Origin of the sequence: Streptosporangium sp. NPDC023963 (assembly GCF_040639135.1) — a bacterium.
GTDB lineage: Bacteria > Actinomycetota > Actinomycetes > Streptosporangiales > Streptosporangiaceae > Streptosporangium.
In genome coordinates this window covers 1-56,068 of sequence record NZ_JBEZZK010000016.1, presented here as the reverse complement: position 1 = coordinate 56,068, position 56,068 = coordinate 1, and the positions used below count along the sequence as shown (strand labels likewise).

Annotated in this window: 51 protein-coding genes (1 of these 51 cut by a window edge); 21 read left to right on the top strand and 30 right to left on the bottom strand. The window is 71.4% G+C overall.

The window, feature by feature from the left end; all coding sequences use genetic code 11:
- The 3 genes from AB0F88_RS34600 to AB0F88_RS34590 all read right to left on the bottom strand — a co-directional run.
- Window positions 1-2,640: the 5' portion of a S8 family serine peptidase gene (locus tag AB0F88_RS34600; protein ID WP_362694472.1), read on the bottom strand. The gene continues 1,089 nt to the left of window position 1, outside the view; 2,640 of the gene's 3,729 nt are visible here — the first part of the coding sequence; its start codon is at window positions 2,638-2,640; the stop codon falls past the left edge of the window.
- Window positions 2,641-3,012: 372 nt separating this feature from the next.
- The gene (locus AB0F88_RS34595; RefSeq protein ID WP_362694057.1) at window positions 3,013-3,957 is read right to left on the bottom strand and encodes a sulfite exporter TauE/SafE family protein; all 945 of its coding nucleotides are present in this window, start codon (window positions 3,955-3,957) and stop codon (window positions 3,013-3,015) included.
- Window positions 3,958-4,096: 139 nt separating this feature from the next.
- Complete coding sequence (locus AB0F88_RS34590; RefSeq protein ID WP_362694054.1) at window positions 4,097-4,525, bottom strand: Rrf2 family transcriptional regulator; 429 nt, start codon at window positions 4,523-4,525, stop codon at window positions 4,097-4,099.
- Between the two features lie 183 nt (window positions 4,526-4,708).
- On the opposite strand from AB0F88_RS34590, the gene AB0F88_RS34585 reads away from it, so the two are divergent.
- Together AB0F88_RS34585 and AB0F88_RS34580 are read left to right on the top strand one after the other, a co-directional pair.
- Window positions 4,709-5,197: a CPBP family intramembrane glutamic endopeptidase gene (locus tag AB0F88_RS34585; protein ID WP_362694051.1), complete on the top strand. Its 489-nt coding sequence runs from the start codon at window positions 4,709-4,711 to the stop codon at window positions 5,195-5,197.
- The gene (locus tag AB0F88_RS34580; RefSeq protein WP_362694048.1) at window positions 5,194-5,934 is read left to right on the top strand and encodes a MerR family transcriptional regulator; all 741 of its coding nucleotides are present in this window, start codon (window positions 5,194-5,196) and stop codon (window positions 5,932-5,934) included. Before AB0F88_RS34585 ends, AB0F88_RS34580 begins: the two co-directional genes overlap by 4 nt.
- A gap of 227 nt (window positions 5,935-6,161) precedes the next feature.
- Here the strand turns inward: AB0F88_RS34580 and AB0F88_RS34575 are convergent, their stop codons facing one another.
- Together AB0F88_RS34575 and AB0F88_RS34570 are read right to left on the bottom strand one after the other, a co-directional pair.
- Entirely contained in the window at window positions 6,162-6,998 is an 837-nt protein-coding gene (locus AB0F88_RS34575; protein ID WP_362694045.1) for an aldo/keto reductase, read from the bottom strand.
- Window positions 6,999-7,047: 49 nt separating this feature from the next.
- Window positions 7,048-8,271, bottom strand: coding sequence for an MFS transporter (locus AB0F88_RS34570; RefSeq protein WP_362694042.1), 1,224 nt, complete (start codon window positions 8,269-8,271; stop codon window positions 7,048-7,050).
- Between the two features lie 94 nt (window positions 8,272-8,365).
- Here AB0F88_RS34570 and AB0F88_RS34565 point away from each other — a divergent pair, with 94 nt between their 5' ends.
- Together AB0F88_RS34565 and AB0F88_RS34560 are read left to right on the top strand one after the other, a co-directional pair.
- Window positions 8,366-8,926, top strand: a complete 561-nt coding sequence (locus AB0F88_RS34565; RefSeq protein ID WP_362694039.1) for a TetR/AcrR family transcriptional regulator — start codon at window positions 8,366-8,368, stop codon at window positions 8,924-8,926.
- 306 nt (window positions 8,927-9,232) lie between these two features.
- Window positions 9,233-11,068: a pentapeptide repeat-containing protein gene (locus AB0F88_RS34560; protein WP_362694036.1), complete on the top strand. Its 1,836-nt coding sequence runs from the start codon at window positions 9,233-9,235 to the stop codon at window positions 11,066-11,068.
- A 186-nt stretch (window positions 11,069-11,254) separates the two neighbouring features.
- Here AB0F88_RS34560 and AB0F88_RS34555 read toward each other — a convergent pair whose 3' ends face one another.
- Window positions 11,255-12,019, bottom strand: coding sequence for an SDR family oxidoreductase (locus tag AB0F88_RS34555; RefSeq protein WP_362694033.1), 765 nt, complete (start codon window positions 12,017-12,019; stop codon window positions 11,255-11,257).
- A 122-nt stretch (window positions 12,020-12,141) separates the two neighbouring features.
- Here AB0F88_RS34555 and AB0F88_RS34550 point away from each other — a divergent pair, with 122 nt between their 5' ends.
- Complete coding sequence (locus AB0F88_RS34550; RefSeq protein ID WP_362694030.1) at window positions 12,142-12,759, top strand: TetR family transcriptional regulator; 618 nt, start codon at window positions 12,142-12,144, stop codon at window positions 12,757-12,759.
- 204 nt (window positions 12,760-12,963) lie between these two features.
- Here AB0F88_RS34550 and AB0F88_RS34545 read toward each other — a convergent pair whose 3' ends face one another.
- Window positions 12,964-13,347 carry a DoxX family protein gene (locus AB0F88_RS34545; RefSeq protein WP_362694027.1) on the bottom strand — a complete coding sequence of 128 codons (384 nt, stop codon included), beginning with the start codon at window positions 13,345-13,347 and terminating at the stop codon, window positions 12,964-12,966.
- Window positions 13,348-13,581: 234 nt separating this feature from the next.
- Here AB0F88_RS34545 and AB0F88_RS34540 point away from each other — a divergent pair, with 234 nt between their 5' ends.
- Together AB0F88_RS34540 and AB0F88_RS34535 are read left to right on the top strand one after the other, a co-directional pair.
- Entirely contained in the window at window positions 13,582-14,541 is a 960-nt protein-coding gene (locus AB0F88_RS34540; protein WP_362694024.1) for a metalloregulator ArsR/SmtB family transcription factor, read from the top strand.
- A 12-nt stretch (window positions 14,542-14,553) separates the two neighbouring features.
- A complete protein-coding gene (locus AB0F88_RS34535; protein WP_362694021.1) occupies window positions 14,554-14,796 on the top strand; it encodes a dihydrofolate reductase family protein in 243 nt (80 codons plus the stop codon).
- Between the two features lie 5 nt (window positions 14,797-14,801).
- On the opposite strand, the gene AB0F88_RS34530 is transcribed toward AB0F88_RS34535, so the two are convergent.
- The 8 genes from AB0F88_RS34530 to AB0F88_RS34495 form a co-directional block, all read right to left on the bottom strand.
- On the bottom strand, window positions 14,802-15,470 hold the full coding sequence (locus tag AB0F88_RS34530) for a response regulator (protein WP_362694018.1): 669 nt from the start codon (window positions 15,468-15,470) through the stop codon (window positions 14,802-14,804).
- On the bottom strand, window positions 15,467-18,037 hold the full coding sequence (locus AB0F88_RS34525) for a DUF4118 domain-containing protein (protein ID WP_362694015.1): 2,571 nt from the start codon (window positions 18,035-18,037) through the stop codon (window positions 15,467-15,469). Before AB0F88_RS34525 ends, AB0F88_RS34530 begins: the two co-directional genes overlap by 4 nt.
- Entirely contained in the window at window positions 18,034-18,870 is an 837-nt protein-coding gene (locus AB0F88_RS34520; RefSeq protein ID WP_362694012.1) for a potassium-transporting ATPase subunit C, read from the bottom strand. The genes AB0F88_RS34525 and AB0F88_RS34520 overlap by 4 nt, the downstream gene beginning before the upstream one ends.
- Window positions 18,870-21,014 (bottom strand): potassium-transporting ATPase subunit KdpB, encoded by a 2,145-nt coding sequence (gene kdpB, locus AB0F88_RS34515; RefSeq protein ID WP_362694009.1) that lies wholly within the window; start codon window positions 21,012-21,014, stop codon window positions 18,870-18,872. Before kdpB ends, AB0F88_RS34520 begins: the two co-directional genes overlap by 1 nt.
- Window positions 21,014-22,675 carry a potassium-transporting ATPase subunit KdpA gene (kdpA, locus tag AB0F88_RS34510; RefSeq protein ID WP_362694006.1) on the bottom strand — a complete coding sequence of 554 codons (1,662 nt, stop codon included), beginning with the start codon at window positions 22,673-22,675 and terminating at the stop codon, window positions 21,014-21,016. Before kdpA ends, kdpB begins: the two co-directional genes overlap by 1 nt.
- Before the next feature lie 16 nt (window positions 22,676-22,691).
- The gene (kdpF, locus tag AB0F88_RS34505) at window positions 22,692-22,781 is read right to left on the bottom strand and encodes a K(+)-transporting ATPase subunit F (protein ID WP_344745511.1); all 90 of its coding nucleotides are present in this window, start codon (window positions 22,779-22,781) and stop codon (window positions 22,692-22,694) included.
- Window positions 22,782-23,066: 285 nt separating this feature from the next.
- Window positions 23,067-23,390 (bottom strand): metalloregulator ArsR/SmtB family transcription factor, encoded by a 324-nt coding sequence (locus AB0F88_RS34500; protein WP_362694001.1) that lies wholly within the window; start codon window positions 23,388-23,390, stop codon window positions 23,067-23,069.
- The gene (locus AB0F88_RS34495; RefSeq protein WP_362693998.1) at window positions 23,383-23,820 is read right to left on the bottom strand and encodes an SRPBCC domain-containing protein; all 438 of its coding nucleotides are present in this window, start codon (window positions 23,818-23,820) and stop codon (window positions 23,383-23,385) included. Before AB0F88_RS34495 ends, AB0F88_RS34500 begins: the two co-directional genes overlap by 8 nt.
- A gap of 384 nt (window positions 23,821-24,204) precedes the next feature.
- Here AB0F88_RS34495 and AB0F88_RS34490 point away from each other — a divergent pair, with 384 nt between their 5' ends.
- Entirely contained in the window at window positions 24,205-24,966 is a 762-nt protein-coding gene (locus tag AB0F88_RS34490) for a hypothetical protein (RefSeq protein ID WP_362693995.1), read from the top strand.
- Window positions 24,967-25,017: 51 nt separating this feature from the next.
- Here the strand turns inward: AB0F88_RS34490 and AB0F88_RS34485 are convergent, their stop codons facing one another.
- From AB0F88_RS34485 to AB0F88_RS34475, 3 genes are all read right to left on the bottom strand, one after another.
- Entirely contained in the window at window positions 25,018-25,383 is a 366-nt protein-coding gene (locus AB0F88_RS34485) for a GntR family transcriptional regulator (protein WP_362693992.1), read from the bottom strand.
- Complete coding sequence (locus AB0F88_RS34480; protein WP_362693989.1) at window positions 25,383-26,402, bottom strand: hypothetical protein; 1,020 nt, start codon at window positions 26,400-26,402, stop codon at window positions 25,383-25,385. The genes AB0F88_RS34485 and AB0F88_RS34480 overlap by 1 nt, the downstream gene beginning before the upstream one ends.
- Before the next feature lie 240 nt (window positions 26,403-26,642).
- Window positions 26,643-27,056, bottom strand: coding sequence for a hypothetical protein (locus AB0F88_RS34475; protein ID WP_362693986.1), 414 nt, complete (start codon window positions 27,054-27,056; stop codon window positions 26,643-26,645).
- Between the two features lie 222 nt (window positions 27,057-27,278).
- On the opposite strand from AB0F88_RS34475, the gene AB0F88_RS34470 reads away from it, so the two are divergent.
- On the top strand, window positions 27,279-28,808 hold the full coding sequence (locus AB0F88_RS34470) for a carboxylesterase family protein (RefSeq protein ID WP_362693983.1): 1,530 nt from the start codon (window positions 27,279-27,281) through the stop codon (window positions 28,806-28,808).
- A 171-nt stretch (window positions 28,809-28,979) separates the two neighbouring features.
- Here the strand turns inward: AB0F88_RS34470 and AB0F88_RS34465 are convergent, their stop codons facing one another.
- The gene (locus AB0F88_RS34465) at window positions 28,980-29,360 is read right to left on the bottom strand and encodes a nuclear transport factor 2 family protein (protein ID WP_362693980.1); all 381 of its coding nucleotides are present in this window, start codon (window positions 29,358-29,360) and stop codon (window positions 28,980-28,982) included.
- A 58-nt stretch (window positions 29,361-29,418) separates the two neighbouring features.
- On the opposite strand from AB0F88_RS34465, the gene AB0F88_RS34460 reads away from it, so the two are divergent.
- The 3 genes from AB0F88_RS34460 (at window position 29,419) to AB0F88_RS34450 (ending at window position 31,708) form a co-directional block, all read left to right on the top strand.
- The gene (locus AB0F88_RS34460; RefSeq protein WP_362693977.1) at window positions 29,419-30,015 is read left to right on the top strand and encodes a CGNR zinc finger domain-containing protein; all 597 of its coding nucleotides are present in this window, start codon (window positions 29,419-29,421) and stop codon (window positions 30,013-30,015) included.
- A 26-nt stretch (window positions 30,016-30,041) separates the two neighbouring features.
- Complete coding sequence (locus AB0F88_RS34455; RefSeq protein ID WP_362693974.1) at window positions 30,042-31,127, top strand: Gfo/Idh/MocA family oxidoreductase; 1,086 nt, start codon at window positions 30,042-30,044, stop codon at window positions 31,125-31,127.
- Between the two features lie 257 nt (window positions 31,128-31,384).
- Entirely contained in the window at window positions 31,385-31,708 is a 324-nt protein-coding gene (locus AB0F88_RS34450; protein WP_362693971.1) for a chorismate mutase, read from the top strand.
- Window positions 31,709-31,837: 129 nt separating this feature from the next.
- Here the strand turns inward: AB0F88_RS34450 and AB0F88_RS34445 are convergent, their stop codons facing one another.
- Both AB0F88_RS34445 and AB0F88_RS34440 read right to left on the bottom strand, forming a co-directional pair.
- A complete protein-coding gene (locus AB0F88_RS34445; RefSeq protein ID WP_362693969.1) occupies window positions 31,838-32,551 on the bottom strand; it encodes an SDR family oxidoreductase in 714 nt (237 codons plus the stop codon).
- A 122-nt stretch (window positions 32,552-32,673) separates the two neighbouring features.
- Window positions 32,674-33,036: an SgcJ/EcaC family oxidoreductase gene (locus tag AB0F88_RS34440; RefSeq protein WP_362693966.1), complete on the bottom strand. Its 363-nt coding sequence runs from the start codon at window positions 33,034-33,036 to the stop codon at window positions 32,674-32,676.
- 67 nt (window positions 33,037-33,103) lie between these two features.
- Between AB0F88_RS34440 and AB0F88_RS34435 the strand changes: the two genes are divergently transcribed.
- Window positions 33,104-33,721, top strand: a complete 618-nt coding sequence (locus AB0F88_RS34435; protein ID WP_362693963.1) for a TetR/AcrR family transcriptional regulator — start codon at window positions 33,104-33,106, stop codon at window positions 33,719-33,721.
- 750 nt (window positions 33,722-34,471) lie between these two features.
- On the top strand, window positions 34,472-37,390 hold the full coding sequence (locus AB0F88_RS34430) for a SpoIIE family protein phosphatase (RefSeq protein ID WP_362693960.1): 2,919 nt from the start codon (window positions 34,472-34,474) through the stop codon (window positions 37,388-37,390).
- A gap of 143 nt (window positions 37,391-37,533) precedes the next feature.
- Here the strand turns inward: AB0F88_RS34430 and AB0F88_RS34425 are convergent, their stop codons facing one another.
- Window positions 37,534-40,272, bottom strand: a complete 2,739-nt coding sequence (locus AB0F88_RS34425; protein ID WP_362693957.1) for a carbohydrate-binding protein — start codon at window positions 40,270-40,272, stop codon at window positions 37,534-37,536.
- Window positions 40,273-40,447: 175 nt separating this feature from the next.
- Here AB0F88_RS34425 and AB0F88_RS34420 point away from each other — a divergent pair, with 175 nt between their 5' ends.
- The 7 genes from AB0F88_RS34420 (at window position 40,448) to AB0F88_RS34390 (ending at window position 47,711) form a co-directional block, all read left to right on the top strand.
- Entirely contained in the window at window positions 40,448-41,098 is a 651-nt protein-coding gene (locus tag AB0F88_RS34420) for a GntR family transcriptional regulator (RefSeq protein ID WP_362693954.1), read from the top strand.
- Window positions 41,099-41,174: 76 nt separating this feature from the next.
- A complete protein-coding gene (locus AB0F88_RS34415; RefSeq protein WP_362693951.1) occupies window positions 41,175-42,416 on the top strand; it encodes an extracellular solute-binding protein in 1,242 nt (413 codons plus the stop codon).
- Complete coding sequence (locus tag AB0F88_RS34410; RefSeq protein ID WP_362693947.1) at window positions 42,403-43,341, top strand: sugar ABC transporter permease; 939 nt, start codon at window positions 42,403-42,405, stop codon at window positions 43,339-43,341. Before AB0F88_RS34415 ends, AB0F88_RS34410 begins: the two co-directional genes overlap by 14 nt.
- Complete coding sequence (locus AB0F88_RS34405) at window positions 43,338-44,168, top strand: carbohydrate ABC transporter permease (protein WP_362693944.1); 831 nt, start codon at window positions 43,338-43,340, stop codon at window positions 44,166-44,168. Before AB0F88_RS34410 ends, AB0F88_RS34405 begins: the two co-directional genes overlap by 4 nt.
- Entirely contained in the window at window positions 44,165-46,093 is a 1,929-nt protein-coding gene (locus AB0F88_RS34400; protein ID WP_362693941.1) for a hypothetical protein, read from the top strand. Before AB0F88_RS34405 ends, AB0F88_RS34400 begins: the two co-directional genes overlap by 4 nt.
- Window positions 46,090-46,881 (top strand): hypothetical protein, encoded by a 792-nt coding sequence (locus tag AB0F88_RS34395; protein ID WP_362693938.1) that lies wholly within the window; start codon window positions 46,090-46,092, stop codon window positions 46,879-46,881. The genes AB0F88_RS34400 and AB0F88_RS34395 overlap by 4 nt, the downstream gene beginning before the upstream one ends.
- 5 nt (window positions 46,882-46,886) lie before the next feature.
- Window positions 46,887-47,711: an amidohydrolase family protein gene (locus AB0F88_RS34390; RefSeq protein ID WP_362693935.1), complete on the top strand. Its 825-nt coding sequence runs from the start codon at window positions 46,887-46,889 to the stop codon at window positions 47,709-47,711.
- Between the two features lie 299 nt (window positions 47,712-48,010).
- Here the strand turns inward: AB0F88_RS34390 and AB0F88_RS34385 are convergent, their stop codons facing one another.
- From AB0F88_RS34385 to AB0F88_RS34350, 8 genes are all read right to left on the bottom strand, one after another.
- Window positions 48,011-49,387, bottom strand: a complete 1,377-nt coding sequence (locus AB0F88_RS34385; protein WP_362693932.1) for a nucleotide pyrophosphatase/phosphodiesterase family protein — start codon at window positions 49,385-49,387, stop codon at window positions 48,011-48,013.
- Window positions 49,384-50,511 (bottom strand): metabolite traffic protein EboE, encoded by a 1,128-nt coding sequence (gene eboE, locus AB0F88_RS34380; RefSeq protein ID WP_362693929.1) that lies wholly within the window; start codon window positions 50,509-50,511, stop codon window positions 49,384-49,386. Before eboE ends, AB0F88_RS34385 begins: the two co-directional genes overlap by 4 nt.
- Window positions 50,511-51,365 carry a TatD family hydrolase gene (locus AB0F88_RS34375; RefSeq protein WP_362693926.1) on the bottom strand — a complete coding sequence of 285 codons (855 nt, stop codon included), beginning with the start codon at window positions 51,363-51,365 and terminating at the stop codon, window positions 50,511-50,513. Before AB0F88_RS34375 ends, eboE begins: the two co-directional genes overlap by 1 nt.
- The gene (locus AB0F88_RS34370) at window positions 51,365-52,024 is read right to left on the bottom strand and encodes an EboA domain-containing protein (RefSeq protein WP_362693923.1); all 660 of its coding nucleotides are present in this window, start codon (window positions 52,022-52,024) and stop codon (window positions 51,365-51,367) included. The genes AB0F88_RS34375 and AB0F88_RS34370 overlap by 1 nt, the downstream gene beginning before the upstream one ends.
- The gene (locus AB0F88_RS34365) at window positions 52,021-52,899 is read right to left on the bottom strand and encodes a sugar phosphate isomerase/epimerase family protein (protein ID WP_362693920.1); all 879 of its coding nucleotides are present in this window, start codon (window positions 52,897-52,899) and stop codon (window positions 52,021-52,023) included. The genes AB0F88_RS34370 and AB0F88_RS34365 overlap by 4 nt, the downstream gene beginning before the upstream one ends.
- The gene (locus AB0F88_RS34360; RefSeq protein WP_362693917.1) at window positions 52,896-53,789 is read right to left on the bottom strand and encodes an SCO3242 family prenyltransferase; all 894 of its coding nucleotides are present in this window, start codon (window positions 53,787-53,789) and stop codon (window positions 52,896-52,898) included. The genes AB0F88_RS34365 and AB0F88_RS34360 overlap by 4 nt, the downstream gene beginning before the upstream one ends.
- A complete protein-coding gene (locus AB0F88_RS34355; RefSeq protein WP_362693914.1) occupies window positions 53,789-54,937 on the bottom strand; it encodes an inositol-3-phosphate synthase in 1,149 nt (382 codons plus the stop codon). The genes AB0F88_RS34360 and AB0F88_RS34355 overlap by 1 nt, the downstream gene beginning before the upstream one ends.
- A gap of 483 nt (window positions 54,938-55,420) precedes the next feature.
- The coding region (locus AB0F88_RS34350; protein WP_362693911.1) for a sugar phosphate isomerase/epimerase family protein at window positions 55,421-56,068 on the bottom strand (648 nt) is incomplete at its 5' end.

Sequence of the window (56,068 nt, the reverse complement as noted above, 5' to 3'; positions counted from 1 at the left end):
GGGCGTCCTCCTGATCGCCTCGCGGAGCCGTCCCGCCTCGTCGTTGACGATCAGCAGCAGCTTCGCCCCCGCGGCCACGGCGGCGGGCACCTGCTCGTCCGTGTCGCCGTAGCGCACGACCGCGATCTTCCCCTTGACGTCCAGCCCGGCGTAGTCGGCCGCGCGGCCCCCGCCGGCGAAGACGGCGGGCAGGTCCTGCGAGCCCTCGGGCAGGAGCCCCGCCCCCGGCTGGATCCACAGGTCGTCGTACGCCTGCCCGCCCGAGCTCACGGTCAGGAGCGGCTGGATCTTGCGCCAGCGCGTGCCGATGGACAGCCGTCCCTCGCGCACCCGCTTCGTGGGCTGGATCCAGACGCTGTCGTACCCGGTGCCGAGCGTGTAGGAGTCGGCGACGGAGGCCGTGTCGCCCAGCGTGCGGTGGTAGTCGACGCGGGTCTCCGCGTCGGCGCTCTCCTGGGGCGTGACGGCCTTGGCCTCGCGCACGGTGGTGCCGTCCAGGGTCACGGTGGTGTCGTCCTCGACGGTGACCAGGGGTTCGTTGAGCAGCGCGAGACCGAGCGAGGAGGGACCGTGCGTGCCTCGCACGTCGCCCCACATCCACACCGAGTACCTGCCCTGGGGCACCAGGACGTCCACCTCTCCGGTGAAGGTGAGGAAGCTGTAGTAGCCGTCGGCGGGGTCGCCCTCGCGCAGGAGGTTGATCTGGCCGCTCATCGGGGCGCCGTCGCGGTCCCTGGCCTTAATGACGAGGTGGCGGGGCCGGTCCTCGGTGCTGACGCCGACGACGGTGCGGGCGAGCACCGGGCCGCCGCCCGCGGACGCCTCGATCCACCCGGTGTAGCCGTTCTTCTCCGACACGCGGTCCAGGTCGGCGGTGAGGGTGACGGTGCCGCTGCCGCCCGCCGGGACGACGACCCGGGAGGCGGACAGGGAGAACAGGCCGTCCGGGGCACCGGCGACCTTGAGCGCCAGGTCGAGGGTGACCTCGGTGGCGGAGGTGTTGGTGTAGGTCACCTGCCGCTCGGCCTCGCCGCCCTGCTCCTCCTCCAGCGGGTGGATGCCCAGGTAGGCGCCGCCGGTGGCGAACAGGGTGGCGGTGGTGGCGGCCCGTGCGTCCAGGCGTCCGGTGCCGGCCTGGTAGGCGGTGTGGTCCGGGGTGGCCTTGGACGTGCTCATCAGGGCGTCCTTGAGCTGCCCGCCGGTCCAGCCGGGGTGCGCGGCGGCGAGGAGCGCGGCGGCGCCCGCGACGTGCGGGGTGGCCATCGAGGTGCCGCTCATGGTCGTGTACGGGCCCTCGCCTTCCCGCGCGTACTGGGACCGGGCCGCCAGCACGCCGACGCCGGGAGCGCTGAGCTCCGGCTTGAGCGCGCCGTCGACCAGCCTCGGGCCGCGGCTGGAGAAGTCGGCGAGGTGGTCGGAGGCGTCCACCGCCGCGACGGTGAGGGCCGCGTCGGCGGCGCCCGGGGCGCCCACCGTGCGCTCGGAGGGCCCGGCGTTGCCCGCCGCGATGGTGAACAGGGCGCCGGTCTCGGCGCTGAGCGCGTTGACGGCCTGGCTCATCGGGTCGGTGCCGTCGGTGGGCGCGTCGGTGCCGAGGCTCATGCTGACGACCTTGGCGCGCTGTTCCCTGGCGGCCCATTCCATGCCGGCCACGATCCAGGAGTCCTGGCCCTGGCCCTGGTCGCTGAGGACCTTGCCGACGTGCAGCTCGGCTCCGGGGGCGACGCCCTTCTCCTTGCCGCCCGAGGCGGCGCCGGTGCCGGCGATCGTGGAGGCGACGTGGGTGCCGTGACCGTGCCGGTCGGTGACCTCCTCGCCGGGTACGAAGCTGGCGGAGGCCTCGATCTGACCGGCCAGGTCGGGGTGGCCCGCGTCGACGCCGGTGTCCAGGACGGCGACGTCGACGCCCTCGCCGGTGTTGCCCGCCGCCCAGACCTCGGGGGCGCCGATCTGCGCCACGGTGTCGGCCAGGTCGACCTTGACCTTGCCGTCCAGCCAGACCTTCGCGATGCCGCTCGTGAAGGCGGGCGCGGCGTTCCCGCGCCCGCCTTCACGGGCGCCGGGCGCCGCGGCCCGGCCGCCGGTGAGCGCGGACCAGAAGCTCGCGGCCTTGTCGCGGTCCTCGGTGACGGCCGCGCCCTTGATGCTGCTGAGGGTACGGACCTTCGTGGCGCCCTCGGGCAGCGCCTTCGCGGCGCGGGCCGCGGAGTCGTCCGCGTAGGTGACGATCAGCGGAAGGTGGTCGACGTGGGCGTCGTCGTAGTCGTCGGCCAGGAGGCGGGTGACGTTGAACAGCCGCCTGTCGAGCAGCCCCGCGGAGAGATAGGGCATCGCGCTGTCGGGATGGACGTAGGTGTCGGTGCCCACGGTGGTGACGCGGGCGCCGACGGGTTCGCCGTCGGGGCCCCGGACGACCGTGGTGCCGGTCCCGGTGCCGCCGGAGCGGACCGTGACCTTGTCGCCGGTGATCAGGGTGATGGTGCGGGTGACCGCCGCGGCGCCGTGGGCGGGTGTTCCCGCGGCCGGTACGGGGTCGAGCCGGATGGTGCCGAGCGTGGTGGTGGCGTACGTCGGCGGGGTCACCGCGAGTACCGCCAGGGCGACCGCGACGGCGAGCAGCCGCGATCCGCCGGAGGGCATGAGTGCCAAGTGGGTTCCTTGACTCGAACGGTTCGGGGGGACGCGGCAGCGGTGGTGACGATTTTGTCTTCTGGAGAGGAGAGAAACGGACGACCGTATCTGCCAAAGGACAATGTGGTGATCTCTGACCGCCCGCGTCAACAGGAGTCGCGTTACGCGTTCAATTCACAAGTTCGCTTTCCAGGACGAGTGTTATGAAAAGCACATATATTTCGACAAAGTAGTTAATCGATTACAGATGGCCCCATGACACCGGAATGTCGACGTTTAACGGAAAGTGACCGTCCGCGGCCGAGGACGGACACGCGAAGGCCCCTCTCGCGTCGGCGAGAGGGGCCTTCGTACGCTGTGGCGGCCGGAGGGCGCGCAGGCTCAGCTGGCGGTGCCCGCGGTCTCCTGCTCCGCGGCGCGACGCCTCTCCTCTTCCTCGACCGCCTCGACCGTCTCGTTGTCGCGGTCACGGCGGTACTCGCGGACCGAGTAGGCGATGGCGGCGGCCCAGAGGACGGCGATGGTGATGTAGGCGACGGTCTGGACGCCGCCGGAGGCGTCGATCCAGTCGCTGCGCAGCAGGGTCCTGACGTTGGTCAGGATGATGACACCGCCGACGGCGGAGCCCAGGATGCGCGGCGGGATGTGCCGGACCAGCCAGGCGGCGATGGGTGCCGCGATGACGCCGCCGATCAGCAGCACGGCGACCCAGGAGAAGTTGATGTTCTCGGAGCCGATGCCGTAGAAGAAGCCGATGCTGGCGGCGATGGCGACCAGGAACTCGCTGGCGTCGATGGAACCGATCACCTTGCGCGGCGCCAGGCGCCCGCTGGCCAGGATCGCCGGGGTGCCGACCGGGCCCCAGCCGCCGCCACCGGTGGCGTCGACGAATCCGGCGACCAGGCCGAGGGGCGCGAGGAAGCGCTTGCGCAGCGGCTTGCCCAGGTTGCCGCGCGGGAGACCGAAGGCCGTGAAGCGGATCAGGACGTAGACGCCCAGCGCGAGCAGGATGATCGACATGACCGGTGCCGCAACCTCGGTGGAGAGGCCGGACAGGAAGGTGGCTCCCGCGAACGCGCCGACGGCGCCGGGAACACCGATCTTGGCGACGACCTTCCAGTCGATGTTGTTGAAGCGCCAGTGGGATATGCCCGAGGCGAGGGTCGTGCCGATCTCGGCGAGATGGACGGTGGCCGAAGCGGCGGCGGGGTTGGTGCCGATGGCCAGGAGCAGCGTCGTCGAGGTGACACCGTAGGCCATGCCGAGGCTGCCGTCGACGAGCTGTGCCGCGAAGCCGACCAGGCCTAAGAGGATGAGCGCACGCACAACGCCCCCCTTCCTGTTTTTCCTACTCTGTTGATAGGAATTATCGTGATTGAATGCCAGGGCGGCGTCAAGTCACGTTTCGAGCAAGGCGTCTCAAGGTGTGGGAATCTTCATCCCACGCGCGGTGCGGGGTGCGCCGTCACGCCCTGCGTCGCCTGCCGGCCTCGGCCACCGGCGACAGGAGGGCGGCCAGGCTGACGGTGTCGACGATGGCACCGATGGAGGTCTCGATGTTCAGCCACACCGTGCGCAGCCGTACCGCCTCCCCGAAGTAGACCACGTCGCCGGTCGGCAACCCCCTCACCGAGGTCAGCTCGCCGGCGACGGCGCGCAGGACGTCCCCGACCGAGATGTCGACGGGCGGGCGCGTGAGCGTGAAACCGCCCTCGTGGCCCCGCTGGGCGAAGACGAGGTCGGCGCGGCGCAGGTCGGTCAGGATGCCGCGCAGGAAACTCGCCGGGATCTCCTGCGCCTGGGCCATCGTCTCCGACTTGACCGGGGCGGGATCGCTCAGCGCGATGACCAGCATCGCCCTTATGGCGTAGTCGCTCCGAGCCGTGATGTGCATCCGAAAGTCCCCCCGACGGTGCGCCTCTGCCGCTGGCCGATGGCCTCATGTGGGCTGGTCTCGCTTAAATCTACTATCTCTATAGGTTAACTGTGAATTATTCTCGTGGTCAGGTGTGCCCGCGGTGCGGCCTGCGGGCGGCGGCGCGTCCCGGCCGTTCGGCGCCCACCTGCCCATGAGCTGGTGGAAGCGCTCGTGGTCTCCAGCCTGGCCTTCGCGGTGATGCACGGGTCGACCGACCCCTGGCGGTTCGGATATCATGCCGTATTCGGCTTCTGTGCCGGGTTGATGGCGATCATCAGCCGCGGCATCGAGGCACCGGTCGCGTTCCACGTCGCCGACAACGTCCTGGCGACAACGGTCAACACGTTGATGGCGGACGGCGAGGCCTTCCCCCTCGACCGGTCCACCGACACCGGCGACGCGTCCGTGCTGATCCTTGTCGCCGTCAACGTCGGCATGGTCGTGTTCGTCTGGCTGCGCGAGCGGCGAGCGCGGGCCACGGGTAGTGCCGTCGCCGGCGCCGGGCATGCCGAAGCCCTCGACGACGAGGGCCAGGGGAGCAGCCGTGGATCGGTCGCGGCGGCCCGACCGCCCCTGCTTCGACGCCGGCGTCCACCAAGAGGCGCCGCCGGACGTGCGGTACCGCATGAGGAGGCGAGGAACCCATGACCTGGAGCACGCGTGAGATAGCCGAGCTGTCGGGAAGCACGGTGAAGACGGTGCGCTACTACCACGAGATCGGTTTGCTCGACGAGCCCGACCGCGAGCCCAACGGCTACAAGCGGTACGAGGTCCGCCACCTGACGCGGCTTCTGCAGATCAGGCGGCTGACCGGGCTGGGCGTGCCGCTCGCGCAGGTGGCGGCGATGGGAACGGACACCGACGGCCGCGCCTCGATCTTCCGGACCATCGACGCCGAGCTCGAGGCGACGATGGAGCGGCTCCAGAACATCCGGCGAGAGCTGGCGGTGTTGTCCCGGCCGGGCGCGTCACCGGATGTGCCGACCGGGTTCAGCGGCGTCGCGGAGCATCTGCGCGACAACGATCGCGCACTCATCACGATCTATGCCCAGCTGTTCTCGGACGAGTCGATGGACGCGGTGCGGCGGACCCTCGAGGCAGATCCCAACCCCGAACTCGACGAGGAGTTCCGCGACCTTCCCGAGGACGCCGACGAGGCCACACGGCAGGCCATGGCCGAGCGGCTCGTCCCGTTCGTCGACGCGGCCACCGATCACTCGGTCACGTTGGAGCCCAAGGCCTCCACGCCGGGCCGGGCCGAAGCGGCCAGAAACGCCGTCGGCCACGCCCTTCACGCCCTCTACAACCGTGCCCAGGTCGACGTGCTGCGCCGGGCGCACCTGATCAGCGAAGCCAACGGTGGCGCGCGCCCGGCACGTGATTGACGTGACCCGGTGCCGATCCGGCACCACCACCGGCTCGGCCCGGCTCGCACTCCCCATCGGCACCCTGGTCCGAGCCGCCGACGACAGCCCATCACGAAACCCGCGCACTCCGATCGGCGACCGGGGCGACACCTCCGGCGCGGGCTCCGCGAAGGCTCCGCCGGCTCATCGAGGTCAGGGCCCTCTTCCGGGCCCCGGCGGCGTGCCGATGAGGGAAACCGGTGGGATCAGTGGCCGACGGAGTCGGAGTCGGTCGCGGCGGCCTCGCCCCGGTCGAGGGAGGACAGCTCCGCGACCTCCTCGGGGGTGAGGGTGAAACCGAAGATGTCGGCGTTGGCCCTCATCCGCTCGGGGCTGGACGACTTCGGCACGGTGATCAGGCCGAGCTCGATGTGCCAGCGCAGCACGATCTGGGCGGGGGTCCTGCCGTGCCGCTCGGCGGCGGCCGTGACGACCGGCTGTTCCAGCAGGTCGCCGCCCTGCCCGATGGGCCCCCAGGACTGGGTGGCGATCCCGTGGGCCTCGTCGTAGGCGCGGGGCTCGTCCCGGGTGAAGAACGGGTTGAGCTGGATCTGGTTCACGTCGGGCACCACGCCCGTCTCGGCCAGGAGCCGGTCGATGTGGGCCGGCTTGAAGTTCGACACGCCGATCGCCCGCACGCGGCCGTCCTCCAGCAGCTTGACCATGCCCTTCCACGCCTCCACGTAGCGGTCCTTGCGCGGCAGCGGCCAGTGGATCAGGTAGAGGTCGGCGTAGTCGAGGCCGAGCCGGTCCAGGCTGGCCTGGTACGCCTCCTGCGCGGCGTCGTATCCGTGCCACTCGCCGTTCAGCTTGGTGGTGACGAACAACTCCTCCCTCGGCACCCCGCTCGCCCGCAGCCCGCGCCCCACCCCGGTCTCGTTGCGGTACGCGTAGGCGGTGTCCACCAGCCGGTAGCCCATCTCGACGGCCTCGGCGACCGCGACCTCCGCCTCCTCGTCCGACATGGGCCAGGTGCCCAGGCCGACCTGCGGGATGTCCGCGCCGTTGACCAGCTTCAGGGTTGGAATGTCCAGAACAGTCATGGCCGACAGCCTTCCACGCCGGGCCCGGCGAGCCGTCGCCGGGGAGCGGTCACGCCGCGCGCGTCGCCTCGGGGAGACGCTCTCGGACGAGGAACGTCCCGGTCAGGGCTGCCAGGGCCAGGAGGGTGAGGACGATCCCGTAGTACGTGGTGAGCTCGGCGAGGGGCAGGTGGCCCGCGACGACCCCGGCGACGGTGGCGGGGATGCCCATGGCGAGGTAGCTGACGATGTAGAAGGCGGCCATCAGCCCGGCCCGCTCGTGCGGGGCCGCGGCCGGCAGCAGGGTGCGCGCGGCCCCCTGGAAGCCCGCGCCGAAGCCCAGCCCGGCGACGACCGTACCGGCGAAGAACAGCACTCCCGAGCCGGTGTTCACGCCGATCAGGGTCACGCCGACACCGAGGGCCAGGAGGACGGAGGCCACCCGCATGGCGCGCGGGGCGGGGACCGCCCGCAGGGCGAGGATCGCGACGGTGCCGCTGATGGTCAGCGCGAAGACCAGCAGCCCGCCCACCACGATCGACCCCGAGCCGGTGACCTCGCGGGCCAGGGACGGCCCCAGGGACAGGTAGAACCCGCCGAGCGCCCAGCCGGCCACGGTGATCGGGGTGACCAGCAGCAGGACCCGGCGCGCCCCGGCGGGCACGCTGACGTGCGGGCGCAGCGAGGCCAGCGCGCCCGCCCGGCGGCCGGCGGACTCGGACAGGAGGAGGATCGCGGCGCCCTGCAGCACGAACGCGACGATCAGGACGACGAACACCGTCCGCGTCGGCGCGGGCAGGTACTGCACGAGCAGGCTCGATCCCAGGCCGCCGGCGGCCAGGCCCAGGGCGGGCGTCACGCTGTTGACCAGCGGGCCGCGCGCCCGGTCGGCGTCCAGCAGGCCCGCTCCCAGCGCCCCGGTCGCGGCCCCGGTGGCGAAGCCCTGCACGACGCGCGCGACCATCAGGGCGGTCACCCCGTCGGCGGAGGCGAAGATCACCATCGCGACCGTCTCGAGCGCCACCGCTCCGAGGATCACCGGGCGGCGCCCGACGTGGTCCGACAGGGAGCCCACGGTGAGCAGGGCCACCAGCAGGCTCACGGCGTAGACGGCGTAGACGGCGGTCAGGACGCTGGAGGAGAAGCCCCAGTGGCCCTGGTACACGGCGTACAGCGGGGTGGGCGCGGCGGCGGCGGCCATGAACGTCGTCAGGGTCGTCGCCAGGAGCACCACGGCCGCACCGGCCCCCAAGCGGGCTCGTTGGGCGGGCAACGTCGAGGTCACGGTGGACATGAAGGAACTCCCGAAGCTTTAAAGCAAAGGATTTGCGTTAGCAACGTACACACCTCGGACCACTGAAGCAAATATTTTGCGTTAAGCTCGGTTCATGGCGACGAGGCAGGCGGTACGCACCGGGGGACGGAGCGCGCGGGTGCAGCAGGCCGTCCACGAGGCGGTACGGGATCTCCTCGCCGAGCGCGACCGTGCCGACCTGACCGTCCCGCTCGTCGCCGCCCGCGCGGGCGTGACCCCCTCGACCGTCTATCGCAGATGGGGTGACCTGCAGGAACTCCTGGCCGACGTCGCCCTCGAGCACATGCGGCCCGACGGCCCCCCGGCCGACCTGGGGAACCTGCGGGACGACCTCGCGACGTGGGCCGAGGAGTGGCTGGAGGAGATGTCCTCCCCCACCGGGCGCGCGTTCACCCGCGACGTGGTGGCCGGCGACGACGACGGCAGGAGCACCGGGCAGTGCTGCGCGTACACCAGCAGTAACATCCAGGTCATCCTCACCCGCTCCGCCGGGCGCGGCGAGGACGTGCCCACGCTGGACGCGGTGCTGGACCACGTGGTCGCGCCGATGACGTACCGGATCCTCTTCATGAGCGACTCCCTCGCCCCCGGGTACGGCCGCGCCCTGGTCGACACCCTGCTGGGCTCCCGATAGCGGACGAGCGGGGGACCGCCGAATCCGTCCGCGGCGCTGCGCCTCCTGCGCCTTCGCGTGCGGCATCCCGATCGGCTCCGCGGGCGGTGTCGCCCCGGCGCGGCGGGAGAGGAGCCACCGCGGAAGGCGGTTCGCAAGCGGGCCGCAACCGGGCCCTCCTATAAAGGGTCGCGTTCCCGTATGGTCCATCGGGCGGGCCCCTCCCCTCGGGGTGTCACCCGCACCGGCCTGTCCACGAACTCCCGCCCGGCACCGCTCTCCCCCGCCGGCGGATCCGCGCGCCTCGGGGGAGACAGTGAGAGAGACATGTCCAGCCTTACCCGCCTGCTCGCCGGGGCCGTGATCCTGCTGCCCGCCCTGCTGCCCGCCCCCGCGGCATCGGCCCACGCCGTTCAGGACACCCACACCGTCCAGGACAGTCACGCCGTCCAGGACAGCCGGAGCGCGCGGGACGGCCGGGCGACGGGTGGCGCCGCCGGCTGCAGGCCCGGCAGCGGTCCCAAGCTGGCCGGCAGGGACCTCACCCGGGTCACGCTGCCCGCCGACCTGTCCTGCGCCGACCTGCGGAGGGCGAGGCTGGACGGCGTGGTCGTACGCAGCCTCCTCACCGGGGCCGACCTGCGGGGCGCCTCGCTCAAGGGCGCCCGCCTCGGGAACGCCGAGATGGCCGGGGCCAAGCTGCGCGGGGCCGACCTGACGGAGGCGGAGCTGTACTACGCGAACCTGCGCGGCGCCGACCTGCGCGAGGCGATCATGGACGACTCGCTGCCCTACGCCGCGCACTTCGAGGGCGCCGACCTGAGCGGGGCCACGATGGTGCGCGCCAGGACGTACGGAGCCCAGTTCGACGACGCGAAACTGGTCGGCGTCGACCTCACCGACGCCGACGCCTACGGCGTGGACCTGCGCCGAGCCGATCTCAGCGGTTTCAAGGCGCCCAAGGCCCGCATGTACGACTCCACGATGATCAAGGCCGTGTTCCGGGACGCCGACCTGCGGGGCGCGCAGTTGCGCGGGTCGGTGCTGGACGGCGCGACCTTCCAGGGCGCCGACCTCGGCGGGACCGAGCTGCGCGAGGCCACGGGCGCGCTGCTGGCGGGCAGCAGGGGCATGCCCAAGGACCTGCCGACCCCCGACCCGGCGTGCGCGCCGGGCAGCGGGCAGAAGTACGCGGGCTGGGACCTGACCTCGGTCGCCGAGTTCCCCCGGGACCTGAGCTGCGCCGACCTGACCGGCGCCAAGCTGGACGGGGTCGACCTGGGCAGCGTCAAGCTCGACCGGGCGATCCTGCGCGACGTCTCGGCCATCGGGGCCACGATCCGCTACCTCAAGGGCGCCGACCTGCGCGGCGCGCGCCTGGAGCGCGCCAAGCTCGGCAGCGTCGAGCTGATGGGGGCCGACCTGACGGGGGCGCGCATGGCGAGGGCGGAGCTCGGCAGCGCCAAGCTGGCCGGGGCGAACCTGTCGAAGGCGGACCTGTCGGGGGCGGCGTTCGGCAGCGCCGACCTGACGGAGGCCAGGCTGGGCGGCGCCGACCTGCGCGGCGCGGAGTTCGGCAGCGCCAGGGCCGACCGGGCCGACTTCACCGGCGCCAGGATGGAGCGGGCCGACCTGAGCAGCGGCAAGTTCCAGGACGCGGTCTTCCGCGGGGCGACGCTGACCGACGCCGACCTGAGTTTCGCCGAGCTGCGGGGGGCCACCTTCGTGGACGCCGAGGTCACCGGCATGAAGACCGGCCACGCCAAGGACGCCGACCTGTCCGGGTCGTCCAGCCGGATGGCGATCGGCTGGGTGATCTTCCTGTCGCTGGTGGGCCTGGTCGCGCTCTGGGTGCTGGTCAAGGTGGTCGCGCGCGGGCGGCGGCTCGGGAGGGCCGCGAAGCTGGAGGCGTCCGAGCGGGCGGCCCGCCTGGAGAAGACCAGGCTGTCGCAGGAGGAGAACGTGACGCGGCTGGGCGAGGAGATCGACCGCCTGGCCGACGGGGGCGAGGGAGGCGACGACGTCAACTGGCACCGGGCCCTGGACGCCTACGACGCGGCCAAGCAGGCACTGGCCGTCGCCCGCGACATCGACGAGGTCAAGGCCGTCGACATCATCGTGGCGCGGGGACGCGACGCCCTGAGGGGACGTACCGCGAGGTAGGAACCGCCAGGCGGGAACCGGCGCCTCCGTCGCGCGGGGGCGGCGCTCAGGCGGTCGTCCCCACCGGGAGGAGGCGGCGGGCCGGCCGTCCCGGGCAAGGACGCCGGTTTCCCGCCATCGACCGGACGGACGCGTCGCCGGCGGCCGGCGACCGGCGACCGGCGACCGGCGACCGGCGACCGGCGATCAGGCGCGCGGCCCGAGGAACAGGCCACCGCTCGCGTCGACGACCTGACCGGTGATCCAGCGCGCGGCGTCGGTGGCGAGGAACGCGACCACGTCGGCGACGTCGCCGGGCCCGCCCAGGCGATCGAGCGCCGTCGTTCCGGCGATAAGTTCGGCCAGGCCGGGCACTTCGAAGACCGCTGCGTTCGTCGCCGTACGGGTGGCGCCGGGAGCGACCGCGTTCACCGTGATCCCCCGGACTCCGAGCTCGTTGGCCAAGGTCATGCTCATCGTCTCGACCGCGCCCTTCGTCATGGCGAAGGACGTCTGGGCGGGGTTGGCCATCCGGGTCGCCACGGACGAGATCGTGACGATGCGGCCACCGTCGCGGAGCAGCGGCAACGCCCGCTGGATGATGAAGTACGGCGCTCGCACGTTCACCGCGAAGAGGTGGTCGAACTCCGTCCGCGTCGTGACTCCGAGCGGGCCGGCGGGCGCGGCCGCCGCGTTGTTGACGAGGATGTCGAGTGGCCGCCCGGCCAGGCCGGCCTCGACTCCCGCGAAGAGTGTCTCGACGTCGTCATCCACGCCCAGCTCCGCCCTGACGGCGAGCGCGGTCCCACCGGCACGTTTGATCTCGTCGACCGTCGCCGTCGCGCCGTCCTCGTCCGTGCCGAAGTGCACGATGACCACTGCCCCCTTCGCCGCCAGCCGGACCGCGATCGCCTGCCCGATGCCGCGCGACGCTCCGGTCACGAGAGCCGTCCTGCCGATCAGATCGTTCATGCCGACCACCTCGTCTCGTTAGTGACTACCAATCTGGTAGTCACTACCAGTCCGGTAGGGTCTATCACATGTCCGACCAGCACTCAACCCTGCGAGCGCAACGGAGAGCCGAGACGCAGCGCGTGATTCAGGCACACGCGGTACGGCTGTTCACCGAGCGCGGATACGACGCCACGACCGTGACCGACGTCGCCGAAGCCGCGGGCGTGTCGCCCATGACCGTGTACCGGCACTTCCCCACGAAGGAAGACCTCGTGCTCGTCGACCAGCACGGCCGACTGGTCGCGGAGCGGATCGTCGCGTCGTCCGCCGCGCAGCCCCTGGTCCGCCGCATCGGCGGTGCGCTCGTCGACTCGGCCGCGACGTTGACCCGCGGCGCCCGCGGAGACGACGTGGAGGCGGGCGAGCGGTTCCTGCTCGCCCGCCTCCGGCTCATGATCTCGACGCCGGCCCTGCGGGCCAGGCACCTGGACAACCACTACGCCCTCCAGCGGGCGATCGTCGACGCCCTCGGGAACGACGCCACCGATCCCGAAGCGGCGTTCCACGCCCAGGTGGCGGCCAGTGCCTGCCTGGCCGCCATGCACACGGCGCTGGTGCGCTGGGCCGAGGACGACGGGCGGACCGAACTGCCCGACGTGATCGCGAAGGCGCTCGCCGCCGCCTTCGGCGACGACATCGTCGAACCCACCGGCGGCGTCGGCACCTCGGAGTCCGCCGGGCGCGCGGAGCGCCGATGACGGTTTCCCGTCCCCGGCCCGGGCCGGTTCGCGGCCGGCGTGCCCGTCTCACGTCGCGGGTGATCGCCCAGGCGTCCGCCACCGGGCCCACGTGCCCGAGCCCGCCGGGGTGGATCACCAGGCGGATCGCCTGAATCCGCCCGTCGAGTACGTCGAGCGCCCGGGTGCAGGCCCGGGCGATCGGGAACCGTGCGTCACCGCCGGTCAGCCGGTGAAGGACTCAGGGCCGAAACGGCCCCACGCGATGAATGCCGCGAGCGCGAGATAAGTCAGGTTCAGCATCACGAAACCGAATTCGCCGCGGCGGCCGTGGGTGATCATCGCGCCGACCATCAGCATGACCCAGCAGACCGCGGTCACCGGCACCAGAACCGGTGCGACCCCGAGCACGGCGGGCAGGATCAGGCCCAACGCGGCCAGGAGTTCGAGGACGCCGAGGGTCTTGACGAAGGCGACGCCGACGTCTCCGGTCCACCCCCCACCGTGGACCGCCGCCAGTTTCTCCTTGGGCACGAACGTCTTGCTGACGCCACCGGCCAGTGCAACTGCGGCCAGCAGCCCGGCAGCGATCCACAACGCGAGGTTCATCATCCACTCCTTGATCGAAGATTGCCCGCACCGCGTATGACGAGACAGCGCCCTCTCCTGTGACATCCCCGGACCCGACGCGGGAAGGCGTACGGCCCTCCCCGGCACGTCCTCGTCCCGGTCGCCGGCGACCTTCACCGGGACCCCGGCGGGGTGCGTGCCGTGTGGACCACAGCGATCACACTCGCAATTATTCCTTGACGCGAATATTCGCTATGAAGAATACTTTGTTTCATGGACGCACTCCTCACCGCACTGGCCGACCCGGCCCGATGGCGGCTCGTGAACCTGCTGGCCGAGCGGCCCCGGCCGGTCGGTGTCCTCGCCCAGCTCGCCGGGGCGCGCCAGCCGCAGACGACCAAGCACCTGCAGACCCTTGAGCGCGCCGGCCTCGTCACCTGCCGGCGCGTCGGCCAGCGCCGCGTCTACGCGCTCCAACCCGGTCCTCTACGGGAGTTGGCGGCCGCGCTCGGCCGGCTCGCCGACGCCGCGGACCGGCCTGGTGGCCCGCGCGAGACCTACGACCGCCACGGGCTCAGCCTCCACACGGAACGGCTCGCCGCCGAGGAGCCGGGCTGGGCCGACGGCCGCACGTTCAGGTTCCTCCGGTCGCTGACGGCGCGTCCCGAGGTGGTCTGGCGCCACCTGACCGAGGCCTCCCTGCTCGCCCGGTGGTGGACGCCCGACGACCTCCGCGTCTCCGAGCTCGTGTTCGAGGCGCGACCGGGCGGGCGGATCGTCCAGGAGTACCGCGACGCCGAGGACGCCGACGGCTCCGACCTGGTCGCCGGGCGCGCGGAGGGAGTCGTCGACGACGTACGCCCCGGCGTGCGCCTCGCCTACCGGCTCTCCCCGCTGCTTCCCGGCGGCGGCCTCGCCTTCACCGCCCACCTCGACCTCGGCCTCCGGCCCACCGGCACCGGCACGGACCTCGACGTCCACTACCGGATCACCGACAGCACGGTCGACTCCGTCGACTTCCTCGCGGGCATCGAGATCGGCTTCGGCCAGAGCCTCGACAAGCTCGCGGCGACCCTCGCCGCGAACCCGCACGACACCGCCGACACCGCCGACACCGCCGGCAGCACCGGCAGCACCGGCAGCACCGGCAGCACCGGCAGCACTGACAGCACTGACACCGGCACCGGCACCGGCAGCACCGCGCATGACCCCGACACGAGGAGCACGAAGTGACACAGCAGACCGGTGGTCGCGGACCTCAGGGCGACCGAGGGCGGTGACATTCTCGTGCTCTCCAGCGCGAGCGTCATCAAGGCGCTGCTGGCGGCCGACGAGGTCGACCGGCTGGCACTCACCGTCTTCCCGGTCTTCCTCGGCGGCGGGCCGCGCCTCTTCGACGACGGCCTGCCCGCCGGGCGGTGGACGCTCGCCGGCCAGGCCGCGGGCGAGCACGGCACGCTGGCCCTCGTCTACGACCGGATCCGCTGAGCCGGTCAGGGCTGGAAGCGGTATCCCATGCCGGGCTCGGTGAGCAGGTGAACCGGGCGGGCCGGGTCCCGTTCCAGCTTCTTGCGCATCTGGGCCATGTACTGGCGCAGGTAGTGGGTCTCCTTGAGGTACTTGGAACCCCAGACCTCCGTCAGCAGCCGCCGCTGGGTGATGAGCTTGCCGGGGTTGCGGACCAGGATCTCCAGCAGGTGCCACTCGGTGGGCGTCAGCCGTACGCCGCCGGAGACGGTCTTGTCGACCAGGTCCACGACGCGGTCGCCGACGCGGATCTGGGCGAGTTCCGCGTCGTGCAACGCGCTGCGCCGGGAGACGGCCCGGATGCGGGCGAGGAGCTCGTCGATGCCGAACGGCTTGGTGACGTAGTCGTCGGCTCCGGCGTCCAGCGCGTCGACCTTGTCGGACCCTCCGGTACGGCCGGAGAGCACGATGATCGGGACGGTGGTCCAGCCGCGCAGGCCGTGGATGACCTCGATCCCGTCGAGGTCGGGCAGGCCGAGGTCGAGCACGACCAGGTCGGGGTGCCAGTCGGCGGCCTGCCGCAGGGCCCCGCCGCCGTCGGGGGCCACGGCCACGTCGTAGTGGCGCGCGGCGAGGTTGATGCGCAGGGCGCGCAGGAGCTGGGGCTCGTCGTCGACGACGAGGACGCGGGTCACGGTCGTTCCGCCGCATCGGCCTGGCCGCGCGCCCGCGCGCGGGAGGAAACGGGAAGTGTCAGGATCATGGTGAGTCCACCCCCTGGTGTCTCGTCCGGTAGCAGGGTGCCGGCCATCGCCTCGGCGAGCCCCCGGGAGAGCGCGAGGCCCAGGCCGACGCCGGTGTGGTTGTCGCGGTCGCCGAGCCGCTGGAAGGGCATGAAGACCCGGTCGTAGGCGTCGGGCGGGATGCCCGTGCCGCGGTCGACGACGCGGATCTCCACGTGGTCGCCGTACTCGCCGGCCATGACGAGGACCTTCCGGTCCTCGGGGCTGTAGCGGACGGCGTTGGACATCAGGTTGACCAGGATCCGTTCCAGCAGCGCCTGGTCGGCGACGACCTCGGGCAGCTCGGCGGAGAGGTCCGTCTCGATCCGCGACGACAGGGGGCCGAGGTCGTCGACGGCGCGCGGCACGATCTCCTCGAGCGCGGTCGGCTCCAGCCTCAGCCCGAGCACCCCGGCCTGCAGGCGGCTCATGTCGAGCAGGTTGGCCACCAGGCGGTCCAGCTTAAGCAGGGACTCGTCGGCCGTGGCGAGCAGTTCCTCCCTGTCCTGCGGCGACCAGTCGATGCCGGTGTTGCGCAGGCTCTCCACGGCCGCCCTGGCCGAGGCGAGCGGGGTGCGCAGGTCGTGGCTGACCGCGGCGAGCAGCGCGGTGCGCATCCTGTCGGCCTCGGCCAGCGGCCTGGCCCGCTCCGCCTCCGCCGCCAGCCGGTCCTGGCGCAGCGCCACCGCCGCCTCGGCGGCGAACGCCTCCAGCACCCGCCGGTCGGAGGCCTCCAGCAGCCTGCCCCGGATGGCCAGGACGAGCCGCTCGTCGATGGCCACGTCGGTGTCCGCGCCCCCCGGGCAGGTGCAGGGCGCGTCACCGGCGGTGGCCACGATCCGCCACGCCTCGGGGTCGGACTGGTCGTCGGGACCCGGCTCGCCGGTGCGTTCCAGCAGGGTGACCGAGGCGAGCCCGAAGGTCTCCCGCAGCCGGGCGAGCAGCGAGGCGAGCGCGTGCTCGCCGCGGAGCACGTGCCCGGCCAGGGTGGAGAGGACCTCCGCGTCGGCTCGGGCGCGGGCCGCCTCCCGGGTACGGCGGGCGGCGACGTCCACGACCGCGCTCACCATGACGGCCACCAGCACGTAGACGCTCAGCGCGAACAGGTTCTCCGGGGCGGCGATGGTGAAGCGGTCGACCGGCGCGGTGAAGAAGTAGTTGAGCAGCAGGAAGCCGAGCACCGCGGCGGTGACGGCCGGCCACATGCCGCCGGCCAGGGCGACCACGACCACCATGAGCAGGAAGAGCAGTATGTTGCTCGGCAGGTTCACGTCGCCGCGGAAGGGATGCAGCGCCAGGGTCAGCAGCGGCAGCCCGAGGATCGCGAGGACCCAGCCCGCCACCCGGCGGGTGCGGGTGAGCGCGGCCCGCGACGGGGCGCGGCCGCGCCCCCGGCTCACCCTGTCGTGAGTGATCATGTGGACGTCGATGGAGCCGGACCGCGCGGTCGTGGTCACCCCGACCCCCCGGGAGAGGATCTGGGCGAACCGGCCTCGCCGGGAGGCCCCCAGCACCAGCTGGGTGGCGTTGACGCCGCGCGCGAAGTCGAGCAGGGCGGTCGGGACGTCGTCGCCGACGACCTGGTGGTAGGTGCCGCCCATGTCCTCCACCAGCGTGCGCTGGCGGGCCGTGCTCGCCGGATCGGCGCCGGCCAGGCCGTCGGCGCGCGTGACGTGCACGGCCAGCAGGTCGGCCCCCTTGCTCCTGCCCGCGATCCTGGCGGCCCGCCGCACCAGCGTGTCACCCTCCGGGCCGCCGGTCAGCGCGACCACGACGCGCTCGCGCGCCTCCCAGGTGCCGGCGATGCCGTGCTCGGCGCGGTAGCGGTCGAGCTGGTCGTCGACCTTGCCCGCCACCCACAGCAGCGCCAGCTCGCGCAGCGCGGTCAGGTTACCGACCCTGAAGTAGTTCGACAGGGCCGCGTCGACCTTCTCCGGCGCGTACACGTTGCCGTGGGCCATCCGCCGCCGCAGCGCCTCCGGGGCCATGTCCACCAGCTCCACCTGGTCGGCGCGGCGCACCACCTCGTCGGGCACCGTCTCGCGCTGGAGCACCCCGGTGATCTCCTCGACCACGTCGTTGAGCGACTCCAGGTGCTGGATGTTGACGGTGGAGACGACGTCGATGCCCGCGTCGAGGATCTCCTCGATGTCCTGCCAGCGCTTGGCGTTGCGCGAGCCCGGCACGTTGGTGTGGGCCAGCTCGTCGACCAGGGCGACCTTGGGTCTTCTGGCGATGACGGCGTCCACGTCGAGCTCGGTGAACACGCTCCCCCGGTGGACCATGCTCGCGCGCGGGACGACCTCCATGCCGTCGACGAGTTCCGCGGTGCGAGGGCGGCCGTGGGTCTCGACGAGCGCCACGACGACGTCGGTGCCTCGCGCGAGACGGCGGCGGCCCTCGCAGAGCATCATGTACGTCTTGCCGACACCCGGCGCGGCTCCGAGATAGACGCGCAGCCGCCCTCGCCCCCCGTTCATCGGTCGAGGGCCAGGTTGAGTTCGAGGACGTTCACCGCCGGTTCTCCCATGAAGCCGAGGGAGCGGCCGGTGGTGTTCGCCGCGATCAGCCGCCTCACCCTCTCCACGGGCATGCCGCGCTCCCTGGCGACGCGCGCCGCCTGGAGGTCGGCGTACGCGACGGAGATGTCCGGGTCGAGGCCGGAACCGCTGGCGGTGACCGCGTCGGCGGGCACCACGGCCCTGGCCGTGCCCCGGACCGGGACGGTGCGCCCGGCCGCGTAGTCCTCACCCGGCCTGCCGCACTCGACCTTCACGCCGCGGTACTCGGCGACGAACGGGGTCGCGGGGCAGGCCTGGTTGACGCTGACGGCCCGGGTCGGGGTGCCGACGGCGGGGAAGACCTTCAGCACGGCGCCGACCCCGTCGGGCGTGCAGTACGGCCGGGCGCCGCTCACCCCCTCCAGTTCTCCGACCGCCCTGGAGCGGGCGCAGACCTGGGTGAGCAGGCTCTGCCTGCCCTCGGATCCCGGTATGTCCACGACGTCCTCGGGCCCGAGGTTGCTCGCGGCGGTGGAGAGCATGTCGTAGCCGTCACCGGCCGCCGACGGCCGGCTCTGGAAGTACCTGCCGACCGGCCTGCCGTCGGCGTCGGTGAAGCTCTGGCCGACGATCGCGCTGCCCACGTCCTTCCCGTCCTTCTGGACGAGGGAGCCGTTGGCGCCGCCGTCGAACACGGCCTGGGCGACGCCGGTGACCACCAGCGGGTAGAGGGCCCCGGTGACCAGGGTGAGGACGAGCAGCGCGCGAAGCGCGGCGAGATGCTGGCGGACCCAGCTGGGCAGGCGTTCCATTACGACATCCCCGGAAGGAACTGGATGAGAAGGTCGATCAGCTTGATGCCGACGAAGGGCACGACGATGCCGCCCAGACCGTAGACGTAGAGGTTGCGGCTGAGCAGTTTCGAGGCGCTGGAGGGGCGGTAGCGCACGCCGCGCAGGGCGAGCGGGATCAGCGCGACGATGACGACCGCGTTGAAGACGACCGCGGACAGGATCGCCGACTGCGGGCTGGACAGGCGCATCACGTTCAGCGCGTCCAGGCCCGGGTAGACCGCCGCGAACATCGCGGGAATGATCGCGAAATACTTGGCGACGTCGTTCGCGATGGAGAAGGTCGTCAGCGCGCCGCGGGTGATGAGCAGCTGCTTGCCGATCTCGACGATCTCGATGAGCTTGGTCGGGTTGGAGTCGAGGTCGACCATGTTGCCGGCCTCCTTGGCGGCCGAGGTGCCGGTGTTCATCGCCACCCCGACGTCGGCCTGCGCGAGCGCGGGCGCGTCGTTGGTGCCGTCACCGGTCATCGCGACCAGCCTGCCGCCCTCCTGCTCCGATTTGATCAGGGCGAGCTTGTCCTCGGGCGTGGCCTCGGCGAGGAAGTCGTCCACGCCCGCCTCGTCGGCGATGGCCTTCGCCGTCAGCGGGTTGTCGCCCGTGATCATGACGGTGCGGATGCCCATCCTGCGCATCTCGTCGAAGCGCTCGCGCATGCCCTGCTTGACGACGTCCTTGAGGTGGACGACGCCCAGGACGCGCGCCTTTCCTTCGACGACCTCGCCGACGACCAGCGGGGTGCCGCCGGAGCCGGAGACGGCGTCGACGATGCTCCCCACCCCCTCGGTGGGGTGGCCGCCGTGCTCGCGCACCCACTTCATCACCGCGGTGGCGGCTCCCTTGCGGACCTGGCGGCCGTCGAGGTCGACGCCGCTCATCCGGGTCTGCGCGGTGAACCCGATCCACTCGGCGTGGGCGAGCTCGCCGGGCTCGCGCTCTCTGAGGCCGTACGCCTGCTTGGCGTAGACCACGATGGAGCGGCCCTCGGGGGTCTCGTCGGCGAGGCTGGCCAGCTGCGCGGCCGTCGCCAGCTCGTCGGCGGAGACGCCGGGGGCGGCGAGGAACTCCGACGCCTGCCGGTTGCCCAGCGTGATGGTGCCGGTCTTGTCCAGCAACAGGGTGTTGACGTCGCCGGCGGCCTCGACCGCGCGGCCGCTCATCGCGAGGACGTTGCGCTGGACGAGGCGGTCCATGCCCGCGATGCCGATCGCCGACAGCAGCGCCCCGATGGTGGTCGGGATGAGGCAGACCAGCAGCGCGACCAGCACGACGCCGGTGACGCCGTCCCCGGTGAGGGCGAGCGAGTCCGGCACGCCGGGGTTCTGGGCCTTGGCGTAGATCGCCAGCGGCTGCATGGTCGCGGTGGCGACCAGGAAGATGATCGTCAGAGCGGCCAGCAGGATGTTGAGGGCGATCTCGTTGGGCGTCTTCTGCCGGTCGGCGCCCTCGACCAGGGCGATCATCCGGTCGATGAAGCTCTCGCCGGGCCTCTGAGTGATCTCGACGACGATCCGGTCGCTCAGCACCTTGGTGCCGCCGGTCACCGCCGACCTGTCGCCGCCCGACTCGCGGATGACCGGGGCGGACTCGCCGGTGATGGCCGACTCGTCCACCGAGGCGATGCCCTCGACCACGTCGCCGTCACCGGGGATGATCTCACCGGCCTCCACGACGACGAAGTCGCCGCGCAGCAGTTCGGGGGCTCCGACGACGTCCCACTCGGTGGAGTCGCGCCCGCGCAGCCGCCGCGCCGTGGTGTCGCGCTTGGCGGCGCGCAGCGTGGCCGCCTGGGCCTTGCCGCGCCCCTCGGCGACGGCCTCGGCCAGGTTGGCGAAGATCACCGTCAGCCAGAGCCACACCACGGTGGCCCAGGCGAAGAACGACGGGGTGAGCACGGCGAGCACCGTGGTGAAAGCCGCGCCGATCTCGACGATCAGCATCACCGGGTTGCGCCAGAGCGTGGCCGGGTTGAGCTTCCTGACCGCCTCGGGCAGCGAGGTGAGCAACTGCCGGGGGTCGAGCAGGCCGCCGCCCACCTTCCCGTCCTTCTTCCCGTCCTTGGGGGCGGGGGGACGGCCCGGCGCCTCGAGCGTCTGGGTGGGCATCACTGGATTCCTTCCGCGAGCGGGCCGAGCGCCAGGGCGGGCAGGAAGGTCAGCGCGACGAGGATCACCGTCACGCCGACGACCATGCCGACGAACTGCGGGCGGTGCGTGGGCAGCGTGCCCGCTGAGACGGGCACCGGGGCCTGCCTGGCCAGGGATCCGGCCAGGGCGAGGACGAAGACGATCGGCAGGAACCGGCCGAAGGCCATGCACAGGCCGAGCGCCACGTCGTACCACGGCGTGTTGACGGTGATGCCGCCGAACGCGGAGCCGTTGTTGTTGGACGCGCTGGTGAAGGCGTACAGCACCTCGGAGAAGCCGTGCGGGCCGCTGTTGAGCATGCTCGCCCGCTGCTCGGCCGAGCCCATCGCCAGCGCCGTGCCGATCAGCACGAGCAGCGGCGTGACCAGGAAGTACATCGCGGCGAACTTGATCTCGCGCGAGCCGATCCGCTTGCCCAGGTATTCGGGCGTGCGGCCGACCATGAGCCCGGCCACGAAGACCGTGATCACGGCGAGGACGAGCATGCCGTACAGGCCCGCGCCCGCGCCGCCGGGGGCGACCTCGCCGAGCATCATGTTGAACATCGTGAGCATGCCGCCGAGCGCGGTGAACGAGTCGTGGAAGGAGTTGACCGCCCCGGTGGAGGTGAGCGTGGTGGCGGCGGCGAAGGTGCCGGAGTTGGGCACGCCGAAGCGTACGTCCTTGCCCTCCATCGCCGCGCCGACCGCCTGCGGGACCGTGCCGCCGTGGGCGATCTCCAGCCCGGTCAGCAGCGCGACGCTCGCCAGCGCCAGGGTTCCCATGATCGCGACGATCGCGTAGCCCTGCCGGGTGTCGCCGACCATGCGGCCGAACGTGCGGGGCAGCGCGAACGGGATCAGGAAGATCGCGAAGATCTCGACCCAGTTGGTCCAGGCGGTGGCGTTCTCGAACGGGTGGGCCGAGTTCGTGTTGTAGAACCCGCCGCCGTTGTTGCCCAGCTCCTTGATGATCTCCTGGCTGGCCACCGGGCCGCCGGTGATCGCCTGGGTGCCGCCGGTCAGGGTGGTCACCTCGTGCGGGGAGGCGAAGTTCTGGATCAGGCCGCCCGCCAGCAGCACGACCGCGCCGACGACGGCGAGCGGCAGCAGGATACGGACGGTGCCGCGGACCAGGTCCACCCAGAAGTTGCCGAGCTCCTCGGTCTTCCTGCGGGCGAATCCGCGGACCAGCGCGATCGCCACCGCCATGCCCACCGCGGCGGACACGAAGTTCTGCACCGCCAGGCCGGACATCTGCACCAGGTGGCCCATGGTCGACTCGCCCGAGTACGCCTGCCAGTTGGTGTTGGTGACGAAGCTGACGGCGGTGTTCCAGGCGACGTGGTCGGGCACCGGGGCGAAGCCCAGCGACAGGAACAGCCTGTCCTGCAGCCGCTGCAGCCCGTAGAGGAACAGGATGGAGATCGCCGAGAACGCCAGCAGGGCGCGGGCGTAGACGCCCCACCTCTGCTCGGCGTCCGGCTGGACACCGACGAGCCGGTAGATCACCCGCTCGACGGCGAGGTGCTTCGTACCGGTGTAGACGCGGTACATGTAGTCGCCCAGCGGCCGGTGGACCAGCGCGAGGGCGACGACGAGGGATCCGATGAACAGGATCCCGGCCATGGTCGAGGACATTAGAAGCGCTCCCTCATCAGAAACGCTCCGGGAAGAGCAGTGCCGCGACCATGAAGATCACCAGACCGGCGACCACCACCAGGCCGACGGCGTTGACGGCGCTCACAACCGTTCCACCGCCCTGACGACCAGCCCGAGGATCACGAAAACCGTGACCGTCAGGGCGACGAAGATGACGTCTGCCATCCCCACTCCTCGAATCCGGGGTTCACTCGCCACCACCCGACGGGCGGGGCATACGTAAGCAAACCGCCGTTTTTCCCCCTTACTGCGCGTCTTGACGGGTCCCATACGCCCCGGCCCCGAGGCTTGACGCCTCCCCTACGCGAGCCCCGGACGACCCCGGGCCGGCTCCCGTCCGGCCTTGCGGCGGCCGGACGGGATCCGGCCCTTACTCCAAGCGGTCCCGCAGGGCGGCCAGCGGACCGTCCCAGTCGCGGGCGAGCACGGCCAGGAACTGCTGTGCCACCTTCATCGGCGCGGAGTCCACCCGGTAACGGACCCGGCGCCGCTCCCCCGGCTCGGCCACCACCAGCCCCGCCTCGGCCAGCAGGGCGAGATGCTTGGCGATGGCCTGCCGGGTGATCGGCAGCCGGGCGGCCAGATCCGTCGCGGTGGCCGGCCCCCCGGCCGCGAGCGCGGCGAGGATCCCCCGCCGGCTCGGATCGGCCAGAGCGGTGAAGACCTCCTGCGCCACCGCCTCCAGGTCAGGCATGTCCGTCGAGGTACGCGACCAGCTCACCCAGCTCGTTCGTCCAGCCCCCGGTGTTGCCCGAGTAGGCCGCCTTGTGGGCTTCGGCGTCCGCCAGCTGCGCGAACCCGCTCTCGACCATGGTCAGCGTGGTGCCGGCGCCGGCGGGCTCCAGCCTGAACTCCACGTAGGTGCGTCGCGGATCGCCGTCGGGAAGGCCGGCGACCGGCCAGGTGTAGCCGAAGACGCGCGGCGGCTCGAGGCGCTCGATGGTGAGGGTGGCGGTGTCGCCGCTGTCCCAGCTGAGCTTGGCCTGGCCACCGACGCGCAGGTCGACCTCGGCGCGGTGCCCGAACCAGGTGCCCAGGCCCTCGGCGGTGGTCAGCGCCGCCCAGACCCGCTCCGGCGGGTGGGCCAGCTGGACCGTGCGCTCGATCCGGTCGGGGAATGTCATGTCCGCCTCCTTGTAGCAACCAGTTGGTTGCTACTCAACTTATAGCAATCGACTGGTTGCGTCAATCCACGGTCCCGCCGAACCCCGCGCGGTGGCCGCCGGGGCGATCGGGAGAAGGCGCCGCCGCGGAGGGCGGCGGCGCCTTGCGTGCGGTCGGAGATCGTCCGGCGCGCGCCCGCCACATGGGCCGTGCCCGGCCTGCGGAGGGGCTCCTAACCGGTGGCCTCGGCGAAAGATCGCCAGAACCCCGGGGGCCGGCCAGATCCTCGGGACCGCACCCCCGCTCCCTCCGCGATCATCTCGGCCCTCTCCTTCGATCTTCACCTGGGCGGGATCCAAGAACAAGACTGTTCGTGTCCGCTCGATTTCGTGAGACTGCCAGGTATGACCTCCCTGGACGAACACGACTCCGCCGATCGTGTTCATCGGCTGGCGCATGTCCGCTGGATCGCCGGGGGCACCGGCGCCGGCAAGAGCACGCTCGCCCGGATCCTGGCCGAACGGCACGATGTCCTCGTGTATGACGGCGATCTGGCCGAACGCCGCTACGTCCGGCGATGCACTCCGCAGCGACAGCCCCGCCTGTGGGCGTTGTCGCGAACGCCCCTGGAACGCAGATGGGCGGACCGCACACCCGAGGAGTCCTTCCGGTCCATGCCCAGCCTGCACGGCGAGACGTTCGGATTCGTCGTCGAAGACCTGCTCACCTTGCCCGCCGACCGTCCCGTGCTCGTCGACGACTTCCGCACCCTGCCCGCGCACGTCGCGCCGTTGCTGGCGTGGCGTGGGCAGGCCGTGTTCCTGCTGCCCACACCCGGGTTCCGCGGCCACGCGCTGGGCACCCGGTTCGCCGACCCCGCCCGGGCACGGGCCAACTGGGGAAACAGCGATCACGTCAGCGCGCTGGCGAAGCGGCTGGCCCGTGACGAACTCTGGGACGAGGAGGTACGGCGCCAGGCCCTCGGACTGGGCCTGCCGGTCCTGGAGGTCGACGGCTCCCGGGACGCCGCCCGGCTGGCCGGCGAGCTGGCCGCGATGTTCCTGCTGACCGGGAACCGGTCGCACACGCCCGGCTGGGCTCCGGGGAACCACCCGGATGGGCGATTCCGCACCGAGCCGGACGGATTCGAGGCCGGACCCCGGTAGGTGACCGGCGGGGCGACGGCGACGGCTCGCGGATCGGATCCCGCCCTCCGATCAATCTCGCATGGCGATCAGTGCCTCCCGTGCCGCGGCGAGCGCCTCCTCCTCGGAGGCCCCGGCGTGCAGGGCGGCCCTGGCGAACTCCTCGGCCGCCGCCGCGAGCCGGAGGCGGAACTGGTCGACCGTGCCGGTGATGACGGCCGCCCGGCCGCGGCGTAGCTCGACCAGCCCCTCGTCGCGCAGCTGCTGATAACCCCGCAGCACGGTGTGCAGGTTGATGCCGAGGGCGGCGGCCACGTTCCGCGCCGAGGGGAGCCGGTCTCCGGGGGCGGCCATGCCGCTGGCCAGCGCCGCGCGTACGGAGCCCGCCACCTGGTCGGCGAGCGACTGTGTCGAGGAGGGGTCAACCGTGATCAGCACTACGCCGTCCCCGCCTGTCGTTCTCTGCTCAGACATCCGTTGACCAGCGCGGCCGCCGTCTCCGCTTCGCGCGTGGAGTAGACGAACCACCGGTCGTCACTGAGCGACAGAGCGAGCACCGGCCCCTTCCCGCCGACCACGCCCCAGCCCGCCTTCCCGTCGTCCAGCCTGTACCGCCCGGGGGGAGCCTCACTCCTGACCGTGGCGAATCGCACCATCTCGTACGGCAGCGTCCGGCGCACGGTGGGCAGCCAGGGAAGCTCCACCGTGACCCCCGAGCCGTCGATCTGCAGGCGGGTGCGCGCCTGCGCCGCCTCGAAGAACGTCCATAGTGTCAGCAGCACCGCGCCCTGCCACGCGCCGGTGGCGGTGGAGACGGCCCACACGGTGACCGCGGCCAGCACCGCGGCGAACAGCAGCCTGCGCGCCGACCAGGCGGAGGTCACGAACATGGCACGCTGCACCGGGCCGAGCTCCATGGTGGGTGCGTTCGGCGGCGGCGCGGCGGCGACCACGGGCGCCGACGGCATCGGACCCGCCGCCACCCAGCCCAGGGCGAGCGCCCCCACGGTGGCGGCGATCTCCACGGCCAGGTGCCAGGCAGGCCGGGCCGCGGCGTCCGGGGTGTCGGCCAGCCTCAGCAGCCACAGCGCGCCGACCAGCGGAACGGCCACGCCGATGTAGCAGCTGAACATCACCAGAGCCCGCTGGACCCGAGGTAAGCGCCAGTAGGACAGGAACGAGGTGACGGCCAGCACTTCGAACCACATCACCATCCCCCAGAGGGGCTGCGAGGTCCAGTCCTGCCAGGTGGCCGTGCGCTTGGTGTCGATGCCCCAGTTCTGGATGTACACGCGGTCGGGAAGGAACTCGCCGTACAGGGTTACCAGGGTCATCGGTACGACCAGGAGGAGCAGCGGGCCGGCGATCGTCAGGATCAGGCGACGGAGCCTGCCCTGCGCGGCGTGATCGGGGTGATCGGGGTGATCCCGCAACGCGGGAGACAGAGGAATGAACATGACACAACCTCCAACTGTTTGAGTTCGACTATAACACTGCAAACAGTCTTTCGGAGGGTGACAGCCCGAGGCGCTGCGGGCGTACAGCGGCGATCCGGACAGTAACGCCCTCATCACACGACCGAGGTACGGCATGCGCGCAATGATCATGCTGACGAGAGTCTCGGGAAGGCGACTTACCGCAGATCAAGCACCACACCGAAGCGGGAGGCCGCACCGGGACCCGCGGCCTCGATCCTCCTATTGCGCGAATCTGAGAAAAATACTCGCCAAGCCGTCCGCTCGCTCCTCGGAAAGCTTTCTCGATATGCGCTTCTTCTCGACCAGAAGCTGCTTCTGACCTCCCCGGACGAGATCGAACATTCCCTCCAGAACTATCTCCGCACGGCTCTTGTACTCATCCTCCGGCCACCCCTGAACCTCTGCCCAGGCTTGTGACAGGGCGGCCTCTCCGCTTTGGACGACGAAGCGCTTCCCCCCGACAGGGAAGCGTTGCAAATTCAGATCCACCCCTCCCCTGAAACTCACGTGCTTCAGATCTGCTCCAGAGAAATCATTGTCCCTGAATTCATTCGACTTTCTCCAAGGTCTTCTTCCACCCGATTCGGCCTGGCCGAGAAGATGATCGACTCGAGCTTTCCACTGAATACGCATCCGACCAACCGGGAGTCCGTGAAGCGGTAGTCAGAGATTTTCACCTCAAGGAAAGAGCAGTCGACGAAATCCGCCCTGCCCACCGATCAGTTTCCGGAAAGCGTTCAAGATTAATTGAACGCGGTTTTTCAGGTTCACGCGGGCCTCGCCCTAAATGCTTTGCCCCCGGACGGCACGTGCTGGGATGCTCGACCGAACCGGAACGGAGAGGAAACCGCGAAAATGGCCGTCACCGCGTCCAGCAAGCCGTCCGAGTCCGAGCCGGAGGTCCGCACGGCGGCCGGCGTCCTGCGCGGCGGCCGGGAGGCGGGCCTGGCGGTCTTCCGCGGCGTCCCGTTCGCCGAGCCGCCGGTCGGCCCCCTGCGTTTCGCTGCGCCGCAGCCGGCGCGCGGCTGGGACGGTGTGCGCCCGGCGCTCGCGTACGGCCCGCCGCCCCCGCAGTCCGGCGTGCTCGGGGTGTCCCGGGACACCGCCGGCGACGACTGGCTGACGCTCAACGTCTGGACACCGGAACCGGATCCGGAGGCGGGGCTCCCGGTGATGGTGTGGATCCCCGGCGGCGGTTACGCCATGGGCGACTCCAGCCTCCCGGAATACGACGCCGGGCACCTGGCCGGGAGCGGAACCGTGGTCGTGACCCTCAACTACCGTCTCGGCGTCGAGGGGTTCGCGCAGATCGGCGGAGCCCCGGCCAACCGGGGACTGCTCGACCAGGTCGCGGCCCTGCGGTGGGTGCGCGACAGCATCCGGGGGTTCGGCGGAGATCCGGACCGGGTCACGGTCTTCGGCCAGTCGGCGGGCGGCGGATCGGTCGCCGCGCTGCTCGCCATGCCGCGCGCCGCCGGGCTCTTCCACCGGGCGGTCGCGCAGAGCGTGCCGGGGACGTTCTTCTCCCCCGAGCTGGCCGCCGACATCGCCGCCGCCTGCGCCGCCGAGCTGGGGGTGGAGCCCACGGTGTCCGGCCTGTCGGCGGTGGCCCCGGACCTGCTGCCCGCCGCGGGCGACGCGGTCTTCGCCAAGACTGTCCGGTGGCGGGAGCGCTGGGGGCAGATCACCCACCGGCCGATCCCGTTCGCGCCGGTCGTCGACGGTGACGTCCTGCCGGCGACCCCCTGGCAGGCGCTGGCCGGCGGCGCCGCCCGGGACGTCGGGCTTCTCGTCGGGCACACTCGTGACGAGCACCGGTTGTTCAGCCTGATCGACGGCGTGCTCGGCCAGGTCACGCCCGAGCAGGCCGAGACCGCCCTGCGCATGCTCGCCCCCGGCCCTGACGGCGCGCGCCGGTACCGGCGGGCGTTCCCGGCCGCGTCCGACGAGGAGCTGTACGAGCTGGTCAACGCCGACTGGTTGTTCCGCATGCCGAGCCTCCACCTCGCCGACGCGCAGATCGCCGGTGGCGGCCGGGCCCACCTCTACGAGCTGACCTGGCCCGCCCCGGGACTGGACGGCGCCCTCGGCGCCTGCCACGGCCTCGACGTGCCGCTCGTCTTCGGCAACCTGGGCAGCGGACGGCCCGCCATGCTGATCGGAGACCCGCCCTCCCCGGTGGCGGAGGAGCTGTCCGCGCGGATCCGCGGGGCGTGGACGGCGTTCGCCGCGCACGGCGACCCGGGCTGGCCCCCGTACGACGCCGGCCGCCGCCTCGCACGGCTCTTCGACACGCCGTCGACGGTCGCCGCCTACCCGGAGGAGACCTCGCGGCTGCTGTGGCAGGACCACACCTTCCCTGCGCTCCCGCTGCTCGCGTGGTGAATCTGGAGCGATGTGGGCTGATCGCCCACATCGCTCCAGACATCCACCTCGGTGGATGTCCTCATTTCGGATAACTGCCATTCACCACACAGGTGCCATCCGAAGCGGCACGCCACCGGAAACCGCTCGCGGAGCCGCGTCACCCCGATGATCACCTGACCGGGGCGGGCCTCACCCGGCGGGCGCCGGGGTGATCTGGAACAGGGCGGCCTTCCACTCGCCGTCGCGGCGGGTCAGCACGGTGGTGGCGAAGATCCTCATGGTCTGCTTGTCCGTGCCGTTGACGAGCACGTCGATCTCCACGGTGGCGGTGTGGGTCGCGCCGCCGTCGTTCAGCACGGTCACCCGGTGGTCGCTCAGGTCCGTGCGCGTGTACGGGTTGCGGTTCTCGGCGAACCCCTTCAGGATCGCCTCCCGGTCGTCCACGATCCCCCACTGCGAAACGCTCAGCGGCGCCTCGGTGAGGAAACGGTCGTAGAACTCCGCGTCGCCGTTCCTGTTGGCCTCCCAGGCCCGCTCGGACAGTTCGATCAGCTCACGCTCGAGGCTCATCGTCGCGCTCCCTCTCGTTGACACTGGTTTAACCGGTGTCAAGTGTTACACTCGATCCATGACCCTGGCAACCGGTATGGAGCTCACCCCGCTCGACGGGCAGCGCTTCAGGTTCGACGCCGGCACGCTGTGCCTGGAGCTTCTCGTCACCGGAGGCGAGGGAGAGCTCTCGAAATGGGAGCGGCTCCACACGCCCGGCGACCTCGCCGCCTGGATCCCGCACTCCAGGGCGGGGCTCGGAGACCTCGTCCGGGTCTCCCCCGGCGACTTCGCCGCCGCCCTCCGCCTGCGCGCCGCCGTCCAGCGGCTCGCCGCGACCGCCGCCACGGGCTCGCGCGCCTTCTCCGGGGACGATCTCGCCACGCTGAACGAGGCCGCCGCCGCGCCGCCGCCCGTCCCGGTCATCGGCCCCGCCCTGGAGCGCGGCTGGGCCTTCCCCGTCACCGGGGCGCAGTTCCTCTCCGCGGTGGCCCGCGACGCCATCGAGGTGTTCGGCGGACCGGCCCTCGACAGGATCAGGATGTGCGGGGGCGAGCGCTGCTACCTGCTCTTCCTCGACACCTCCCGCCCCGGGGCCCGGCGGTGGTGCTCGATGGACCGCTGCGGCAACCGCCACAAGCTCCGCACCCGCCGCGACCGCCACCCGGCGGGCTGACAACGCCCCCCTTTGAAGGAAGTGTGATGACCTCACAGTCAGCAGGACGTTTCGGCCTGGTCGGCAGCGGGTGGCGTTCGGAGTTCTTCGTGCGCCTGGCCAGGCAGCTGCCCGAGCGGTTGTCGGTGTCCGGCGTGGTGACCAGGTCGCGGGAGCGCGGCGCCGAGGTCGAGGCCGCCTGGGGCGTGCCGACGTTCCGCTCCGTCGGGGAGATGCTCGCGGCCGGACGTCCCGAGTTCGTCATTCCCTCGGTGCCGTGGCCGGTCACCCCCGAGGTGACGAAGGAACTGGTGGGGTTCGGCGTGCCGGTGCTGGCGGAGACGCCCCCTGCGGCGGACCTGGAGGGGCTGCGCGACCTGTGGTCGGCCGTCGGATCCAGCGGCCTGGTGCAGGTCGCCGAGCAGTACTCGTACATGCCGGGGCACGCCGCGAGGCTCGCGCTCGTCCGCGAGGGGATCATCGGGCAGGTGACCTCCGCGCAGATCTCCTCGACGCACCTGTACCACGCCGTGTCCCTGATCCGGCACCTGCTCGGGGCCGGTTTCGGGGAGACCACGGTGACGGCGCGCTCGTTCACCGCCCCGCTGGCCGACCCGCTGTCCAGGGACGGCTGGACGGGTGACTCCACGCCGAAGGAGGCGGCCACCACGATCGCCACCCTGGAGTTCGCCGAGGGGATGGGGCTCTACGACTTCACCGACAACCAGTGGTGGAACCCGTTGCGCGCCCGGCGCGTCGTCGTCCGGGGGTCGCTGGGAGAGATCGTGGACGACAGCGTGGTGCGCCTGGCCGACCCGAGGACCCCGGTGGAGTCGCGGCTCATGCGGCGCCAGACCGGGATCGACCTGAACCTGGAGGGCCGCGAGCTGGACCACATCAGCTTCGACGGGCGCGTGGTCTACCGCAACGATCATCGGGGCGCGCACTTCTCCGAGGACGATCTGGCCGTCGTCTCGCTCCTGTGCCGGATGATCTCCTGGTGCCGGGGGGAGGCCCCGGAGCCCTACTCCCTGGCCGACGGCTGCCAGGACCACCTGATCGGCCTGGCGATCGAGGAGTCACTGCGCACCGGCGCCGGTGTGACCACCGGCCGCGAGGCCTGGGCGCGGTAGTCCCCGCCGGGCCTCCGGACACGGTCCGGCGGCCCGCGGCCCGGCGGACGCCACGGGCTCGGGTCGCGCTCCCACCTCGCCCGCGGGTGTAATCTTCACCGGTCGCCCGGTTGGCCCGGCCACCGTGGTCGTGCCCGCCGGGAGGGTTCCGGCCCGGCCGACGCGGCCACACCCGCCGGGGAGGTCCAGGCCCGGCCGACGCCCGTCGAGGCGGGACGACGGACTCCACCACCGACCCGAGCGGAGGCGAGAAGCGAATGGACGACCAGTCTCTTGAGGACGACGGGCAACGCATCGACCCGCCCCTCGCCCACCTTCGAGATCTTCGGGACAGCATCGACAACATCGACGCGGCGCTGGTCCACTTACTCGCGGAGCGCTTCAAGTGCACCAGGCAGGTGGGTGAGCTGAAGGCCGCCCACCGGCTCCCCCCGGCCGATCCCGTGAGGGAGGCGGCGCAGATCGAACGGCTCCAGGCGCTCGCCACGCAGGCGAAGCTCGATCCGGAGTTCGCCAAGAAGTTCCTGCGTTTCGTCATCGAAGAGGTGATCCGTCACCACGAGCGGGCCGCCCGCGGCTGACGGGCACGCCGCCCCCGCGCGCCGCCGCCCCAAAGCCGCACCCCGGGCCGCGGTCCCGGAACGGCCGCCCTGGAGAGGCCCTGGCCCGCGCCGGGGTCTCGCCGGAAGCCGGGGTCTCGCCGGAAAAGGTCAGTGACCGGCGCTCTGGCCACCGTCGACGTGCAGGATCTCGCCCGTCACGAACGGCGCGTTCTCCAGGTAGACCACGGCGTCGACGATGTCGGAGATCTCGCCCATGCGGCCGACCGGGTGCAGGGAGGCCAGGGCCTCGTGCGTCTCCGGCGCGTGCATCGGGGTCCGGATGATGCCCGGCGACACCGCGTTGACCCGCAGGCCGCGACCGGCGTACTCGACCGCGAGCGACTTCGTGGCCGACTGCAGGCCGCCCTTGGTGAGCGACGCGAGCGCCGAGGGCACGTTGGAGTTGGCGTGGTCGACCAGGCTGGTGGTGATGCTGACGATGTGGCCGCCGCCGTGGGCCAGCAGGTGCGGGACGGCCCGCCGGGTGACCTGGAAGAACCCGGCGAGGTTCACACCGAGGTAGACCGCGAAGTCGTCGTCGGTGTAGTCGGCGAACGGCTTGGCGATGAAGATCCCGGCGTTGTTGACCACGGTGTCGATACGGCCGAACTTCCCGACCGCGGCGTCGACGACCTTGTCGGCGGTGTCGGGGTCGGCGATGTCGCCCCGGATGGCGATGATCTCCGGGTCGTCGGGCTGCGCGATGAAGCGCGACGTCGCGACGACGGCGTAGCCCAGCCGGCGGTACCCCGCGACCAGACCCGCGCCGATGCCCTGGGAGGCCCCGGTGACGATCGCGACCTTCTGTCCCTGCGTGCTCATACGATGACTCCTTACTAGCCGACTGGTCTACTACTTCAATGTAGACGACCGGTCTAGTATTCGTCAAACCTGGGGGGCGGCGAAGGCCCGGCCACGGAACCGGGCCTCCGAGGGCGCGCCGGCTATCGATCGAGGACGCGCGAGACGTGGTAGTGCCGGATGCGCCACGTGTCACCGTCGCGCACCAGGATCAGGGAGAGGTTCACCGGCACATCGCCTTCTTCTCCACCACGGAACGTCACGGCGGCGAAGCCGCCCGCCGCCGCCTCCCCGAGCGTGTACGTGTGCAGGATCCTCGCCTCGGCCGTGCGGCCGGGCGGGACGGCCGCGTAGTAGGCGCGTACGGCCTCCCGGCCGGCCGCCGGCTCCGGGAGGAAGCCCAGGAACAGCGCGTCCTCGGTGAACAGCTCGGCCATCGCGTCCGGCCGGTGGCCGTCGAACGCGGCCTTCCATCGCTCCAGGATCACAGGCATCGGGTGACTCATGATTACCCTCCGTTTATAGACGACCGGTCTAGTGGAAAACATAGACGACCGGTCGTACACTTGTCATATGGGACGGACCAGTGACGCCAGGGAAAAGATCCTCACCACCGCGCAGCGGCTGATCGAGCTGAACGGGTACTCCGCGCTCGGGGTGGCGGAGATCTGCAAGGCCGCCGGGGTCCCGAAAGGCAGCTTCTATTACTTCTTCGAGTCCAAGGAAGCGCTGGTCCTGGCCGTCATCGACGAGGAGTGGGCCGAGGAGCGCGGCAACTGGAGGGCGATCCTCGGCGGCGACGGCGCCCCCCTGGAGCGGCTGCGCCGGCTGTTCGAGGCGACCGAGGCCGAGCAGCGCGCCGAGAAGCAGTCGTGCGGCACCGTCTCAGGCTGCATGTTCGGCAACCTCACGCTGGAGCTGAGCAACCGGACCGAGCCGATCCGCGCCCGCCTGCAGGAGGTCTTCGACGCCCAGGTCGAGATGGTGCGGGCCGTCGTCGAGGAGGCGCGCGAGCGCGGCGAGGCCACCGTGGCCGACGGCACCGCGGCCGCCCGGGCCGTGGTCGCGCAGCTCGAAGGCCAGGTGCTCTTCGCGAAGCTGTACAACGACACCCAGCGCCTCGACACCATGTGGGTCAACTGCCTGGCCCTGCTGGGCGCCCGCCTGCCGGAGCAGGCGACCGCCGCCTAGACGAGTAAGTCCCAATGGTCAGAACGAGTGTGGAGATCCGTATCGGCTGGTGAGCCCGCCCGTGGGACGCGTCGGCGGTGGGACGGGCGTCGCCGACCCGGGCTGCGCCTTACGACAGATGAACCTGTCCCTGACGCCAGAACGAAAACGGCGAAGGATGTCGAGGATCGATGTGTGACGAACGACCTCAACACCCTTCTGACCGCACTGTACGTCAGGATCGATGACTGGCTCGCTGCCGCGGGCCGCCCCGCCCGTATCGGCCGCCCACCGCGACTGACCGACGCCGAACTGCTCACCGTGGCCATCGCCCATGCCCTGCTCGGCATCCGCTCCGAGACCCGCCGGCTGCGCTTCTTACCGGCGCATGTGCCTGGCGCCTTCCCCTACCTGATCGGTCAGATGATACGAGGCAGGAGTGCCCGCACCTCGGCCCCGAAGGCCCTCGACGCCGCTCCGCCCACACCCGCGTCGGCGCCGATCCCCACCCCAAGTGGCGGCATGCTCCCGTCGAGCCTCCGGTGGAGCTTCGGCGAAGTCCCGATCTCGCCGAAGCCGGACTCCACGTACAACCACAGGCGGCCTCCCGGCAGTTCACTGGCCAAAATTTGCCACAAATGCGATATTTGCCCGAATACGATTAGTACGTTCCGGGTTCCTAGATCTCCTGCCAGCCCACCTGGGCGATCATCAAACATGCATGTGGACAAATACACTCTGGGCATACAGGGACTCTCGAAGCGTTCGGCAGTGGAAAAGCTGCGGGCGCTTGAGAGCATGGACGACGGCCTGACGGCGACCGAGGCGCTGCGGGCCGCGCTCCACCATGCGGTCGCCGAACTCGGCGGGCTGGGCGGCATGGCGCACCTGAGCGACCCCTCCGGCGACCACGCGCTCCGCCTGGTGGTCACCACCGGCCTGCCCCGGACCTTCACCCAGGCGTGGGAGAACGTCAAGCGGGACGAACCCGGCGCACCCGCCCGCGCGGCCCGCGGCGGCGCTTTCGCGTGGTCCTCTCCGAAGCCGGCCGCGTATCCGGCTCCCGGCTCCGAGCCACAGTCCCGGACCTCTCTAGGCGTCGCCGGAATGGCGGCCGTCCCGCTGCCCGGCCCCGACGGCCCACTCGGCACGCTCTCCGTCCTGACCGCCGCCCCCGGCGAGCCTTCACCGGACCAACAGGCGTCCCTTCGGATGGCAGCCCGCTGGGCGGCGAACCGCCTGCGCGGAGTCTCCCCGCCACCGTCCGCCGCCGCCCGCGGTGTGAGCCCCACGCTCTCGGGCGCCCAACTCCAGCAGGCGCTCAACACGGTCATGGTCGGCACATGGGACTGGGACATCCGCACGGGCGACCTCACCTGGAGCGACGCGCTCTGCGAGATCTTCGGCGTCCACCCGGACACCTTCGACGGGCAGATCGAGACCTGGACCAAGATGGTTCACCCCGAGGACCTGCCATGGGTGCTGGCCGCGCTGGACGAGGCCATCCGCTCCAAGAGCATGTTCAGCGCCGAGCACCGCATCTGCCACACCGACGGAAAGATCCGCTGGGTGCAGGTGCGGAGCCGATTGCTGCTCGACGAGAGCGGTGAGCCGGCCTACATGATCGGCACGTTGTGGGACACCACGGAAGCCCGTTTCGCCCTCGACCGTGTCGGCCGGGTCCTCTGGCACATGAGCGACGGCTTCATCGCCATGAACGACGACGGAAAGATCACCTTCCTCAACTTGGAAGCCGAACGGCTCATCGGCTCCGGGCAGAAGCCGCTCGGGCGCGTCCTGTGGGAGCTGCCCACGGTCACGACACCCGATCTGGAGAGCCGCTTCCGGCAGGCCACCGACGAGGGGCTGCCGGCCGAGTTCGACGTCCGGTGGCCCGCCAACAACCGCTGTTACCACGTGCGGCTGGTTCCGGTGCCCGAGGGCATGACGATGTTCATCAGCGATGTCACCGAGAAGCGGGCATGGGAGGCCGAGCAGGCCGCCGACGCGCGCGCGGCGGCGGAACGTGCCGCCCGCATCGGCGAGCTGACCAGCGCGCTCGCCTCGGCACTGACCCTGCGCGACGTCATGAACGTCACCGCCGACCGGCTGTCGTCGCTGTTCGTCGCGACCGGTCTGATCATCTACGGGATCGAGAACAATCGCCTTCGATCCATCGGCTCGGTGGGATACTCCCAGGCGTGCATCGACTCGGTGCAGTCGAAAGACCCGGCGACCATCCCTCCCATCGTCCAGGCGCTCGAAAGCCGTGCCCCGGTCTTCATCTGCTCGCCGGAGGAGTATCTCCGCGTGTTCCCGGACATGGCCGACCTCCTCGCCGTGAGCGGGAAGCGGGCATGGGCCTTCCTTCCCCTGCTCGCCCCCGACCACCGGGTCGGTTGCTGCGTCCTGGGCTTCAGCCGGCCGCGCCGTTTCACCGAAGATGAGTCCACCCTGCTCAACGCGGTCGGCAGCCTGATGGCCCATGCCCTGGAACGTGCCAGGCTGTACGAGGCGGAGCACGCCCACGCCCAGGAACTACAGCGTGAGCTGCTTCCCCACGAGCTTCCCTCTCTGCCCGCCGTCACCGCCGCGGCCCGCTACATGCCCGCCGGGAAGGAGATGGAGGTCGGCGGCGACTGGTACGACATCATCCCCCTGTCCTCCGACAGGGTGGCGCTCGTCATCGGCGACGTGATGGGCCACGGCATGCCCGAGGCCGTGACCATGGGACGCCTGCGCACCGCCGTGCACACCCTCGCCGCCCTCGAGCTTCCGCCCGAGGAGATCCTCTACAACCTCAACGAGCTCGTCAGCAACCTGGGGGACGACTCGTACGCCACCTGCCTGTACGCCCTCTACGATCCCAGCACCCGCATCTGCACCCTCGCCGGCGCCGGGCACCCGTCCCCCGCCATCGTCCGCCCGGACGGCACCACCTTCTTCCCGGACATCCCGGCCAACCCGCCGCTCGGCGCCGCCGAACCCCCCTTCGAGACCCTCGACGTACAACTGCCCGACGACGCCCTCCTCGTGCTGTACACCGATGGCCTGGTCGAGTCCCCCACCTGTGACCTGGACAGCGGCATGGCCCAGCTTGCCGCGAGCCTCACGACCTCCTTGAGGCGGATCACCTGCTACACCTGTGACGCGGAGCTGGAACTCCTGTGCGACTCCGTCACCGGCGCCCTGCTCCCCGCCGACCTGCAGACCGCCGACGACGCTGCCCTGCTCATCACGCGCGTCAAATCGTTCGACCGCCGCGACATGAGCTCGTGGTGCCTGCCCGAGGACCCCAGAGCCGCCGGCGTGGCACGGCAGCACGTCCGCGAGCAGCTGTCGACCTGGGGCCTGGACGACCTGACGATGACCACCGAACTCCTGGCCAGCGAGCTGATCGGGAACGTGGTCCGCCACGCGAAGGGGCCGATCGTGCTCCGCCTGCTGCGGAGCCGGTCGCTCATCTGCGAGGTCCACGACAGAAGCCTCACCACTCCCCGCATCCGCCGCGCGTCCGAGACCGACGAGGGGGGACGCGGACTCCAGCTGGTCGCGGCCCTGTCGCAGCGCTGGGGCACGCGCTACACCGCCGAGGGCAAGTGCATCTGGACCGAGCAACCGCTGCCCGCGAGTGCTCCCACCCCCGCTTCCACGATGTCAGCCGTGGGATCGATGACCAGGCTCGGGTAGTCCCTCAACGTAAGAGCGGATCATCGAGTGGCGCGGGGACCGGGAGGGCCGGGGCTGTGTGACCGCTCATCCGGATGCTCCACCTGGACAGGTCGGATTCTCCGATCGCGGCGAGTGGCGACGAACGTGCCCAGCGGCCGGAGCTACTCCAACGCCACCCAGTCGATGTTGGCGACGCCCGCACCGCCGGTCGCGACCAGGAACACATCGTGCACACCGCTACTGCTCGCGATGGCGATGCTCTGGGTCGCGAACCGCGTCCATCCACCGGTCGAGGTCGTCGTGACCGTACCAATCGCCGGACCGGTCGCGCTGTCGATCCGGACCTCGAAGGTCTGGCCCGCATAGGCGGGATCGACACCCAGCGAGGCGGAGAACGATGTGCGTCCCATTCCGAAGTCGACCGAACGGAAGGACAGGCTGTCACCGCCGTCGAAGCTCCCGACGGACGTCCCGGTCCCACCCGCGATCACGCTCGTGCCGGAACCGGCGTCCGCTTGCTCCGCCTCCAGCTTCGCCGTGGTGCGCGTGAAGGCGATCGTGTCGATGTCGCCGACACCCGGCCCGGCGCCGAGGGCGATGAGGTACACGTCGTGGGTGCCGCTGGTCGGGACGATCGGCGTGTACTGGGGCACGAAGCGGTCGAAGCCGCCGGTCGCCGAGACCGTCGCGGTGCCGATGACGGGGCCGGTGGCCGAGTCGATGCGGATCTCGAAGCGCTGGTTGGCGTACTGCGTCTCGGTCGCGAGGGTCGCCGCGAACATGGTGCGCCCGTTGCCGAAGGCGACGTTCGCGTAGCGCAGCCGGTCGCCGCCGTCGAAACTGCCGACGACCGTGCCGGTCCCGCCGGAGCGGGTGTTCGTGCCGGAGCCGGATACGGCTGACTCCGCCTGGATGGCCGCGCCGGCGGAGCGCGCCCCGCCGGCCCACTTCGTCGCACCGTACTGGTAGGCGCCGATCGTGGGGGTCGCGTCGGTCGAGTTGTCCGTCCAGGGCGGCAGCACCGCACCGGCGCTGCGGGCCGGGGAGCCGGAGCCGACCGTGAAGTCGAGCCCGGCGGCGTTCGTGAACTGCGGGTTGGTCGAGTTCGGCAGGTTGCCGGTCACCGTGACCCCTGTCGCGGTGTCGACCGTGCCGATGTTGTTCTTCACCTCGGAGGTGGAGTAGGTGCCGCCGAACAGGCTGACCGCCTTGGGGTCGGTGCCGCTCGTGTTGCCGTAGATCTTGTTACCCGAGGTCGTGCCCCCGTTCGGGTTGATCAGCACGACGCCGTAGGTGGTGCGGTTCCAGGCGACGTTGTCGGCGACCGTGGCGTTGTGGGTCTCGAGGTCGAGGTATACGCCGGGCGCCGGCCCGTCCTCGGCCACGCCCGGGGCCGCGTCGTGCAGCAGGTTGTGGTCGATGATCGTGTTCGCCATGTTCACCCGGCAGCAAACGTAGATCGCGCCGACGTCGTTGACGAGCTTGCCGTAGTCGCCGAAATCGTTGTACCGGATCAGATGGCCCGACGCGGTGGTGCCGGAGACCTTGTTGTCGATGTTGAGGTTGCTGCGCCCGCTGCCCCATGCCGTGTTGTGGCTGATGAGGTGGTCACTGCCGAGCACATTGACACTCGCCGCGTAGCTGCCCATGTAGTTGGCGTTCGTGATGCGGTTGTTGGTCACCGTGTTGCCGGTGCCCGCCACCATCACGCCGTTGCCGGCGCTCCAGTCGATTGTGCTGTTGCGCAGCACGTTGGCCGTGCCGCGCAGCTGGATGCCGCTCGTGGCCTCGCCGGCGGTGAGAACGTCGCAGGGGTCGCTGGGCGTGACCTTGTTCGGGTCGATGGTGAGGTCGCTGTAAGCCGAGACGTGGCGAGCGGTGATCCCGTCGAGCACCACGTGGTGGGTTGACGATGAGGTCCGGACGGTGGCGCCCTTGATGCCGATCCCGAGCACGGTCGTGTACGAGCGACCGGAGAGGTCGAAGGCGAGGTCGCGCTTCTTGAGCTCGACGGTGTGACTCGAGGGGGCGGCCCCGTCCGGGGTCCAGAGGTAGAGGTGGCCGTCGGCCGAGCGGTGGTGCCACTCGCCCGCCTTGCCGAGCAGGGCGAGCTTGCCGCTCAGCGAGTAGAGGTTCTTCCGGTTGGGACTGAGACCCACGCATGCCGGCAGGCTGCTCGCGGTCACCGAACCGACCGCCGAGCCGGTCACGGTGCCGGTCTCGCTGACGAACCAGTTGTGCGACGTGAGGCGGGCGCCGACCCACCAGCCGGCCGGCTGGGTGAGAGCCGGGTCGGAGAGCGAGGTCTGGGTGCCGGACTGCGCGGAGGCGAGCACCGGCTCGGCCGGGTTGTTGCCCGGGTGCGGCCACGCCGCCTCGGGCTGCATCGCACCGTCGACGAACACCTGCTGTCCGGAGAGGTCGCCGTTGACGGTGACGGCGGCACGATGGATCCGACCGGCTCCGGCCGCTGCGGCGAACTCCGACCCGTCGAGGGTGGGATCGTTCGCCTTGAGCGCGGTCAGCTGCGCCCCGGTGACCTGCGACCAGCCGGCCACCGGATCGCTGCCGTCGACGATGACCGCCGCGCCCGGCGCGGCGGTGTAGGTGATGCGGTTCGTCGCCGTGCCGTTGGCGGACGGCGTGACGGTCTCTCGATATGTCCCGGATGCGATCTCGCACGTATCGCCGGCGGTCATGACAGCGGCGCATCGCTGGAGGTTCCGGAACGGGGAGCTCGAGGTGCCCGGGTTGGAGTCGGAGCCGGAGGTGCTCACGTGGTAAGTGGCGCCTCCCGTGGCCGCGGCTGGAGGCGCGCCTGCGAGGGTGCCGCCGAGCAATGCGGCGACGGCGATCGTGGCGAGTACGGCGGCGCGTGCCGCGATGATCCGACGGGCCATCGTTGGTCCAATCACTAATCGATAATCGAAAAGTAGTGAGGGACATCCAGCGAGTCAATGGGGAGCCGGCAACCGGGCCGAGACGGCTTCGGCCTCGACCACCGCGACAACGGCGACGCCCTCTATCGACTATCGCTAGCCTGGACAGGAACATCAGAGCGCAACGGAAGGCACCATGACCGACACCGGAATCAACCGGGGACTGCTTTCGGACCAGGTGTACGACCTGATCCTCACCTCGATCCTCGACGGCTCGCGCGCGCCCGGATCCCGCGTCGTGGAATCCGAGATCGCCCGGCAGCTCAGCATCAGCCAGGCGCCCGTGCGCGAGGCGGTGAAGCGACTGGTGCACGCGGGGCTCGTGGTCTCGGTGCCCCGCCACGGAAGCTACGTGACCGAGATCTCCCCCGAGGAGTTCGCGATCGCGCGACAGATGCGCGCCGCGCTCGAGGCGGCAGGTGCCCGCCTCGTGGTCACGACCGCGGACGCCGCCATCCTCACCCGGCTGCGCGCGATCGTCTCGCGAATGCAGGAAGCCGTCGCCGCCGGGGATTGGGCGGCCTTCCGCACACTCGATGTCGAGTTCCACCGCGGCGTGATCGCCGCCGCGGGCGTCTCGGTGCTCGCCAGACTCTGGGACACCCTCGAGCCCATGCTCATCAGCCAGCGCGCGATCGGCGACCCCTCCTACCTCGGCGACCGCGCACGGGTCGTCCACTGGCACGCCGATCTCATCGACGCGCTCATGAGCGGCGATCCGGAGGTCGCCGCGAGCGCCTTCGCCGCGCACGCGTCCGGAAATCTCGACGCATCGAACCCGTCCTAAGGTTGCCGCCGAACGCGCGACCGATTACTGTGCGCCCATTGCCTATCGATAGGCGATTACAGATCAAGGAAGATTCATGCGACAGAGCACACGCGGCGCCGCCGCGATCCTCATCGGCTCGGCAATGATCGCGGGATTGCTGACGGGATGCGCGACCGACAGCGCCGAGGAGGGCGGGGGCGAGCTCCGCATCCTCGCCAACATCACACCGGTCCTGACGAAGAAGTACTACGAGGACCTCGTCCAGCCCTGGGTCGCCAAGCACAAGGGGGTGACCGTCACCATCGAGGTACCGAGCGGGGAGGACGTGCAGGCGACCCTCCAGCAGGAGCTCGCCTCGGGTGACGTGCCCGACATCGTCGCCAGCAACCTCGACCCCGTGGTGGCACCGCAGTTGCTCGCCTTCCCGAAGGAGCCGTGGGTGCTCGACACCCCGCTCGCCGAGCAGAACCAGGTCGACGGCAAGATCTGGCAGGTCGCCACCGGCGCGCAGATCCAGTCGCTCGTCTTCTACAACAAGAAAGCCTTCGCCGCCGCCGGCATCGACGCGCCGCCGACCAGCCTCGACGAGTTCACCAAGGACCTCAAGGCGCTCAAGGCGGCCGGCTACCTTCCGCTGCAGACGGCGGGCGAGTGGGTCACCGGAGCGCAGTTCGCGATGCTGGCGAACCCGCAGCTCCTCGCGTCCGATGATTTCTACGCCAAGCGCAACGCCGGCTCCGCCACCTTCGCGAAAAGCGCGTACGAGAAGTACCTCGACGCCTATGCGGGCTGGATCGCCGACGGCCTCGTCGATCCCGACGCGCTCGGCCTCAAGTACCAGGACTCGATCGACGGATTCACCTCCGGCAAGGCCGCGACCTACGTGATCGGCAACTGGATCGTGCCCTCGATCGACGAGGCCGCCACCTCGTTCGACGTGGGGGTCTTCGCGGCGCCGTCACTCGACGGCAGCCCGGCCGGGCAGATGAGCGGACCCGCGCAGCCGTACTCGATCCTGCAGGCCTCCAAGAACCGGGACCTCGCGCTGAGCCTGGTCGAGTACTTGGTCAGCGACAAGACAGCCGTCACCGCGTCACTCGCTTCCGAGGGCAATTTCCGCCAGGGGATCTCCTACAAGGGCAGCCCGCTCAACCAGGCGGTCGCGGCGATCCTCGACGCCGCTCCCCGCCTCGTACTCGGCACGTCCGGCCCCAGGATTCCCGGCGGTTTCGGCGACGAGCTCAACAAGCAGGTCCAGGCCCTCTACGTCAAGACCACTCCGGCGGACGCGGCGGCCGCCCTGGACTCCTGGTGGGATCTGAATGCCGGGCAATGACACCCGGGCCGGAGCCGGCGGGGCGGCTCCGGCCACCCGCCGTCGCCGGGACGCCCGCCTCGAACTGCTCACCGACACCGTCATGATCGCGCCGGCGCTCGCGCTGGTCGCGTTGTTCGTCCTCATCCCGATCGCGATCGCGATCTACCTCAGCCTCACGAACTGGGACGGCTTCACCATCCCGCCGTCATGGGTCGGAACCCGCAACTACGAGAGGCTCGTGCAGGACCCCGAGGTGCTGCGGGCCGCCGCCTTCACCGCGGTGATCGCCGTCGTGGGCACGATCGCCTGCAACACGCTGGGCGTCGGCGTCGCCCTGCTCCTCAACCGCCACACCCGCGTCAACACTGTCATGCGTGTGCTGGTCTTCTCACCGTATGTGATCGGGCCGGTCATCCTCGGTTTCCTCTGGGCGTCGATCCTCGGCAGCAACGGCGCGGTCAACGCGCTGCTCACCAACCTCGGCCTCGAACGCCTCCCCTTCCTCGCCGACCCCGTATGGGCCACTTTCACGACCGTCGCGGTGATCATATGGGCGACTTTCGGGGTCAACGTCGTGCTCTACCTCGCGGGCCTTCAGACTCTCAACGTCTCGCTTCTGGAGGCGGCCCGCATCGACGGGGCCGGCCCCTGGCAGACCTTCTGGCAGGTCAAGCTCCCCGTGCTCGCGCCGACCGTCACGCTCAACGTCGTGCTCTCCGCCATCGGCCTGCTGCGGGTCTACGAACTCGTGCTCGCGCTCACCGCGGGCGGGCCTGCCGGAACCACCCAGACGACCGTGTTCAACATCCTCACGACCTCCTTCAGCCGTTCGCAGCTCGGCTACGGCGCGGCCCAATCGGTCGTGCTCATGGTCGCGATCATCGCGGTGACGGTCGTCGTCACCCAGCTCCGCCGCCAGAGTGAACAGGCGGTGTCCGCGTGATCGTCATCCGGTTGCTCCGGGGCGTCGTGCTCATCGTTCTCGCCGCCGTGATGGTCGTCCCGCTCTATCTGCTCGTGACCAACGCGTTCAAGAGCCAGGACGACATCGTCGGTTCGCCGTTCGACGTGCCCTCCGACGGGTTCACGATCGACAACATCGTGGCGGCCGCGACCTCCGCCGACTTCAACGTGATCGGCGCCTATGGCACGACCGCGCTGCTCGTCGCGTCGGTCAACGTGCTCTCGATCCTCGTCACCGGGCCGGCCGCCTACGCGATCGCCCGCGGGGTCCGGCGCGGCCACCGGCTGGTGCTGCTCGTGCTGCTGGCGGGCCTGTTCATCCCGAGCCAGGCGATCGTCATCCCCGTGATCTACGTGCTGAGGACCATCGGTCTCATGGGCACCGTTCCCGGTCTCGTCCTGTTCCAGACGGCGCTGACGATCCCCACGACGGTGTTCCTCTTCACCGCGTTCGTCAAAAGCATCCCGCGCGAGCTCGACGAGGCGGCTCGCATCGACGGCGCGAGCCGGATGGGCACGTTCTGGCGCATCATCTTCCCGCTCATGCGCCCGGCCGTCGCGACCGCCGTCGTGCTCAACTCGGTGGGCGTCTGGTCGGACTTCGTGAATCCGCGGATCATCCTGGGACCCGGGTCCGGCATCTACACGGTGACCACCGGCGTGTTCGCGGCGATCAGCAAGTACTCGACCGACTTCACGGTCGTCTACTCGAACATGCTGCTCGCGGTCGCGCCCGTGATCGTGTTCTACGTCCTCCTGCAAAGACGCATCATCGGCGGTCTCACCTCGGGAGCGGTCAAAGGATGATCAGGATCTCCGCCACCGTCCCCGTCCGTGAGCTGCCCCGCTGGGCGGTCCTCGAGCGCGAGCTGCTCGCCCGCCTCGACCGTGCCTGGCGCGAGTTCGAGCGACGCTTCTGCGAGCCTGACGGCCGGCTGCGCTACCGGGGACGGATGTACGGTCGCGACGGTGTCGACGACTTCTACGAGCCGTTCTTCAACTGGCCCGTGCTGTATCGCCTCGGCGGATCCGCCGACGTTCTCGACGCGGCCAAGCATCACTGGGAGGGCGTGACCCGGCAACTCACCGAGTTCGGATTCGTGCGGGAGGAGTACGAGCTCGGCTACGACTGGTTCCACCAGGGCGAGTCGCTGCCGTTCTTCCTCTCCATCTGCGCCGCGGATCCCTCCGACGCCGTGTTCCGCGCACGCGCGCGCCGCTTCGCCGAGCTCTACCTGCCCGGCACCGGCAACTACGACCCGGTCACCCGCACGATCGTCGCCCCGCACACCGGCTCCGGTGGTCCGCGCTGGGGCGTCGGCGAGGACTGGGAGGAATACCGCGCCGACCAGGCCGGCATGGAGATCTACGGCCTCCCCCTGCTCGACGTCCCCGGCATCCGCGGCTGGGACGACCTGGCCGACCCGGCCGCGGCCCGTGCGATGGGCCAGGCGATGCAGGAGCGGATGGGGCGCGGCGACACCGCCGTCAACCTCGCCGCGACAACTCTCGCGGTCAACGCCTGGCTCTACGACCACGACCGGCGCTTCGCCGACTGGGTGCTCGAGTACGTCGACGCCTGGCGCGAGCGCGCGGCCGCGAACGGCGGCGTGCTGCCCGACAACGTCGGTCCCGGCGGGGTCGTCGGCGAACTGCACGGCGGCGCCTGGTACGGCGGCCACTACGGCTGGACCTGGCCTCACGGCCTGCACTCGATCGCGCCCACCGCCACGGTCGCCGCGCTCAACACCGTGGTGCTCACCGGCACGCTCGACCGGATCGGCCTCGTCGGCGCCACCCTCGACGCCGTGATGGCGGAGGGCGTGGTCGCCGACCGCATCGCGACCCGCGGCAGCCTCGGCCCCGGCTGGGCCGAGCGGCTCGGCGCCGACGAGAGCACCCGCGAGCTGCTCGTGCCCTACCGGTACGGCCCGGAGGGCTGGTTCGACCGGCACCCGGTGCCGCTCGCGCCTGTGCTCTGGCTCGCGTGGGCGCAGGGCGACGTCGCGCACGATCCGCGCCTCGAGCGGCTGCGGGCCGCCTCCGACTCCGACTGGGAGGCGGTGCGCTGGTTCCACGACAAGGAGGAGCAGGGCCACGAGGCGCCGTGGATCGGCTACCTCGCCGGACGCAATCCGGACTACCCGGAACGCGCGCTCGAGCTGGCCCTCGCCCAGACCCTCCGGCGGATGTCCCTGATCGCACAGGCACCGGACGAACCGGAGGACGGGGACATCCACTTCTGGCAACGGCTCAACCCCGTCGTGACGGAGGTGCTGAGCCAGCTCGTGACGGGCGCGCCACCGGCCATCTACTACGGCGGCCTCGCGCTCGCCCGTGTCGTGATCGGCGACGGGACGCGCGAACGCCCCGGCCTGCCGCCCGGCGTCGCGGCGCTCGTCAGCGCGGTCGAGGAGCACCACGTCGCGCTCGAGCTCGTCAACACCGGCGACGAGGATCAGCTCGTCGTCGTGCAGGCCGGCGCCTTCGGTGAGGACGAGATCGTCACCGCCGGTCACGACACCGCCGAGCCCGGCTACCCGGGCGACGACCGCCGGTACGACATCCCGCCCGTTCCGACCACGCGCCACCGCGTCGCGGTCGGTGCCTCGCGGATCGAGGTGCTCCTGCCCGCGCGCACGCGGATCGCCCTTGACCTCGAGACCACCCGGCGCGTCCACCGCGCCTCCCACCAGGACTTCGTCCGCACCGCTCAGGAGAAGAACGCATGAACACCACCCACGAGTCGCCGTCGACCGTCTGGCCTCTGCCGGTACGCGGCGGGGCCTTCGACCGGGCCGACCCCGGCATCCTCCGTCGGATGGAGGCGGTGAGCGCCGCCACGGCGTGCGCCAAGCTCAACGGCATGGGGATCACCCGCACCGCCGTTCAGGGTCCCGTCCCGCTCGAGCGCGGCAGTCGCGTGGTCGGCTCGGCGCTGACGCTGCAGTTCATGCCGCAGCGCGAGGACGTCGCGAGCGGCCTGAGCCAGGAGTACGTCGAGCGCGACACCGCCCTCTGGGCCGTTCTCGAGACCGTGCAGGAGGGCGACGTGCTCGTCGTGCAGGCCTACGGGAGCTCGTTCACCGGCTGTTTCGGCGACATGCTCGTGCGCTACTTCAAGCGTCGCGGCGGTGCCGGCATCGTCGTCGACGGGTGCATCCGCGACGCCGCGCGCGTGCGCGAGCTCGGGGTGCCGATCTGGTGCACCGGCACGACGCCGCACTACGCCTCGCAGACCGACCTGTTCCCCTGGGCCTACGACGTGCCGGTCGCCGCCGGCGGCGTGCTCTGCCTGCCGGGCGATGTCGTGGTCGCCGACGACGACGGCGCGGTGATCGTGCCCTCGGGCAAGGCGCTCGAGCTCGTGCGGTCGGCCGAGGACCACGAGAACTGGGAGGAGTTCAGCCGGATGCGGCTCGAGCAGGGCGCGCGGCTGTCCGACTACTACCCGCTCAGCCTCGACAGCCGCGCCGAGTACGAGGCGTGGCGCGACGCCGGCCGCCGGCCGCTCGTCTGAGCCCGGTGAGCGTCGTCGACGCCCACGTCCACGTCTGGGGCGCGGAGCTGCTCGGCACCGGCTGGCTCGCCGAGCCGGCGTCGGGGGCGATCCGCCGGATATTCACGCTCGACGACCTCGCCCCCGAGCTCGCGACGACGGGCGTCGCCCGCGTGGTGCTGGTCGCCGCCGAGGAGAGCGACGCGGGATCCGAGCGGCTGCTGGCGGGCGCCGCCCACGACCCGCGGGTCCTGGGCGTGGTCGCCTGGGTGGAGCTCGCCCGCCCGGACGCGGCGGAACGGCTCGCCGCCCTGCGCGCCGCGCCCGGCGGCACCCTGCTGCGCGGGGTGCGGCAGTCGCTCACCGCCGCCCCGGCCGGCTGGTGGACCGACCCTGCGACGGTGGCGGGGCTCATCGCCCTGGAGAGGGAGGAGCTGTTGCTCGAGCTGCTCATCTCGGCCGCGCAGCTGCCCGAGGCCGCCGCGCTCGCCGCCCGCCATCCGGGGCTGGCCGTCGTGATCGACCACCTGGCGAACGCGCACGAGCCGGATGCCGACCCACGGTCCTGGCGCACCGCGCTCGACGAGCTCGCCCGGGCCCCGCGCGCGGTCGCCAAGGTCTCAGGGCTCGGTGACGACGAGGGAAGGGCCGTGACACTGCTTGCCGCCGCCCGGGCCGCGCTCGGAGCCGACCGGCTCCTATGGGGCTCCGACTGGCCGGTTCTGCTGCTGCGCGACGACTACGCGGGCGAACGCGCCCGCGTCGAACGGCTGCTCGCGGGCTGGCACCCCGCCGAACGCGCCGCGGTGCTCGGCGGCACCGCCGCCCGGGTCTACGGGGGCGCGCGATGAGGCGACCGCCACCGGCCGGCCCGTCACCCGATCACTGATCGCCTACGACCACTGACCGGACTTCGGACTTACTCGTCCAGGACGGCGCCCTCGGCACCCTCGGCACGAGAAGGCCGGCGACCGGGATGTGCGGCCGGGCGCCGTCGGGAGCGTTCTCCCGCGCGGGGGCCCGGACGCGGCCGGGCCCCCGCGCAGAAGATCATGCGATCCGTCCGGAGGGGCATGCGGGAAGAAGGTGGAGAGCGCCGCCCGCCCGGGGGGTGAAAGGCACAGGCGGGCGGCGCCGTTTTGGGAGCCGCTCAGCGCAGGGACAGCTGGAGCAGCAGGTCCTTCACCTCGGTGGCGGCGATCCGGTCGCTGGCCACGGACGGGTCGGAGCAGAGCAGCACCGGCCCGTCGAGGGGGTCGTCGGGCAGCCGGCCGTGCGAGCCCCGGATGGCGCGGGCGCCCGCGTCGAGGCCGACGACGTTCATCGTGTAGCGCATGCCCGTCTTCTTGCGCAGCAGCGCCACGGCGGCCCTGCGCTTGGCGGCGCCGGGCGCGGCGGGGTCGAAGAACAGCTCGGCGGGGTCGTAGCCGGGCTTGCGGTGGATCTCGACCAGGTTGGCGAAGTCGGGACGCCGGGCGTCGTCGAGCCAGTAGTAGTAGGTGAACCAGGAGTCCGGCTCGGCGACGAGGACCAGCTCCCCGGCGCGGGAGTGCGCCAGCCCGTTCTGGGCCTTGCCCTCCTCGTCGAGCACCTCGGCGACCCCGGGCAGGCCCGCGCAGAGCTTGGCGACGGCCGGGATGTCGGCGGGGTCGGCGACGTAGACGTGGGCCACCTGGTGGTCGGCGACGGCGAACGCGCGGGAGGTCCAGGGGTCGAGATACTCCATGCCGTCCTGGGTGTAGACCTCCAGCAGCCCCTCGGTCCGCAGCAGCCGGTTGATGTCGACCGGGCGGGAGACGTCGGTGATCCCGTACTCCGACAGGGCCACCACGGTGGTCCCGCGCGCGGCGGCGGCGTCCAGCAGGGGGGCCAGCACGGTGTCGAGCTCGGAGGCGGCGGCGGCCGAGCGCGGGTCGGACGGGCCGAACCGCTGCAGGTCGTAGTCCAGGTGCGGCACGTACGCCAGGGTGAGGTCCGGGTCGTGGTCCTTCATGATCTGCTCGGTGGCGCGGCAGATCCAGGTGGACGAGGCGATTCCCGCGCCCGGGCCCCAGTAGGTGAACAGCGGGAAGTCGCCCAGCTTGCCGGTGAGCTCGTCGTGCAGCTGGGGCGGGTAGGTGTAGCAGTCGGGGTCCTTGCGCCCGTCGGCCCGGTAGATGGGCCGGGGGGTGACCGTCCAGTCGACGTCGGCGCCCATGGCGTACCACCAGCACACGTTGGCCACGGTGAAACCGGGCCGCTCGCGCCGGGCGGCGTGCCACAGCTTGTCCCCGCCGACCAGCGCGTTGTGCTGGCGCCACAGGAAGACCTCGCCGAGCTCGCGGAAGTACCAGCCGTTGCCGACGACGCCGTGCTCGGTGGGCGCGACGCCGGTGAGGAAGGTCGACTGGGCCGAGCAGGTGACGGCGGGCAGCACGGTGCCGAGCTCTGCCTGGAAGCCGCCGTCGGCGACGGCGCGCAGCCTCGGCATGTGCGCCAGCAGTCTCGGGGTGAGCCCCACCACGTCGAGGACCAGCAACGATGTCATGCTTTCACTCCAAGGTCGCGCATCTCGGCGCGGGCGAAGTCCAGCTCGTCGGCGATGCCGCCGGCGAGCTGTTCGGGCGTCTGCGGGCGCAGCGCGGGTGGCAGCACGCCCCAGGTGTAGGTCTCCACGTCGAAGTGGTCGCACAGCGGTTCGGGGCCGCCGACGAGCTCCGCGAGGGCCTCGCGGAGCACCGGCGCGGTGGTGGCGAGCGGCGCTTGCGGTGCGACGTGCAGCGGTACGTGGTAGTGGACCCGCCACGGTCCGGGCAGCTTCCGCTCGAACGCCTCGTCGAGGTCGTCGGCGTCGTCGCCGGCCGCGTTGCGGGTCTGGTGCAGGAAGCGCGGCTCGACGTACTCGCGCAGGGTCTCCGGGTCGTCGCTCTCCAGGGCCGCGGAGACCTGGACCTTGACGACGGGCAGGCCCGCCTCGGCGTACTGACGCAGCGCGTCGGCGGGCCGCTCCCAGGCGCACGCCAGGTGGGCGAGGTCCAGGCAGACGCCGAGCCGGTCGGTGTCGACGCCGGACAGGGCGCGCACGGCCTGCCCGGTGGTCTCCACCACGCAGCCGGGCTCGGGTTCGAACGCCACCCGGATGACGCGGCCGGTGGCGGACTCGACGGCGGCGAGCCCGGTGGCGAGCTCGTCGAGCCTGCTCATCGCGAGACCGGACATCTCCTCGTTCCAGGGGTCGCGCCAGGCGAGCGGGAGCGTGGAGATCGACCCCCTGGCGGCGTCGTCCGGCAGGAGGGCGGCCAGGACGTTCGCCAGGTCGAGGGTGTAGGCGAGCCGTTCGGGAGTCGTCCAGTCGGGGTGGTAGACCGCGTGCTTGACCACCGGGTCCTGGAACGAGCGGTAGGGGAAGCCGTTGAGCGTCACGACCTCCAGCTCACGCGCGTCCAGCTCGCGGCGGAACCCGGCCAGCAGCGCGGGGTCGGCGGCGAGCGCGGCGGCGACGGGCGCGGCCAGCCAGAGCCCGAGCCCGAGCGTGTCGGCGCCGAGGCGGGCGCGGATCGGCACCGCGTACGTGTCGAGCTGCTCGACGATGCCGCCGAGGTCCTCGGCCGGGTGCACGTTGGTGCAGTAGCTGAGGTGCAGCGTCCGTCCGCCGGGGTGACGCAGCCGCATCAAGACCCTCCGCGCTTGATGGAACTGCCCTCGAACGTGGCCTCCCGCGCCCCGGCGACCTCGGACAGGTCCAGGCGTCCCGACTGGCCGTAGAACTCCACGGGGTTGCGCCAGAGCACCCGGTCGACGTCGTCCTCGCTGAACCCGGCCTCCAGCATCGCCCTGCCGGTCTCCAGGGTGAGCAGCGGGTCGGACACGCCCCAGTCGGCGGCGGAGTTGACCAGCACCCGCTCCAGGCCGTGCTCGCGCAGGATCTCCACCATGCGGGGTGGCGACATCTTGGTCTCGGGGTAGATGGAGAAGCCCATCCAGCAGCCCGAGTCGTGCACGATCCCGGCGGTGACCTCGTTGAGGTGGTCGACGGCGACCATGCCGGGCGCGATGCCGGACGAGGCGACGACGTCGAGGGTGCGCTGGGTTCCCTTGGCCTTGTCGCGGTGCGGGGTGTGCACGAGCGCGGGCAGCTCGTGGTCGACGGCCATCGCGAGCTGCCGTTCGAAGGCGTCGTCCTCGGCGGGGGTCATCGAGTCGTAGCCGATCTCGCCGACCGCGACGACGCGGTCCTTCTCCAGGTAGCGCGGGAGCAGGTCGAGCACGGGCCGGCAGCGCGGGTCCCCGGCCTCCTTGGGGTTCAGCGCGATGGTGGCGTGGTGCAGGATGCCGAACTGCCCCGCGCGGTACGGCTCCCAGCCGATCAGCGAGTCGAAGTAGTCGGTGAACGAGCCGGGGTTGGTCCGCGGCTGGCCCAGCCAGAAGGCGGGCTCCACGATGGCGAGCACCCCGGCGGCGGCCATCCTGGCGTAGTCGTCGGTGGTGCGCGACGTCATGTGGATGTGCGGGTCGAAGATCCGCATCAGGCCTCCTTCTCGCTGGTCGGACGGTCGGGCTTCTCGCCGGTCGGGTCGCCGGGCTTCTCGCCGGTCAGGCGGTCGAGCAGTGCGGTCGCGTCGTCGGGGGTGGGGCGCCCGGCCGCGGTGCGTTCCTCGGCGAACGCGGCCAGCATCCCGGCCAGTTCGGCGTCGGCCCGCTCCTCCAGCCGGTCCACGGCGGCGAGCGGCACGCCCATGAACACGCACTTGAGCACCGCCTGCCGCCACATGGTCTGGTCGAGGTGACCGGCGTAGGGGCCGAGGGCGGCGGCCACCAGGCGGGTGTCGTTGGTGCGGATCGCGTCGTGCAGCAGCGGTACCGCCTCCGCGCCGAGGGGCAGCAGCGGCAGGGCCTTGAGCACGGCGCGCTTCTCGTCGGCGTCGCCGTACCGGTAGAGGTCGGCGACCTGCCCGGCCACCGCGTCCGGCGGGAGCGCGGCGAGCAGGACGGCCCTCGCCGCCTCGTCGGCGGTCCAGCCGGGCGCGTCCGGCAGCGGTGCCCGTCCGGCGCGCCGTCCCGCGGAGGCGAAGTGCCGCGTGACGCTCTCGGGCTTGGCGGCGACGCTTTCGCGCGCGCCGGCGAGCCACTCCTGGTCGAGCGCCTTCAGCAGGCCGTCCGTCTGGATGTTCGGTCGTGGGGTCATGCGTTCGTCCCTTCTGCGGCGGCCGCACGCAGGAAGTCCAGGGATCGGGCGGCCACCTGCGGCGCGGCGTGCGAGTGGCGGGGCAGCTCCACCGCGACCAGGCCCCGGTAGCCGCACTCGGCCAGGGCGCGCAGCACGGGAGGGAAGTCGATCTCTCCCTCGCCGAACTCCAGGTGCTCGTGCACGCCGCGGCGCATGTCGTCGATCTGCACGTTGACCAGGTGTCCGGCGACGGCCGTGACGCAGTCGGGGACCGGGTCGGGTTCGAGGCAGCGGCAGTGGCCGATGTCCAGCGTGATGCCGAACGCCGCGGGTTCGCCGAGCTCGGCGTGCAGCTTGCGCCATCCGGCGATCGTCTCGACGAGCATGCCGGGCTCGGGTTCGAAGCCCAGCGGCACGCCGGCGGCGGCGGCCGTCTCGGCGAGCCGGGCGCAGCCGTCGACGAGCCTGGCCCAGGCCGTGGCCTCGTCGACCGTCTCCGGGCGCACCCCCGCCCAGAACGACACCGCCTCGGCTCCGAGGTCGGCGCCGATGGCGACCGCCCGGTTAAGGAAGTCCAGGCGCTTCTCGCGCTCGTCGTGCAGCAGCGTGGGGGCGTGCTTGTGCCACGGGTCCAGCAGGTAGCGGGCCCCGGTCTCGACGACCACGCCGAGCCCGAGGTCGCGCAGCAGGTCGGCCGTGGCCGCGACCCTGCGTGCCAGCCCTTCCTGGTACGGGTCCAGGTGGTCGTGGTCGAGGGTGAGGGCGACCCCCTGGTAGCCGAGGTCGGCGATGACCCGGAGCGCGTCGGCGAGCCGGTGGTTGGCGAACCCGTTGGTGCCGTAGCCGAACCTCGGCCCGAGGGTCGTGTCGGTGTCGGTGCTGCCGGGACTCACGTGGGGGACACCTTCCTCGCGAGGGCCCGGCCCAGCGGGACGGCCGCCGCGACCGCGATGCCCTCGCGGGTGGCGCCGCTGCGGGCGACGAGCGCGCCCTGCAGGGCGGGCAGCGCGACGATGCCGGTGCCGACGGCGGCCCGCATCCGGGAGGCCGACGGCTCGGCGACCGCCTGGGCCTGGGACAGGCCGAACCTGGCGGCGTACCAGCCGGTGAGCCCCGCCTGCACGGCCCGCACCACCTGCGCCGCGCGCGCGGTCTGCGGCTTCGGGGAGGCGTCGCCGCGTCCCAGGGCGGTGGCCACCGCGAGCGCGACGGTACCGGCCAGGGTCGCCACCGGAAGGCTCCGGTCGGAGCCGGACACCTCGGCGCGCGACAGCGCGGTGAGCAGGTAGGTGTGGGCGGCGACGGTGAGGGCCGAGGGCAGCGCGTCCGCGACGCTCCGCCCCGGGGTGGCGCCCAGCAGCACGTCGAGCCCCCGGCAGAGCGCCATCGCCAGGGGGCCCGCCGCGGTGTTCTTCGCCACCAGGTCGTACGACCAGACGGCGGCGGCGAGCGGGACGGCGACCGCGAGGGCCCGGCGTCCGCCGGAGAGCCCGGCCGCCGCGAGACCGGCGACGGTGAGCCCGGCGGCGATCCCGAGCGCGGCGCCGGGCGACACGCGGCCGGACGGGATCGGCCGCTCCGGGCGTTCCACCGCGTCCAGGCGGCGGTCGGCCCAGTCGTTGGCGGCCATCCCCGCCCAGTACAGGCAGACCGAGGAGCAGGCCAGGCCGAGGGTCCTGCCGCCGAGCACCTGCCCGGCGGCGGCCCCGGCGACGACGTCACCGGGTACGGACAGGGCGGCGGGGGCGCGCACGAGCTCCACGAGATCGCGCAGCGACGGCATCAGACCGGCTCCTCTCCGCCGAGGGTGCCGGCGAACGCGCGCAGCACCCGCCACTGGTCGGCCAGCGCGTGCGGCACCACCCCGAGCGGGTCCTTGAAGAAGAAGGCCAGCTCGCTCAGCGGACCGGTGCGGCCGGAGCGGTGCGCCGCCGCCGTGAGCCTCGCCAGGTCCAGGATCAGGGGCGCGGCCAGGGCGGAGTCGCAGCCGTGCCAGGTGAACTCCATGCGCATGGGCGTACCCAGGAACCCCTCGAAGGTGACAAGGTCCCAGGCGGTCTTGAAGTCGCCGATGTCCTCCACGTACTCGATGCGGGTCTCGCCCTGCGGGGTGTAGCCGAGCGTCTCGCCCAGCACCCGCTGCTTGCTGGCGGCCTTGGCGGCGTTGGCGGCGGGGTCGGCGAGGTTGGCGCCGTCTCCCCCGCCGAGGAGGTTCATCCCCGACCAGGTGCGGACCCGCAGGTTGCGCTGGGCGAACATCGGGGCGAGCACCGACTTGACGAGCGTCTCGCCGGTCTTGCCGTCGTGGCCTCCGTACGGCAGCCCCGCCAGGCCGGCGAGCCGGTCCAGGGCGGGCAGCCTGGCGCCCGTCGACGGGGTGAAGTCCACGTAGGGGCAGCCCGCGCGGAAGGCGGCGTACGCCGTCAGGGCGCTGGGCGGCAGCAGGTCCCGGGAGACCGCCAGCTCGGCCTCCAGCAGCTCCAGGTCGGCGTACGCCGGATGGGGCTCGGGTGCCGGCTCGGTGGTCGAGACGTTGATGACGACGACCCGTTCCAGGCCGTGCCGCAGCCGGAACTCGGTGATGTCGGCGCTGATCAGCTCCGCGGTCGCGGCCTGGTTCTCGGCGAGCGGCACCTGCCTCAGGTTCTCCTCGACGTCGGCGAGCTCGTCGCGCAGGGCCTCGACCAGCCGGGCCGGTACGATCCCGGCCCCGGCCAGCGCGGCCGCCTTCTTCTCCAGCGGGGTCGGCACGATGTCGTGCCCGCCGAACACCAGGTCTCCCAGACCTGGCAGCCCGGCGCCGCCGAACTCGGGGAGTTCCGTGACGCAGCCCGTCGGCTGGGCGAGACCGGCGCGCACCGCTAGCGCTCCGATCACGCTCGTGACGGCGACGGACCCTCGTGCTCCTACCAGCCACACTCCCGTACGCATCTGGCCTCCTGTGGTGAGTCGACTCCTGGGGGATGACGGTTTTCATCCGCCCGGCCGAGGCCGGGCGGCGCCGATGACATCACCATTTCGGCCATCCGGTCGGAGGGGATGTCACGGCGGGCATACGTGGTCGTTAAAACGGAGGAGACGACCCCGCGGCGGGCCGAGCCGGTAGGTCCGACCCGCTTGTGCAAGGAATCGTACGTTGTGCGGATATTACGGATATATGTCTCAGGGCTATATTTTTCCGTCATAGCAGCTCAACGTAAAAAAATTCTGTCAGCGAGCTCAGTCAGGAATCCCGGGCCGGGACGTCCGGCCCGAGAGGTTCGTCCTGAGGGGGTCGGTTCGGGTTCCAGGCCGGGTTTCCACGCGGGTTCCAGCCGGGAGGTCCGGCTGTTCCCCGTCGGGGTTTCGGCCCGGGGGTTCGGTCCGAGAATTCGGTCCGAGAATTCGGTCCGCGGTTTCGGTCCGTGGGGGTCTTCAGTCGGAGGAGAAGGCGGCGTCGAAGGCGGTGGTGGGCGGGGTGATGGCGTTGAGTTTGCGGATGACGGCCAGCGCGTCGGGGGCGCCGTCGAGGCGGTCCATGCCGGCGTCCTCCCACTCGATGGAGATGGGGCCGTTGTAGCCGATGGCGTTGAGGGCGCGGAAGCAGTCCTCCCAGGGCACGTCGCCGCGTCCGGTGGAGACGAAGTCCCAGCCGCGGCGCAGGTCGGCCCAGGGCAGGTGAGAGGCCAGGCGGCCGCGGCGGCCGTCGCCGGTGCGGACCTTGGCGTCCTTGCAGTCGACGTGGTAGATGCGGTCGGCGAAGTCGAGGATGAAGGCGACCGGGTCGATCTCCTGCCACACCATGTGGGAGGGGTCCCAGTTCAGGCCGAACGCGGGGCGGTGGCCGATGGCCTGCAGGGTGCGCACGGTGGTGTGGTAGTCGTAGGCGATCTCGCTGGGGTGGACCTCGTGGGCGAAGCGGACGCCGACCTCGTCGAAGACGTCCAGGATGGGGTTCCAGCGCTCGGCGAAGTCGGCGTAGCCGTCTTCGATCATCTGGGGGGGCACGGGCGGGAACATGGCCACGGTGTGCCAGATGGAAGAACCGGTGAAGCCGACCACGGTGTCGACGCCGAGTTTGGC

Excerpts from the sequence above, each read along its gene's own strand:
- AB0F88_RS34590 (WP_362694054.1), bottom strand. The coding sequence starts at position 4,525 with ATGCACATCACGGCTCGGAGCGACTACGCCATAAGGGCGATGCTGGTC.
- AB0F88_RS34580 (WP_362694048.1), top strand. The coding sequence starts at position 5,194 with ATGACCTGGAGCACGCGTGAGATAGCCGAGCTGTCGGGAAGCACGGTG.
- AB0F88_RS34575 (WP_362694045.1), bottom strand. The coding sequence starts at position 6,998 with ATGACTGTTCTGGACATTCCAACCCTGAAGCTGGTCAACGGCGCGGAC.
- AB0F88_RS34570 (WP_362694042.1), bottom strand. The coding sequence starts at position 8,271 with ATGTCCACCGTGACCTCGACGTTGCCCGCCCAACGAGCCCGCTTGGGG.
- AB0F88_RS34565 (WP_362694039.1), top strand. The coding sequence starts at position 8,366 with ATGGCGACGAGGCAGGCGGTACGCACCGGGGGACGGAGCGCGCGGGTG.
- AB0F88_RS34560 (WP_362694036.1), top strand. The coding sequence starts at position 9,233 with ATGTCCAGCCTTACCCGCCTGCTCGCCGGGGCCGTGATCCTGCTGCCC.
- AB0F88_RS34555 (WP_362694033.1), bottom strand. The coding sequence starts at position 12,019 with ATGAACGATCTGATCGGCAGGACGGCTCTCGTGACCGGAGCGTCGCGC.
- AB0F88_RS34545 (WP_362694027.1), bottom strand. The coding sequence starts at position 13,347 with ATGAACCTCGCGTTGTGGATCGCTGCCGGGCTGCTGGCCGCAGTTGCA.
- AB0F88_RS34540 (WP_362694024.1), top strand. The coding sequence starts at position 13,582 with ATGGACGCACTCCTCACCGCACTGGCCGACCCGGCCCGATGGCGGCTC.
- AB0F88_RS34525 (WP_362694015.1), bottom strand. The coding sequence starts at position 18,037 with ATGAACGGGGGGCGAGGGCGGCTGCGCGTCTATCTCGGAGCCGCGCCG.
- AB0F88_RS34520 (WP_362694012.1), bottom strand. The coding sequence starts at position 18,870 with ATGGAACGCCTGCCCAGCTGGGTCCGCCAGCATCTCGCCGCGCTTCGC.
- kdpB (WP_362694009.1), bottom strand. The coding sequence starts at position 21,014 with ATGCCCACCCAGACGCTCGAGGCGCCGGGCCGTCCCCCCGCCCCCAAG.
- kdpA (WP_362694006.1), bottom strand. The coding sequence starts at position 22,675 with ATGTCCTCGACCATGGCCGGGATCCTGTTCATCGGATCCCTCGTCGTC.
- AB0F88_RS34500 (WP_362694001.1), bottom strand. The coding sequence starts at position 23,390 with ATGCCTGACCTGGAGGCGGTGGCGCAGGAGGTCTTCACCGCTCTGGCC.
- AB0F88_RS34495 (WP_362693998.1), bottom strand. The coding sequence starts at position 23,820 with ATGACATTCCCCGACCGGATCGAGCGCACGGTCCAGCTGGCCCACCCG.
- AB0F88_RS34490 (WP_362693995.1), top strand. The coding sequence starts at position 24,205 with ATGACCTCCCTGGACGAACACGACTCCGCCGATCGTGTTCATCGGCTG.
- AB0F88_RS34480 (WP_362693989.1), bottom strand. The coding sequence starts at position 26,402 with ATGTTCATTCCTCTGTCTCCCGCGTTGCGGGATCACCCCGATCACCCC.
- AB0F88_RS34475 (WP_362693986.1), bottom strand. The coding sequence starts at position 27,056 with ATGCGTATTCAGTGGAAAGCTCGAGTCGATCATCTTCTCGGCCAGGCC.
- AB0F88_RS34470 (WP_362693983.1), top strand. The coding sequence starts at position 27,279 with ATGGCCGTCACCGCGTCCAGCAAGCCGTCCGAGTCCGAGCCGGAGGTC.
- AB0F88_RS34465 (WP_362693980.1), bottom strand. The coding sequence starts at position 29,360 with ATGAGCCTCGAGCGTGAGCTGATCGAACTGTCCGAGCGGGCCTGGGAG.
- AB0F88_RS34460 (WP_362693977.1), top strand. The coding sequence starts at position 29,419 with ATGACCCTGGCAACCGGTATGGAGCTCACCCCGCTCGACGGGCAGCGC.
- AB0F88_RS34455 (WP_362693974.1), top strand. The coding sequence starts at position 30,042 with ATGACCTCACAGTCAGCAGGACGTTTCGGCCTGGTCGGCAGCGGGTGG.
- AB0F88_RS34450 (WP_362693971.1), top strand. The coding sequence starts at position 31,385 with ATGGACGACCAGTCTCTTGAGGACGACGGGCAACGCATCGACCCGCCC.
- AB0F88_RS34445 (WP_362693969.1), bottom strand. The coding sequence starts at position 32,551 with ATGAGCACGCAGGGACAGAAGGTCGCGATCGTCACCGGGGCCTCCCAG.
- AB0F88_RS34440 (WP_362693966.1), bottom strand. The coding sequence starts at position 33,036 with ATGAGTCACCCGATGCCTGTGATCCTGGAGCGATGGAAGGCCGCGTTC.
- AB0F88_RS34435 (WP_362693963.1), top strand. The coding sequence starts at position 33,104 with ATGGGACGGACCAGTGACGCCAGGGAAAAGATCCTCACCACCGCGCAG.
- AB0F88_RS34425 (WP_362693957.1), bottom strand. The coding sequence starts at position 40,272 with ATGGCCCGTCGGATCATCGCGGCACGCGCCGCCGTACTCGCCACGATC.
- AB0F88_RS34420 (WP_362693954.1), top strand. The coding sequence starts at position 40,448 with ATGACCGACACCGGAATCAACCGGGGACTGCTTTCGGACCAGGTGTAC.
- AB0F88_RS34415 (WP_362693951.1), top strand. The coding sequence starts at position 41,175 with ATGCGACAGAGCACACGCGGCGCCGCCGCGATCCTCATCGGCTCGGCA.
- AB0F88_RS34410 (WP_362693947.1), top strand. The coding sequence starts at position 42,403 with ATGCCGGGCAATGACACCCGGGCCGGAGCCGGCGGGGCGGCTCCGGCC.
- AB0F88_RS34400 (WP_362693941.1), top strand. The coding sequence starts at position 44,165 with ATGATCAGGATCTCCGCCACCGTCCCCGTCCGTGAGCTGCCCCGCTGG.
- AB0F88_RS34395 (WP_362693938.1), top strand. The coding sequence starts at position 46,090 with ATGAACACCACCCACGAGTCGCCGTCGACCGTCTGGCCTCTGCCGGTA.
- AB0F88_RS34385 (WP_362693932.1), bottom strand. The coding sequence starts at position 49,387 with ATGACATCGTTGCTGGTCCTCGACGTGGTGGGGCTCACCCCGAGACTG.
- eboE (WP_362693929.1), bottom strand. The coding sequence starts at position 50,511 with ATGCGGCTGCGTCACCCCGGCGGACGGACGCTGCACCTCAGCTACTGC.
- AB0F88_RS34375 (WP_362693926.1), bottom strand. The coding sequence starts at position 51,365 with ATGCGGATCTTCGACCCGCACATCCACATGACGTCGCGCACCACCGAC.
- AB0F88_RS34370 (WP_362693923.1), bottom strand. The coding sequence starts at position 52,024 with ATGACCCCACGACCGAACATCCAGACGGACGGCCTGCTGAAGGCGCTC.
- AB0F88_RS34360 (WP_362693917.1), bottom strand. The coding sequence starts at position 53,789 with ATGCCGTCGCTGCGCGATCTCGTGGAGCTCGTGCGCGCCCCCGCCGCC.
- AB0F88_RS34355 (WP_362693914.1), bottom strand. The coding sequence starts at position 54,937 with ATGCGTACGGGAGTGTGGCTGGTAGGAGCACGAGGGTCCGTCGCCGTC.